The 57,671-nt window shown below is 73.4% G+C and carries 44 protein-coding genes and 3 pseudogenes (2 of these 47 running past the window's edge); 28 read left to right on the forward strand and 19 right to left on the reverse strand.

Annotation, left to right across the window (positions count from 1 at the left end):
* A protein-coding gene (locus ACLGIH_RS05175; protein ID WP_416524023.1) for a DUF3048 domain-containing protein crosses the window boundary here: on the forward strand, positions 1–755 show its 3' portion. It extends 220 nt beyond the left edge of the window; 755 of the gene's 975 nt are visible here — the last part of the coding sequence; the start codon falls outside the window, past its left edge; its stop codon occupies positions 753–755.
* A 15-nt stretch (positions 756–770) separates the two neighbouring features.
* On the opposite strand, the gene ACLGIH_RS05180 is transcribed toward ACLGIH_RS05175, so the two are convergent.
* Positions 771–1,235, reverse strand: coding sequence for a MarR family winged helix-turn-helix transcriptional regulator (locus ACLGIH_RS05180; RefSeq protein ID WP_416524024.1), 465 nt, complete (start codon positions 1,233–1,235; stop codon positions 771–773).
* Between the two features lie 192 nt (positions 1,236–1,427).
* Here ACLGIH_RS05180 and ACLGIH_RS05185 point away from each other — a divergent pair, with 192 nt between their 5' ends.
* The 7 genes and pseudogenes from ACLGIH_RS05185 (at position 1,428) to pcaDC (ending at position 6,972) form a co-directional block, all read left to right on the forward strand.
* Complete coding sequence (locus tag ACLGIH_RS05185) at positions 1,428–2,210, forward strand: CoA transferase subunit A (protein ID WP_416524025.1); 783 nt, start codon at positions 1,428–1,430, stop codon at positions 2,208–2,210.
* Positions 2,210–2,854 (forward strand): CoA transferase subunit B, encoded by a 645-nt coding sequence (locus tag ACLGIH_RS05190; RefSeq protein ID WP_416524026.1) that lies wholly within the window; start codon positions 2,210–2,212, stop codon positions 2,852–2,854. Before ACLGIH_RS05185 ends, ACLGIH_RS05190 begins: the two co-directional genes overlap by 1 nt.
* Positions 2,851–3,027: pseudogene (locus tag ACLGIH_RS05195) on the forward strand (thiolase family protein); the annotation flags it as partial. The gene ACLGIH_RS05190 and the pseudogene ACLGIH_RS05195, both read left to right, overlap by 4 nt.
* Before the next feature lie 104 nt (positions 3,028–3,131).
* The gene (gene pcaH / locus ACLGIH_RS05200; RefSeq protein ID WP_416524027.1) at positions 3,132–3,905 is read left to right on the forward strand and encodes a protocatechuate 3,4-dioxygenase subunit beta; all 774 of its coding nucleotides are present in this window, start codon (positions 3,132–3,134) and stop codon (positions 3,903–3,905) included.
* 6 nt (positions 3,906–3,911) lie between these two features.
* Complete coding sequence (gene pcaG, locus ACLGIH_RS05205) at positions 3,912–4,517, forward strand: protocatechuate 3,4-dioxygenase subunit alpha (RefSeq protein ID WP_416524028.1); 606 nt, start codon at positions 3,912–3,914, stop codon at positions 4,515–4,517.
* The gene (gene pcaB / locus ACLGIH_RS05210) at positions 4,514–5,848 is read left to right on the forward strand and encodes a 3-carboxy-cis,cis-muconate cycloisomerase (RefSeq protein WP_416524029.1); all 1,335 of its coding nucleotides are present in this window, start codon (positions 4,514–4,516) and stop codon (positions 5,846–5,848) included. The genes pcaG and pcaB overlap by 4 nt, the downstream gene beginning before the upstream one ends.
* Complete coding sequence (pcaDC, locus tag ACLGIH_RS05215) at positions 5,845–6,972, forward strand: bifunctional 3-oxoadipate enol-lactonase/4-carboxymuconolactone decarboxylase PcaDC (RefSeq protein ID WP_416524030.1); 1,128 nt, start codon at positions 5,845–5,847, stop codon at positions 6,970–6,972. Before pcaB ends, pcaDC begins: the two co-directional genes overlap by 4 nt.
* Before the next feature lie 10 nt (positions 6,973–6,982).
* Here pcaDC and ACLGIH_RS05220 read toward each other — a convergent pair whose 3' ends face one another.
* Positions 6,983–9,670: an ATP-binding protein gene (locus ACLGIH_RS05220; RefSeq protein WP_416524031.1), complete on the reverse strand. Its 2,688-nt coding sequence runs from the start codon at positions 9,668–9,670 to the stop codon at positions 6,983–6,985.
* Positions 9,671–10,023: 353 nt separating this feature from the next.
* Between ACLGIH_RS05220 and ACLGIH_RS05225 the strand changes: the two are divergent.
* Together ACLGIH_RS05225 and ACLGIH_RS05230 are read left to right on the forward strand one after the other, a co-directional pair.
* Positions 10,024–10,135, forward strand: a pseudogene (locus tag ACLGIH_RS05225) (DUF2510 domain-containing protein); the annotation flags it as partial.
* A gap of 689 nt (positions 10,136–10,824) precedes the next feature.
* Entirely contained in the window at positions 10,825–11,805 is a 981-nt protein-coding gene (locus tag ACLGIH_RS05230; RefSeq protein WP_416529288.1) for a hypothetical protein, read from the forward strand.
* 165 nt (positions 11,806–11,970) lie between these two features.
* On the opposite strand, the gene ACLGIH_RS05235 is transcribed toward ACLGIH_RS05230, so the two are convergent.
* Entirely contained in the window at positions 11,971–12,597 is a 627-nt protein-coding gene (locus ACLGIH_RS05235) for a TetR/AcrR family transcriptional regulator (protein ID WP_416524032.1), read from the reverse strand.
* 213 nt (positions 12,598–12,810) lie between these two features.
* Here ACLGIH_RS05235 and ACLGIH_RS05240 point away from each other — a divergent pair, with 213 nt between their 5' ends.
* Positions 12,811–13,614, forward strand: coding sequence for a phosphatase PAP2 family protein (locus tag ACLGIH_RS05240; protein ID WP_416524033.1), 804 nt, complete (start codon positions 12,811–12,813; stop codon positions 13,612–13,614).
* Positions 13,611–14,714 carry a DMT family protein gene (locus ACLGIH_RS05245; protein WP_416524034.1) on the forward strand — a complete coding sequence of 368 codons (1,104 nt, stop codon included), beginning with the start codon at positions 13,611–13,613 and terminating at the stop codon, positions 14,712–14,714. Before ACLGIH_RS05240 ends, ACLGIH_RS05245 begins: the two co-directional genes overlap by 4 nt.
* A 116-nt stretch (positions 14,715–14,830) precedes the next feature.
* Here ACLGIH_RS05245 and ACLGIH_RS05250 read toward each other — a convergent pair whose 3' ends face one another.
* From ACLGIH_RS05250 to ACLGIH_RS05290, 9 genes are all read right to left on the reverse strand, one after another.
* Positions 14,831–16,882: a phosphocholine-specific phospholipase C gene (locus ACLGIH_RS05250; protein ID WP_416524035.1), complete on the reverse strand. Its 2,052-nt coding sequence runs from the start codon at positions 16,880–16,882 to the stop codon at positions 14,831–14,833.
* A gap of 239 nt (positions 16,883–17,121) precedes the next feature.
* The gene (locus ACLGIH_RS05255) at positions 17,122–18,117 is read right to left on the reverse strand and encodes a LacI family DNA-binding transcriptional regulator (protein ID WP_416524036.1); all 996 of its coding nucleotides are present in this window, start codon (positions 18,115–18,117) and stop codon (positions 17,122–17,124) included.
* A 68-nt stretch (positions 18,118–18,185) separates the two neighbouring features.
* Positions 18,186–18,854 carry a GntR family transcriptional regulator gene (locus tag ACLGIH_RS05260; RefSeq protein WP_416524037.1) on the reverse strand — a complete coding sequence of 223 codons (669 nt, stop codon included), beginning with the start codon at positions 18,852–18,854 and terminating at the stop codon, positions 18,186–18,188.
* A complete protein-coding gene (locus ACLGIH_RS05265; RefSeq protein ID WP_416524038.1) occupies positions 18,851–19,852 on the reverse strand; it encodes a proline racemase family protein in 1,002 nt (333 codons plus the stop codon). Before ACLGIH_RS05265 ends, ACLGIH_RS05260 begins: the two co-directional genes overlap by 4 nt.
* A gap of 14 nt (positions 19,853–19,866) precedes the next feature.
* A complete protein-coding gene (locus ACLGIH_RS05270) occupies positions 19,867–20,757 on the reverse strand; it encodes a dihydrodipicolinate synthase family protein (protein WP_416524039.1) in 891 nt (296 codons plus the stop codon).
* Entirely contained in the window at positions 20,757–22,154 is a 1,398-nt protein-coding gene (locus ACLGIH_RS05275; protein ID WP_416524040.1) for an FAD/NAD(P)-dependent oxidoreductase, read from the reverse strand. Before ACLGIH_RS05275 ends, ACLGIH_RS05270 begins: the two co-directional genes overlap by 1 nt.
* The gene (locus ACLGIH_RS05280; protein ID WP_416524041.1) at positions 22,144–22,443 is read right to left on the reverse strand and encodes a (2Fe-2S)-binding protein; all 300 of its coding nucleotides are present in this window, start codon (positions 22,441–22,443) and stop codon (positions 22,144–22,146) included. The genes ACLGIH_RS05275 and ACLGIH_RS05280 overlap by 11 nt, the downstream gene beginning before the upstream one ends.
* Entirely contained in the window at positions 22,440–23,591 is a 1,152-nt protein-coding gene (locus ACLGIH_RS05285) for an NAD(P)/FAD-dependent oxidoreductase (protein WP_416524042.1), read from the reverse strand. The genes ACLGIH_RS05280 and ACLGIH_RS05285 overlap by 4 nt, the downstream gene beginning before the upstream one ends.
* Before the next feature lie 83 nt (positions 23,592–23,674).
* Entirely contained in the window at positions 23,675–24,334 is a 660-nt protein-coding gene (locus ACLGIH_RS05290) for an MmyB family transcriptional regulator (RefSeq protein WP_416524043.1), read from the reverse strand.
* A gap of 232 nt (positions 24,335–24,566) precedes the next feature.
* On the opposite strand from ACLGIH_RS05290, the gene ACLGIH_RS05295 reads away from it, so the two are divergent.
* The 3 genes from ACLGIH_RS05295 (at position 24,567) to ACLGIH_RS05305 (ending at position 26,207) form a co-directional block, all read left to right on the forward strand.
* Positions 24,567–25,223 carry a helix-turn-helix domain-containing protein gene (locus ACLGIH_RS05295; protein ID WP_416524044.1) on the forward strand — a complete coding sequence of 219 codons (657 nt, stop codon included), beginning with the start codon at positions 24,567–24,569 and terminating at the stop codon, positions 25,221–25,223.
* A 32-nt stretch (positions 25,224–25,255) separates the two neighbouring features.
* Complete coding sequence (locus tag ACLGIH_RS05300) at positions 25,256–25,786, forward strand: toxin-antitoxin system, toxin component (protein ID WP_416529289.1); 531 nt, start codon at positions 25,256–25,258, stop codon at positions 25,784–25,786.
* A 184-nt stretch (positions 25,787–25,970) separates the two neighbouring features.
* Positions 25,971–26,207, forward strand: coding sequence for a hypothetical protein (locus ACLGIH_RS05305; protein ID WP_416524045.1), 237 nt, complete (start codon positions 25,971–25,973; stop codon positions 26,205–26,207).
* Positions 26,208–26,235: 28 nt separating this feature from the next.
* Here ACLGIH_RS05305 and ACLGIH_RS05310 read toward each other — a convergent pair whose 3' ends face one another.
* The gene (locus ACLGIH_RS05310; RefSeq protein WP_416524046.1) at positions 26,236–26,919 is read right to left on the reverse strand and encodes a 4'-phosphopantetheinyl transferase family protein; all 684 of its coding nucleotides are present in this window, start codon (positions 26,917–26,919) and stop codon (positions 26,236–26,238) included.
* Complete coding sequence (locus ACLGIH_RS05315; protein WP_416524047.1) at positions 26,916–27,776, reverse strand: metallophosphoesterase family protein; 861 nt, start codon at positions 27,774–27,776, stop codon at positions 26,916–26,918. The genes ACLGIH_RS05310 and ACLGIH_RS05315 overlap by 4 nt, the downstream gene beginning before the upstream one ends.
* Before the next feature lie 320 nt (positions 27,777–28,096).
* On the opposite strand from ACLGIH_RS05315, the gene ACLGIH_RS05320 reads away from it, so the two are divergent.
* Positions 28,097–29,287, forward strand: a complete 1,191-nt coding sequence (locus ACLGIH_RS05320) for an ATP-grasp domain-containing protein (RefSeq protein WP_416524048.1) — start codon at positions 28,097–28,099, stop codon at positions 29,285–29,287.
* A gap of 310 nt (positions 29,288–29,597) precedes the next feature.
* Here the strand turns inward: ACLGIH_RS05320 and ACLGIH_RS05325 are convergent, their stop codons facing one another.
* Positions 29,598–30,935, reverse strand: a complete 1,338-nt coding sequence (locus ACLGIH_RS05325) for a 6-phospho-beta-glucosidase (RefSeq protein ID WP_416524049.1) — start codon at positions 30,933–30,935, stop codon at positions 29,598–29,600.
* Between the two features lie 552 nt (positions 30,936–31,487).
* Between ACLGIH_RS05325 and ACLGIH_RS05330 the strand changes: the two genes are divergently transcribed.
* On the forward strand, positions 31,488–32,222 hold the full coding sequence (locus tag ACLGIH_RS05330; protein ID WP_416524050.1) for a L,D-transpeptidase: 735 nt from the start codon (positions 31,488–31,490) through the stop codon (positions 32,220–32,222).
* A 274-nt stretch (positions 32,223–32,496) separates the two neighbouring features.
* Positions 32,497–33,897 (forward strand): glycoside hydrolase family 16 protein, encoded by a 1,401-nt coding sequence (locus ACLGIH_RS05335; protein ID WP_416524051.1) that lies wholly within the window; start codon positions 32,497–32,499, stop codon positions 33,895–33,897.
* A gap of 82 nt (positions 33,898–33,979) precedes the next feature.
* Here the strand turns inward: ACLGIH_RS05335 and ACLGIH_RS05340 are convergent, their stop codons facing one another.
* A complete protein-coding gene (locus ACLGIH_RS05340) occupies positions 33,980–35,017 on the reverse strand; it encodes a helix-turn-helix domain-containing protein (protein WP_416524052.1) in 1,038 nt (345 codons plus the stop codon).
* Positions 35,018–35,194: 177 nt separating this feature from the next.
* On the opposite strand from ACLGIH_RS05340, the gene tkt reads away from it, so the two are divergent.
* From tkt to ACLGIH_RS05385, 9 genes and pseudogenes are all read left to right on the forward strand, one after another.
* Positions 35,195–37,279: a transketolase gene (tkt, locus tag ACLGIH_RS05345; protein ID WP_416524053.1), complete on the forward strand. Its 2,085-nt coding sequence runs from the start codon at positions 35,195–35,197 to the stop codon at positions 37,277–37,279.
* Between the two features lie 30 nt (positions 37,280–37,309).
* Entirely contained in the window at positions 37,310–38,455 is a 1,146-nt protein-coding gene (gene tal / locus ACLGIH_RS05350; protein ID WP_416524054.1) for a transaldolase, read from the forward strand.
* Positions 38,452–40,281, forward strand: coding sequence for a glucose-6-phosphate dehydrogenase (gene zwf, locus ACLGIH_RS05355; RefSeq protein ID WP_416524055.1), 1,830 nt, complete (start codon positions 38,452–38,454; stop codon positions 40,279–40,281). Before tal ends, zwf begins: the two co-directional genes overlap by 4 nt.
* Positions 40,278–41,213, forward strand: a complete 936-nt coding sequence (gene opcA / locus ACLGIH_RS05360; protein ID WP_416524056.1) for a glucose-6-phosphate dehydrogenase assembly protein OpcA — start codon at positions 40,278–40,280, stop codon at positions 41,211–41,213. The genes zwf and opcA overlap by 4 nt, the downstream gene beginning before the upstream one ends.
* A complete protein-coding gene (gene pgi / locus ACLGIH_RS05365) occupies positions 41,206–42,858 on the forward strand; it encodes a glucose-6-phosphate isomerase (RefSeq protein WP_416524057.1) in 1,653 nt (550 codons plus the stop codon). Before opcA ends, pgi begins: the two co-directional genes overlap by 8 nt.
* A gap of 1 nt (position 42,859) precedes the next feature.
* Positions 42,860–43,741 carry a phosphogluconate dehydrogenase (NAD(+)-dependent, decarboxylating) gene (gnd, locus tag ACLGIH_RS05370; protein ID WP_416524058.1) on the forward strand — a complete coding sequence of 294 codons (882 nt, stop codon included), beginning with the start codon at positions 42,860–42,862 and terminating at the stop codon, positions 43,739–43,741.
* A gap of 51 nt (positions 43,742–43,792) precedes the next feature.
* The gene (locus ACLGIH_RS05375; protein ID WP_416524059.1) at positions 43,793–45,256 is read left to right on the forward strand and encodes a membrane-associated oxidoreductase; all 1,464 of its coding nucleotides are present in this window, start codon (positions 43,793–43,795) and stop codon (positions 45,254–45,256) included.
* Positions 45,257–45,363: 107 nt separating this feature from the next.
* Positions 45,364–45,546: pseudogene (locus ACLGIH_RS05380) on the forward strand (TetR/AcrR family transcriptional regulator); the annotation flags it as partial.
* A gap of 72 nt (positions 45,547–45,618) precedes the next feature.
* A complete protein-coding gene (locus ACLGIH_RS05385) occupies positions 45,619–47,388 on the forward strand; it encodes a hypothetical protein (protein WP_416524060.1) in 1,770 nt (589 codons plus the stop codon).
* On the opposite strand, the gene ACLGIH_RS05390 is transcribed toward ACLGIH_RS05385, so the two are convergent.
* Positions 47,372–49,477: a tetratricopeptide repeat protein gene (locus ACLGIH_RS05390; RefSeq protein WP_416524061.1), complete on the reverse strand. Its 2,106-nt coding sequence runs from the start codon at positions 49,475–49,477 to the stop codon at positions 47,372–47,374. The genes ACLGIH_RS05385 and ACLGIH_RS05390 overlap by 17 nt on opposite strands.
* A gap of 271 nt (positions 49,478–49,748) precedes the next feature.
* Between ACLGIH_RS05390 and ACLGIH_RS05395 the strand changes: the two genes are divergently transcribed.
* Positions 49,749–50,258 (forward strand): hypothetical protein, encoded by a 510-nt coding sequence (locus ACLGIH_RS05395; RefSeq protein ID WP_416524062.1) that lies wholly within the window; start codon positions 49,749–49,751, stop codon positions 50,256–50,258.
* 129 nt (positions 50,259–50,387) lie between these two features.
* Here ACLGIH_RS05395 and ACLGIH_RS05400 read toward each other — a convergent pair whose 3' ends face one another.
* Positions 50,388–50,930, reverse strand: coding sequence for an SMI1/KNR4 family protein (locus tag ACLGIH_RS05400; protein ID WP_416524063.1), 543 nt, complete (start codon positions 50,928–50,930; stop codon positions 50,388–50,390).
* A 63-nt stretch (positions 50,931–50,993) separates the two neighbouring features.
* Positions 50,994–57,671: the 3' portion of a golvesin C-terminal-like domain-containing protein gene (locus tag ACLGIH_RS05405; protein WP_416524064.1), read on the reverse strand. It continues 1,968 nt past the right edge of the window; only the last 6,678 of its 8,646 coding nucleotides appear in the window; the start codon falls outside the window, past its right edge; it ends in the stop codon at positions 50,994–50,996.

Here is a 57,671-nt window from a genome sequence, read left to right on the forward strand (position 1 = left end):
TGGACGCCGCGGACCTGGTCTACGTCGAGCCGGTCGAGGGCGGCCTGAGCCGGCTGATGGCCGTCTACGCGACGCGGCTGCCCGACTCCGTCGGGCCGGTACGCAGCGCCCGCGAGTCCGACCTGGAGCTGCTGCGCCAGTTCGACCGGCCGACGCTCGCCTTCTCCGGGGCGCAGAGCAAGCTGCTGCCGCTCATCGCCGAGGCGCCACTGCGGGCCGAACCGGCGGACGGGGGCTCCGACGCCTATGTCCGCGACGACGGCCGGGCCGCCCCGCACAACCTCTATCTGCGCCCCGACCGGCTGATGCCGTCGGCTCCGGGCGCCGCCGCCCTGACCACCGGCTTCCGCTACGGCGCGGCTCCCTCGGGCGGCACGGCCGAGGACTCGCACACCGTCCGCTACCCGGCGGCGCGCTTCACCTTCAGCTGGTCGGAGAGCCGGGACCGCTGGCTGGTCAGCATGGACGGCGAGCCGGCCGTCACCGCCGACGGCAAGCGGCTGGCCCCGGCGACCGTCGTCGTGCAGTACGTCGACATCCGCGACTCCCGCTTCCAGGACTTCCGTGGCAGCAACTCGCCGTACGTCGAGTCGGTGGGCACCGGGAAGGCCGAGGTGCTGCGCGACGGGCGGGTGCACACCGCCACGTGGCAGCGCCCGGCGGCGGAGGACGGCACGTCGTTCGAGGCGGCGGACGGCTCGCCGATGAGGTTCGCCGACGGCCAGGTGTGGGTGGTGTTCACCGAGGCTCCCTGAGCCGGACCCCGCCGCTCAGTGCGGTGCGCCGAGGGGCTCGGCCGGATTCCGCAGCCCCTCGGCCGCGTCGGCGACCCGGCGGATGAGGTCGAAGAACACCGTGCGCTCGTCGGCGGAGAGGGGGGCCAGGAACACCTGGTTCATCCGGGCGGTGCGCACGGTCAGCCTGCGGTGGGTGCGCAGCCCCTCGTCCGTCAGCCGGAGCAGGAAGCGGCGGCCGTCCTGCGGGTCGCGGACCTTGTCGAGCAGGCCGCGGCGGCCGAGCCTGCTGACCACCTCCGCGATGGTGGAGCGGTCGAGCCCCACCCGCTCCCCCACCGTGCGCTGGTCCAGGCCGGGCTCGGCGACGAGCGTGTTGAGGACCGCGAACTGCGGAGAGGTGATCTCCTCCGAGACCATCGTGTTCCACAGCAGGTAGTGGGCCTGCTGAAGCCGCCGGGCCAGGTGCCCGGGATGGGTGGTCAGATCCACCGCGGCCATGTGCGCTCCCGTGATCGCGTTCGTTGGTGCACTGAACGATACCCCCGCCGAAGAGAAGCCGTCTGCACGGCACGCACACCTCTCACGTGCGGTTTTCCAGGGTCTTGACGCCTCGGTCGACCGGTGGCACCGTGTGGGTCACCTCGCTGAAATACTCAGTGCCCTGACTAATTGAGAGATGGGGCTTCGCGGATGGACAAGGTGGTGGCCACGGCCGCCGAGGCGGTGGCCGACGTCCCGCACGGCGCGTCGCTGGCCGTGGGCGGTTTCGGGCTGAGCGGTGTGCCGAACGTGCTGATCCAGGCGCTGTACGAGCACGGGGTCGGCGGCCTGTCGGTCGTCTCCAACAACTGCGGCGCGATGGAGTCGGGCCTCGCGGTGCTGCTGGCCGCCGGGCGGATCGGCCGGGTGACCGGTTCCTACATCGGGGCGAACAAGGAGTTCGCACGGCAGTACCTGGCCGGGGAGCTGGAGGTGGAGCTGATCCCGCAGGGCACGCTGGCCGAGCGGCTGCGGGCTGGCGGCGCCGGGATTCCCGCGTTCTACACCCCGGCCGGGGTGGGCACGCAGGTCGCCGAAGGCGGGCTGCCGTGGCGCTACGACGGCTCCGGCGGGGTGTCGGCGGCCTCCCCGGCGAAGGAGGTGCGGGAGTTCGACGGCACCGAGTACGTGCTGGAGCGCGGCATCCGCACCGACTTCGCGCTGGTGCGGGCGGCCAGGGGGGACCGGCACGGCAACCTCGTCTTCGCCAAGTCCTCCCGGAACTTCAACCCGCTGGCCGCGATGGCCGGGAAGGTCACGGTCGCGGAGGTGGAGGAGCTGGTGGAGCCCGGCGCGATCGATCCGGACGCGGTGCACCTGCCCGGCATCTTCGTGCAGCGCGTGGTCGCGCTGACCCCCGAGGAGGCCGCCGACAAGAAGATCGAGCGCCGTACCGTCTCCGCGCCCGCGGCACGCGGGACGGTGAGCGCCTGATGGCCTGGACGCGTGAGCAGATGGCCGCCCGGGCCGCCCGGGAGCTGCGGGACGGACAGTACGTCAATCTGGGCATCGGCCTGCCGACGCTGATCCCGAACCACCTCCCGGAGGGTGTGGAGGTGGTGCTCGAGTCGGAGAACGGAATCCTCGGCACCGGCCCCTACCCGGCCGAGGAGCAGGTCGACCCGGATCTCATCAACGCCGGGAAGGAGACCGTGACGGTCCTGCCCGGCGCCGCCTTCTTCGACTCGGCACTGTCGTTCTCGATGATCCGCGGCGGGCACATCGATGTCGCCGTGCTGGGGGCGATGCAGGTCTCCGCGGGCGGCGACCTGGCGAACTGGGCGATACCCGGGAAGATGATCACCGGGATCGGCGGGGCGATGGACCTGGTCCACGGCGCCCGCACGGTGATCGTGCTGATGACGCACACCGCCAAGGACGGCTCCCCGAAGATCCTCGAGAAGTGCGCGCTGCCGCTGACCGGCAAGGCGTGCGTGGACCGGATCATCACCGACCTCGGCGTCCTCGACATCAGGGAGGACGGACTCGTCCTGACGGAGACCGCACCCGGGGTGAGCGTCGAGGAGATCACCGCGAAGACCGACGCCGGGCTGACCGTCGCGGAGGGTGTGCGGTGAAGTCCGCCTGCATCGTCGACGCGGTGCGGACCCCGTTCGGCGGATACAACGGCGGCCTGGCCGCTGCCCGCCCCGACGGACTCGCCGCCCACGCGATCCGGGAACTCCTCGCCCGCACCCCGCGGTGGGACCCGGCCCGGATCGAGGACGTCCGCCTCGGCAACGCCAGCGGCGAGTCCATGACCCGGGCACCGTACGTGCTGCCCGAGTCTTCGGGCTCGCCCCCGTCGAGGCCGTCGACCGCGCCCTCGAACGCCAGTGACCCCGGGGAATTCTCATGACTCTCACCCAGCAGGACATCGACGCGGAGATCGCGGCGGAGCACGCCGCGTACGGCGAGCGGGTCGCCGGAGGTGCGCCCGTCGAGCACCACCCGCGCCGCGACTACGCCCCGTACCGCTCGTCGGTGCTGCGTCACCCCAGACAGCCGCCGATCGCCATCGACGTCACCAAGGACCCGGAACTGGTGGAGCTGTCCTCCCCCGCCTTCGGGGAGCGGGACCTCACCGGGGTCGACAACGACCTCACCCGGCAGCACAGCGGTGAACCGATCGGCGAGCGCATCACCGTCTCCGGCCGGCTGCTGGACCGGGACGGGCGTCCGGTGCGCGGCCAGCTCGTGGAGATATGGCAGGCCAACTCGGCCGGCCGCTACGCACACCAGCGGGAGCAGCACGACGCCCCGCTGGACCCGAACTTCACCGGTGTGGGCCGCACGCTCACCGACGACGACGGCCACTACCGCTTCACCACCGTCCAGCCCGGCCCCTACCCCTGGCGCAATCACGTCAACGCCTGGCGTCCGGCGCACATCCACTTCTCGGTCTTCGGCTCGGCGTTCACCCAGCGGCTGGTGACGCAGATGTACTTCCCGAACGACCCGCTGTTCGCGTACGACCCGATCCTGCAGTCCGTGACCGACGACGCGGCCCGGCAGCGGCTGGTCGCGACCTACGACCACAGCCTGTCGGTGCCCGAGTTCTCGCTCGGCTACCACTGGGACATCGTGCTCGGCGGCCCGCACGCCACCTGGCTCGAAGAAGGGCGCTGACCTGCCATGACGAAGATCGACACCAGTCGGCCGGAGTGCGTCCTGCCCACGCCGTCGCACACCGTCGGCCCGTTCTACGGGTACGCGCTGCCGTTCCGCGGCGGTGAGGACATCGCACCGCTCGGGCATCCGGACACGGTCACCGTGCACGGGTACGTGCTCGACGGGGAGGGCAGGCCGCTGCCGGACGCCCTCGTGGAACTGTGGGGGCCGGACAGCGCGGGCAATGTGCCGACGGCCGACGGCTCGATGCGCCGGGACCCGGCCACGGGCGGCTTCCTCGGGCGCAACGGCGTGGAGTTCACCGGGTTCGGACGTATCCAGACCGACACCGACGGACACTGGTACGCGCGGACGCTGCGGCCCGGGGCGCGCGGGCGCAACGCGCCGTACGTCAGCGTGTGCCTGTTCGCGCGCGGGCTGCTCGTCCACCTGTTCACCCGGATCTATCTGCCGGACGACCGGGCGGCGCTCGCCGCCGACCCGCTGCTGGCCGGACTGCCGGACGAGCGCCGCGACACGCTGGTCGCCGCGCACGAGGGCAACGGCACGTACCGTTTCGACATCCGCCTTCAGGGCGAGGGCGAGACGGTCTTCCTGGAGTTCCGGTGACTTCTGCGCACACCGACGACGTGAGTCTGCTCGCCCCCGGGTGGGCGGGCTCGCCCGCCGCCGCCGCGACCGGCGACCTCGCGTACCTGCGGGCGCTGCTGGACGCGGAGGCGGCGCTGACCCGCGCGCAGACCGCTCTGGGGCTGGCCCCGGCCGGGGCGGCGACGGCGGTGACCGAGGCCGCCGACCCGGACCGCTTCGACGTACGGGCGCTCGCCGAGCGCGCCCGGGGCGGCGGCAACCCGGTCATCCCGCTGGTCGCCGACCTGACCGCGGCGGTCGGCGAGGAGTACGGCCCGTACGTGCACCGGGGCGCGACCAGCCAGGACATCATGGACACGGCGACGATGCTGGTCGCCGCCCGCTCCCTGGCACCGGTGCTCGCCGACCTCGCCCGCACGGAAGGCGCGCTGGCCCGGCTCGCCGCCGGCCACCGGGACACGGTCATGCCCGGCCGGACGCTGACCCAGCACGCGGTGCCGACGACCTTCGGGCTGAAGGCGGCCGGGTGGCGGTCGCTGGTGCTGGACGCCCGCGACCGGGTCACCGCCGTACGCGACGGCCTGCCCGTCCAGCTCGGCGGCGCGGCGGGCACGCTGGCGGCCTTCGGCGCGTACGGCGCACCGGACCCGGCCGCACTGCCGGCGGCGTACGCCCGTGAACTCGGCCTCCGCGCGACCGCGCTGCCCTGGCACACGCTGCGCACCCCGGTCGCCGACCTCGCCGGATGCCTGGCGTTCGCGGCCGGTGCGCTGGGCAAGCTCGCCGTGGACGTGCTCGCCCTGTCCCGGACCGAGATCGCGGAGGTGGCCGAGGGCGGTGGCGGCGGTTCCTCGGCGATGCCACACAAGGCCAATCCGGTGCGCGCCACCCTGATCGCCGCCGCGGCCCGGCGCGCGCCGCAGCTCGCGGCGACCCTGTACGGCTCGCTCGCCGCGGAGGACGAGCGGCCGGCCGGGGCGTGGCACGCCGAGTGGGAGCCGCTCAGGGAGCTGCTCCGGCTGGTCGGAGGCGCCGCGCGGGACGCCGCCGACCTGGCCGAGGGGCTGCGGGTGCGGCCCGGGGCCATGCGGGCCCACCTGGATCTCACCCACGGGCTGATCGTGTCCGAGCGGCTGTCCGCCGAACTCGCCCCCGTCCTCGGACGGTCCCGTGCCAAGGCGTTGCTCACCGAACTCGCGCGGCGCACCCACGCCGAGGACCGCCCGCTGGGCGAACTGCTGGCGGACCAGCCCGAGCTGGCGGACGTGGACCTCGCCTCCCTCACCGACCCGGCCCAGTACACCGGCTCCGCAGCGAGCCTCACCGACCGTGCTCTGGAGCGACGTTGACCGGCACACTCCTCAATCACCGCGCCGAAGGCCCCCTCTCCGCTCCCCCGCTATTGCTCGGCCCCTCGCTCGGCACCTCCCACGCCCTGTGGGACGGGGTGGCGCCCGAGCTGTCCGCCGGGCACCGGGTGATCCGCTGGGACCTGCCCGGGCACGGCGGCTCCCCGGCCGGGCTGGTCTCCGCCGGCGCCACCGTCGGCGACCTCGCCGACCTGGTGCTGGCGCTGGCCGACGCACTCGGCGTCGACCGGTTCGGGTACGCGGGGGTGTCGCTGGGCGGTGCGGTCGGACTGCACCTGGCCGTGCACCACCCGCAGCGGCTCACCTCCCTCGCGGTGATCTGCTCCTCGGCGCACTTCAACGGGGTGCGGCCGTGGGAGGAACGGGCCGCGCTGGTGCGCAGGGAGGGGCTGGCCGAGCTGGCGGAGAGCGCGAACGCCCGCTGGTTCACGCCCGGTTTCACCGTGCCCGGGCTGGTCCGGGACCACCGGGACGCCGATCCGGAGGCGTACGCCGCCTGCTGCGACGCGCTGGCCGCGTTCGACCTGCGGGACCGGCTCGGCGACATCCCGGTGCCCACGCTGCTGATCGCCGGCCGGGAGGACCCGGCCACACCCCCGGCCCACCTGCGGGAGATCGCCGACGCGGTGCCGGGCGCCACGCTGACCGAGATCCCGGGCGCGTCGCACCTGGCGCCCGCCGAGCGTCCCGAAGCGGTGCTGACCGCGCTGAGGGCGCACCTCGACGGGGACGCCCGGCGCGGGATGGCGGTACGGCGGCAGGTGCTGGGTGATGCCCACGTGGACCGCGCGCAGGCCCGGCAGACGCCGTTCACGGCCCGCTTCCAGGACTTCGTCTCCCGCTGTGCGTGGGGCGAGATCTGGACCGACGAGACGCTCTCGCGCCGCGAGCGCAGCATGATCACGCTGACCGCGCTGGTCGCACACGGCCACTACGAGGAGCTGGCCATGCATGTGCGGGCGGCGCGGCGCAACGGGCTCACGCCCGAGGAGATCGGCGCGGTGCTGCTGCAGACGGCGGTGTACTGCGGGGTGCCGGCGGCGAACTCGGCGTTCGCGACGGCGCAGCGGGTGCTGGCCGAGGAGGACGGCACCCAAGGCTGACCGGCGGCCGTCAGCTCACGCCGCTGCCCGCCTCCAGCGCCTCCCGGACCCGCGCCACGAGCCCGTCCGCCCCGCACGAACGGGCCAGCGCCAGTCCGCGCTCCAGCTCGGCGGCCGAGCGGGCGGCGAGGCCGTACTCGACACGGGCGGCGGCATGCTCGTACTGGCAGGGTGAGGCTTCCAGGTAGGCGACCGCCTGCCCGGCGAGCCGGACCGCGCGTTGGCCGGTCTCCAGTGCGGCGGCGCAGCGCAAGGCCTCCCCTATGGCGGTGTCCGTGCCGAAGCGCTCGGCCTGACGGCGGGCGTCGGTGGCCAGCCGTGCGGCGCGGCCGGGGTCCTCGGTGGCCAGGGCACGGGCCAGGTCGACCGCCCACGGCACCATCACGGGGTTGTGGTGGCCCCGGGCCGCGGACGCCTTCTCCGCCGCCTCCAGTTCGTTGACGCCGTCCTTGGTGCGGCCGACGGCGAGCAGCAGGCGGCCCCGCACGGAGCGGGGATCGGGCAGCACGATCGTCGAGGGGTAGGGCGGGGCGAAGCCGTACTGCTCGGCGATCGACCAGGCCTCGTCGACATGGCCGCGGGCGAGCAGGGTGTCGACCAGGTTGCAGGTCGCCGACCAGTACAGCGGCAGGCCCCGGCCGACGCGTTCTGCCAGCCGCAGCGACTCGCGCAGGGACGCCTCGGCCTCCCGCAGCCGGCCGCGCCTGCGGTGGCCCAGGCCGACGTAGGCGTGTGCCAGGGCGAGGTGGCCGCCGCTCCAGCCGGCCGTCTCGTACGCCCGCAGAGCCTCGGTGAACAGGGCCTCGGCGCGGTCCAGGCGGTCCGTGTAGACGTAGGAGCTGGCCAGCATCATCAGCAGTTCCAGACCCCAGTCGGGGTCCGTCCAGCCGAGTCCGGGGGCGAGCCGGCCGTTGACCAGGGCACGGTCGCACAGTTCGGCGACCTCCTCGGCGTTCTCGCCGTGCGTCATGGCGTCGAACCCGCGCAGGATCAGCAGGGCGCGTTCGGCGTTGTCCCGTCCGGTGCAGGTGGCGGCGAGTTCCTTCAGGCGCTCGGAGCGGCCGGGCGTGGCGGACTCGCCGGCGTGGACGCCCTCCCACATGTACTGGACGGCCTGGAGCCGCATCCTGGCCGGGCCCTCGGGGTGGCGGGCGGCCTCCGACTCGACGGTGCGGACCGCCTCCTCCAGCTGGTCGTTGTGGAGGAGGGCCTGGGAGAGGCGGAAGACGGCGTCGACGCGCTGTTCGCCGTCGAGGCCCGGCATGCCGAGGGCGGTGCGCAGGTGGCCGATGGTCTTGGCGGGCGCGGTGAGCAGGGTGGCGCAGCCCAGCTCGTAGAGCACACGTGCGTGGGCCTCGGGCAGCGGCGGCTCCTCCAGGGCGCGTTCGAGGCAGCGGCGGGCCGCGTCGGGGGCGCCGACGGCGAGGTGTTCGCGGGCGGCCTCGCGCAGTTGCGCGACGAGTTCCTGGTCGTCGTCCGGGTGGACCTGGAGCAGGTGGCGGGAGGCCGCCGCGGCACCGAGTCCGGAGTCGGTGACGAGCTGGGCGGCGATGCCGTGCATGGCGCGGCGCAGGGCGTCCGGGATGGAGTTGTAGACGTCGGTGGCGATCAGGGGGTGGACGAACTCCAGGTCGCCGTGGGCGGCCGCGCGGGCGGCCGCGGGGTCGGGTTCGGTGAGGATGCGGGCGGTGCGCAGCAGTTCGGCACAGCGCACGGCGTCGTCGTGGTCGAGGGTGGCGAGGCGGGCCACCATGTCGATGGTGATGCCGGTGCCGAGGATGGCGGCGGCCCAGGCGAACCGGGTGGCGTCGACGCCGAGTTGCTCCAGGCGGGCGACGAGGCCGCCGCCGCGGGCGGAGCGGTTCAGGGCGCGCAACTCGCCGGCCTGGGCCTCGACCGGCGCCAGCTCGCTGTCCTGGACCTTGGCGAGCAGTTCGACGGTCTCGTACGGGTTGCCGCCGGTCACGGCCCAGACCTCGCGGCAGAACGGCGTGTCGGCGTCGGCGCCCAGGGTGGCGCGGGTGAGCCCGGCGGTGGCCTCCGGGGTGAGGGCGCTGAGCGTGGCGGCGGAGTGGTGCGCGGCGGCGGCGACCGCGTCGAGGTGGCGGGCGCTGTCGCCCGTGACGTCACCGGGGCGGCGGGCGACGACGAGCAGCACGGGCATCTCGGCCAGGTGGTCGGCGAACGCGGCGAGCCAGCGCAGGGTCTCCTGGTCGGCCCAGTGCGCGTCGTCGATCAGCAGCACCAGCGGCCACTCCCGCCGGGCGAGCCGGCGGACGGCGGCGACCAGTCCGTCGCACACACCCTGCGGGTCCGCATGCCGCTCACCGGGGTCCACTATGCCGAGGGCCGGGCCGGCGATGTCGTACCAGTCGCCCAGGTACTCGCGGGCCTCCTCCGGGAGCATCGACACCAGCGCGGGTTGCAGCAGCTGCCGGACGACGTTGAAGGGGACGGACCGCAGGGTCTCACCGCCGCGCGCGGACCACACGGCGCAGCCGCAGGCCTCGGCGATGCGGCGGGTCTCTGCCAGCAGGGCGGTCTTGCCGAGCCCCGCCTCGCCCCGGAACATCAGCAGGCTGCCGGACGACGAGCGGTCCGCGCACAGGGCGTCGACCGCCCGCGTGATCGTGGCGACTTCCTCATCGCGCTCCCACAGGGAAGCCGAGGCGGCGGCCGTGGGCCGTACCTCCGTCATCCCGCTACCTCCCCAAGTCGCCCGAACGACGTACGGACCCCGAGCCTAGCCCTCCGACGGGCCCGGTGGCTGCGGGTCGGGTCAGGTGTTGCCGTGACGGGTGACATCGGGTAACGGACGGACGACGTGCGGGGGCCCGCGACCAGGGGGGTGTGTCCGATCGGGCGTCAACGCCCGCCGCCCGGGGGGTTCTTCGCGTACGGAGCGCCGGTGGCCGACGTGTCGGGGGCTCGGGGCGTCCACCCGTGGACCGTCGGCAGGCCGGGGGGGCGGACCGGGGCGGCGGCGGGGCCGGGCGGCATCGGGCCGGATCCTCTCATGCCGCTTTCACCCGCGCCTCTTACGGTGGGGTCATGACGCAGGTGACTCCTCCCGGGTGGTACCCGGACCCCGGGCAGAAAAGTGACGGTCCCGCCACCGAGCGCTGGTGGGACGGCAAGGCGTGGACGGACCGCATCCGCCCCGTGGCACCGGCCACCGCGGAGGCGGCGCCGACGCAGCCGGGGACGAGCGGGTCGCAGGGCGGGGGGAACGAGTCACAGCCCCGGGCGAGCGAGTCGCAGGGCGGCGTGAGGGAGTCTCAGGCCGGGGGGCAGGCCGAGCCGGGCCGCCTGGAGAAGCCCGGGCGGCAGGAGGGGCCGGGCGGGCAGGAGTCCGGCGACGCGCGGCCCGTGCCCTCGGCGGAGCCGCCCGTCGGCGACGCACCCGCGGAGCCGCCCGCCGGCGAGGCGCCCGCGGAGCCGTCCGCCGGTGACGCACCCGCGGAGCCGTCCGCCGGCGAGGCGCCCGCGGACCGATCGGCGAAGCCGTCCGGCGCGTCCGCGGACCGACCGGCGGAGCCGCCCCTCGGCAGCACGTCCGCGGACCAACCGGCGGAACCACCTTTCGATGACGCGCCCAAGGATCCACGGGCACAGCCCCCGACCGGCGATACCTCCGCGGAGCGACCGGCACCGCCCCCGACCGGCGACACCCCCGCGGAGCGACCGGCACCGCCCCCGACCGGCGACACCCCCGCGGAGCGACCGGCACCGCCCCCGACCGGCGACACCCCCGCGGAGCGACCGGCACCGCCCCCGACCGGCGACACCCCCGCGGAGCGACCGGCACCGCCCCCGGCCGGCGACACCCCCGCGGAGCGACCGGCACCGCCCCTGGCCGGTGGTGCGTCGCCCGCGTATCCGGCCCAGCCGGCCCCCGGGCACGTCCCGGCCGGGCACCCGGCGCCTCCCGGGCAGCCGCCGTATCCCGCGGGTCACGGACAGCAGCCGGTCCACGGCCCGTACCCCGGCCAACCGGCGTACCCCGGCCAACCGGCGTACCCCGGCCAACCGGCGCATCCCGGCCACCCCGGCTACCCGGCCCAACCGTCGCCCGGCGCCCGCCGGCGTCGGCTGCGGGCCGGGATAGCCGCGGCGGTGGCCGCCGCCGTCCTGACGAGCATCGGAGTCGGTGTCTACGCCCTGGCCGGCGACGGCTCGGGCGAGGACCGGGTCGGTTCCCAGCAGCGCAGCCCGGGCGTGCCCGACCGGCAAGGCGACGGTGACGGCGACGGCGGCTCGGACGACGAGTCGCCCTCCCCCGACCGGTCCGGTCCGCCGAAGATCGACAGCGGTTCGGTGACGGACACGGTCAGCGGCATCAGCCTGCCGATCCCGGACGGCTGGCACGGCCAGGAGATCACGGTCGGTGCGTCGGTCTCCTCCGACGACTCCTATCCCTGCCCCGGCGACACCGACGCGACATGCACCAAGGGCGGCGCGTACTCCGCGCCGGCGCTCGTGCTCGGCACCGAGGGCCGCACCGCCGAGCAGGTCGCCAAGGCGGACATCGAGGTGAACGCCGAGCAGTCCTACGGCGGCAAGAGCTACGGCTCGATCACCTCGCACGAGGTGCTGGCCTCCGAGGCGGTGACCGTGGCCGGGCAGAAGGGCTACCGGGTCCGCTGGAAGGCCGTCACGAGCAAGGGCGCCGACGGCTACGTCGAGTCGCTCGCCCTCCCCTCCCCCGCCAACCCGGAGCGCATCGTCGTCGTCCGTCTCGGTGTGGACGTCGGCCAGAAGCAGTCCGTCCTGGACGAGATCGCCGAGGGCATCGAGGCCGCCTCGGGCGGCGGCACCGGCCAGGACGTCTGACCGCCCGCTCCGTCCCGCCCGGCGTCCGGGAACACGAGTCGGCCGGGTGGGACGCCCCTCCGCTCAAGGGGCACCCCACCCGGCCGGGGGTGCGCGCCGCCCCCGTCCCCACGGTGCGGCGCGGGCAGGCCGCCGTCCAGTCATCCCGTGGACGGCGACCTGGTCTCAGGTGAGTCCCATTGCGGGCAGCACCGCGGCCTCCACGAAGCGGACCAGGTAGTCCGCGTCGGCGTACTCGCCCTCCAGCACGGGCCGGACCCGCAGCACGCCGAACATCTGCGCGGGCACGTACTCCAGCGCCGGATGGCCGGCGGGGACCTCGCCCCGGGCCACCCCGCGCTCCAGCATCGTGCGCAGCGCGGCGATCTCCGGCTCGACGATCGCCTCGCGCAACGCCCGCTGCAGCTCCGGGTCCTGCATGACGGCATGGCCGAGCGCCTGGAGCAGCCGGGTGTCCTCGCCCGACCACTCTCCCGCGGCCCGGGCCGCCTGCCGCAGGTCCTCGGCGAGCGATCCGGTGTCGATGCCGGCGAAGCGCACCCGGCGGCGCGAGCGCAGGGCCGCCGCGACGAACTGCGGCTTGGTCCTCCACTGCCGGTAGAGCGTGGACTTGCTGCACCGCGTGCTGGCGGCGACGCCCTCCATCGTGACGGCGTCGTAGCCGCACTCGCGGATCTGCTCGACGACCGTGTCGAAGAACTCCTGTTCCCGCTCGGGCGTGAGCTTGGAGCGGCGCGGGGCAGCGCCCTGGGACCCGGCCGTCTCCGGTGGATCCGCGGCCTGTGGCGCCATCGGTGCTGCTCCTCGCTCGGGTTCGGCGGTCAACGTCCGTACTCCCCCGTACTCGACTGCGGCTCAAGTGTGTCGTACGACCATCGATCGCCCATCGATACGCCAGTGTACCGGTACTCGGCCGTATCGGTACACTGGCGTATCGGAACGGAACCGTATCGATGAGTCCCGTCACCTCGCCACACGCGCCACCGTCAGTGAAGGGACCGTGGGATGACCGCCGCCCGCACCGAGCCCGCAGCATGGGAGCCGGACCCACCGGCCCGACCGCCGCTGCTCCGTGAGCTGCTGCTCGTCGCGGGGCTCTTCGTCGTCTACAAGCTCGGCCGGCAACTGGCGGCGGGCGACACCGGCGAGGCCTTCGCCCACGCACACCGCGTGTGGGACCTGGAACGGTCGCTGCGGCTGCCCGACGAGGGCGCGGTGCAGTCCCTGCTGCTGCACGGCGACACGCTCGTGCGGCTCGCGAACACCTACTACGCGGCCGTGCACTTCCCGGCCACCGCCGCCTTCCTCGTCTGGCTCTACCTGCGGCGGCCGGCACACTACGTCTGGGCCCGCCGGGTGCTGGCCGCGGTGACCGGCGCCGCGCTCGTGCTGCACCTGACGTTTCCGCTGGCCCCGCCGCGCATGCTCGCCGCGGCCGGTCTGGTGGACACCGCGCGGGTGTACGGGCCGTCGGTGTACGGGCCGCCGCGGGCCGACGAGCTGTCGAACCAGTTCGCGGCGATGCCGTCGCTGCACTTCGGCTGGGCGCTGATGCTGGCGATCGGCCTGGTCGTCGCCACCCGGTCCCGGCTGCGGTGGCTGTGGCTCCTGCACCCGCTGCTCACCCTGGCGGTGATCGTGGGCACGGCCAACCACTACTGGCTCGACGTGATCGTGGCCGCGGCCCTGCTGGGCCTGGCGCTCGCGGTGGTCCGCCCGCCCCTGCGCCGGACCCGGACCCTGGTCGTCCGCGGCCGGACCCGGCCGAGGCCGGCCGAGCGGCGCGAGCCGGTGGGGGCCGGCCGGTGAGCGCCGCCGCACTCGCCGTCGGCCTGTCCCTCGTCTCCGCCGTCGCCTACGCCGCGGCGGCAGTCACCCAGGAGCGGCTGGCCGCCCGCCGTCCGGGCACCGGCGCGCTGCGGATGCTGGGCAGCGGCGCCTGGTGGTGGTCGGCCGCGCTCAACGCCTTGGGCGCGCTGCTGCACGTCGTGGCCCTGAAGTACGGTCCGCTCACCGTGGTCCAGCCGCTGGGGGCGCTGACCCTGGTGGCGGCGGTGCCGCTGGGGGCGCGGCTCGCGGGCCGCCGGGTCGGCTCCGCCGAGTGGCGGGGCACCGGGCTGACCCTGCTGGGGCTGGGCGCGCTGCTGCTCACGGCGACCGGGCCCGCGCCCGACGACGTGCTGAGCGTGCCGGAGGCGCTGGCCGTGGCGGGCGCGACCGCCGCCCTGATCGGCCTGCTGTCCCGGCCGGGCACCCGGCCGGGTCTGCGGCACGCGTCCGCCTCGGGCATCGCCTCCGGCGTCGCCTCGGCGCTGACGCAGACCGTCACGGTGGCCGCCACCGACCGCTCCGGCCCGCTGCTCGGCGCCCAGGTCGTGGGGGTCGCGGTGCTGGTGGCGGCCTTCGCGGCCGGTGGCCTGCTACTGGCGCAGACCGCCTATCGCGGCGGCCTCGGGGCCCCGCTGGCGGTGGTGACCCTGGCCAACCCGGTGGCCGCCGCGGTCATCGGCGTCGCACTGCTCGGCGAACGCCTGCGGGGCGGCCCGGCCGGCCTGCTGCTGGCCCTGACCGGTGCCGCACTGGCCGCCCGAGGCGTTCTGACACTGACCCGCGCACCGACCGGAACACCGGGCGCAGGCCCTGCGGCCGGAGCACCGGACGCGCGTCCTGCGGCCGGCACACCGACCGGGCTGCGAGGCACGCACTCCACGCCCACCGCGCCACCCGACCCCGTGGACGCGGCTCCCGCGACCGGGTCGCCGGCCGGAGCACCGGGAGCCCACCGCACGCCCGCCGCCCCGGCCCCGGCCACCCCGGCCCCACCCGCCGCCCTGATGCCCCGGCAGCCGCGGCCCGAGCCCGTGGAAGCCCTCACGGCGGGCATGCCGGGCGGCGTGCAGGCGGGCTGACAGCCGGAGGCGGCCGCCGCCCACCGGGGGCGAGGACAGCGGCCACGTCGGCATGATGCCGCCGGGCACCTGGCGACCCGCGCCGAGCGGCCGGTCGTGCGGCGGAACCCCAGCGGCTACTCCGTGACGATCGCCGGGTCGCTCACCCCCGGCCGCCCGTTCTCGACGTGCCCGGCGAAGCGGCGCAGGAACGCGGGGTCGGACTCGGAGGTGACCGTGAGGTCGTACCAGCGGCGGCTCTGTCCGAGGTCGACGGTGTGCCGGACGACGGCGCCGGGGCGCACCGTGACGGTCCGGCCCCGGCCCCCGTAGGCGTTCGCCAGCTTCAGGCGGACCGTGCCGGAGCCGCTGTTGGTGAAGGTCAGTTGCACGTCGTCGCGCACGTGCCGGGCCGTGACCTCGGGGCCGGCGGTCCGTCCGGGGCCCTTGAAGACGCGCAGGAAGCCGTTCGGACCGTGCACGGCCAGGTCGTGGCCGCCGCCCGAGTACGCCGAGTTCCAGGTGTCCGAGAGGGTCTTGCCGGCCTCGGTGGTGTACGTCCAGGGTCCGTCGGTGCGGTTGCCGGACGTGACCAGGAAGGCGGCGCCGGCCTCGGGGCCGGAGGCGAAGGTGAGCGTGAGCTTCCCGGCCGCCGCGTCCGCCGATCCGTCGACGTGCGGGGCGTACCTCAGCGGGCGGGCCGGGCGCAGGCCGCGCTCCTGCTTCGGCATGTCCGGGTCGGCGGGCGGCGTCGGCCGGTAGTCGGGGTGGCGCTCGCGGTCCGGCGGCTCGTAGGCGCCGGTGTCCGGCAGCTCGGCGGGCCGGCTGTCCTTGCGGGAGAAGTCGAACGCGGAGGTCAGATCGCCGCAGACGGCGCGCCGCCAGGGGGAGATGTGGGGTTCCCGGACACCGAAGCGGCGCTCCATGAACCGCAGGATCGAGGTGTGGTCGAAGGTCTCCGAGCAGACGTACCCGCCCTTGCTCCACGGCGAGACCACCAGCATCGGCACCCGCGGCCCGAGCCCGTAGAAGCCCTCGCGGTGGGTCCTGTCGCCCGGGTGGACGTCCAGGGAGACGTCGACGGTGGAGAGGCCCTGGGCGGCGGACTTCGGCGGCAGCGGCGGCACCACGTGGTCGAAGAAGCCGTCGTTCTCGTCGTAGGTGATGAACAGCGCCGTCTTCGCCCACACCGCGGGGTTGGCGGTGAGCGCGTCCAGGACCTGGGCGATGTACCACGCGCCGTAGTTCGACGGCCAGTTGGAGTGCTCGGTGAAGGCCTCGGGGGCGACGATCCAGGAGATCTGCGGCAGGCGGTCCGCCTGCACGTCGGCGCGGAGCCGGTCGAAGTAGCCGTCGCCGTTCTTGACGTCGGTGCCGGTGCGTGCCTTGTCGTACCAGGGGTCGCCGGGGCCCGCGTCGCGGTACTTGTTGAAGTACAGCAGGGAGTTGTCGCCGTAGTTGCCGCGGTAGGCGTCGCCGATCCAGCCCCAGTGGCCGTCCGCGTCCAGGCCGTCGCCGATGTCCTGGTAGATCCTCCAGGAGACGCCGGCCCGCTCCAGGCGCTCGGGGTAGGTCGTCCAGTCGTAGCCGAGTTCGTCGTTGCCGAGGACCGGACCGCCGCCCTTGCCGTCGTTTCCGGTGTGGCCGGTCCACATGTAGTACCGGTTGGGGTCGGTGGAGCCGATGAACGAGCAGTGGTAGGCGTCGCAGACGGTGAACGCGTCGGCGAGGGCGTAGTGGAAGGGGATGTCCTCCCGGGTCAGGTAGGCCATGGTGGTGGTGCCCTTGGCGGGCAGCCACCGGTCGTACCTGGCGTCGTGGTAGGCGTCCTGCCCGTCCGGCCAGCCGTGCGGCAGCCCTTCCAGGAACTGCATGCCGAGGTCGTCGGCGTCCGGGTGGAAGGGCAGCACCTCGGTGCCGTCGTGCTCCTGGTGCCACACCGACTTGCCGCTCGCGAGGGTCACCGGGCGCGGGTCGCCGAAGCCGCGGACGCCTCTCAGCTTGCCGAAGTAGTGGTCGAAGGAACGATTCTCCTGCATCAGGACGACGATGTGCTCGACGTCCTCGACCGACCCGGTGCGATGGTTCGCCGGGAGGGCGGCGGCCCGCTGGATACTGGTGGACAGGGCGCTGAACGCCGTGGTGGCGCCCGCGAGTTGAAGGAATCGGCGCCGGTTGACTTCGGGCATGGGGGTGGGAAGCCTCTCTCGCCTCGGGAGTGGGAGGTTCGGTCCGGGATGGTGCGGGTCGGGACGAGCGCTCGTGCGAGAAGCCGCGCGAAAGGAGTGTTCCAGGAGCACCAAACGTCAGGGAAGGGCCCGGTGGCGCCCATGTGAAAGTCGCCGGTACACCTGGACGTCGCGCCCGCCGACGGGTGGCGGTGGCGCCGGTGATGTCCGACCCGCAATTTCCCGAGGGAGAAGTGAATCTATTCGCGGGGTGCTTGCGCAGTGGACCCGCGCACCACCAGCTCCGGCTCGAACAGCAGCTCATCGGCGGCCACGGAACCCCCGCTGATCTGCGCGTTCAGCAGCTCCACCACGGCCCGGCCCATGGCCTCGATGGGCTGCCGGACGGTGGTGAGCGGCGGTTCGGTGCAGTTCATCAGCGCCGAGTCGTCGTAGCCGACGACGGAGATCCGCGACGGCACGTCGAGACCCTTGCGGCGGGCGGCCCGGACGACGCCGAGGGCGAGGGGATCGCTGGCGCAGATGAAGCCGGTGACGCCCCGGTCGAGGAGCCGGGTGGCCGCGGCGTGGCCGCCCTCGATGGAGAACATGGCCCGGGCCACGTGGGCGTCGGGCAGCTCCCCCATGGCCCGGGCGGCGGCCAGCTTGCGCCCCGAGGGCATGTGGTCGCCGGGGCCGAGCACCAGGCCGATCCGCTCGTGTCCGAGCGAGGCAAGGTGCCGCCAGGCCTGCTCCACCGCCACGGCGTCGTCGCAGGAGACGCCGGGGAACCCGAGGTGCTCGATGCCGGCGTTGACCAGCACGACCGGGATGTTGCGCTCGGCGAGCCGCCGGTAGTGGTCGTGGGGCGCGTCGGCCTGCGCGTACAGCCCGCCGGCGAAGACGACGCCGGAGACCTGCTGCTGGAGGAGCAGATCCACGTAGTCGGCCTCGGAGACCCCGCCCTTGGTCTGGGTGCACAGCACCGGCGTCAGCCCGAGCTGGGCCAGCGCCCCGCCGATCACCTCCGCGAACGCCGGGAAGATGGGGTTCTGCAGCTCGGGCAGGACCAGGCCGACGAGCCGGGCGCGCTCGCCGCGCAGCTGCGTGGGCCGCTCGTAGCCGAGGACGTCCAAGGCGGAGAGCACGGCCTGCCGGGTGGCCTCGGAGACTCCCGGCTTGCCGTTGAGCACCCGGCTGACGGTGGCCTCGCTGACCCCGACCTTCTTCGCCACCTCGGCAAGTCGTCGCGTCATGACCGCAAGCGTAGCGAAAGATATGCAAGTCGCTTGCGTAACGGGTCGACGGCGGGCCCGGGCAGGGGTCAGGGAGCGGCCCACAGCCCGCGGACATGTCCCAGGTGCCGGGTCATCACGGCCCGTACGGCGTCCTCGTCGCGGGCCAGCAACGCGTCGAGGATCTCCAGGTGCTCCTCGGCGGACGCCTCCAGCCGCCCCTGCTCCGCCAGCGCGGTCAGCCCGTACAACCGGGAGCGGCGGCGCAGGTCCCGCACCACCTGGACGAGATGGTCGTTGCCGGCGAGCGCGAGCAGCCCCAGGTGGAAGCGGAGGTCCGCCTCGACGTACGCGATGAGGTCGCCGGACGCGGCGGCCGCGACGATCTCCCGGGCGGCCGACCGCAGCGCCTCCAGGGCCACCGGGTCGGCCGTGCCGGCCAGGCCGGCGGTGGTCGGGATCTCGATGAGCGACCGGATGTGCGTGTACTCGTCGAGCTGCTTGTCGGAGACGGCGGTGACCCGGAACCCCTTGTTGGGCACGGTGTCGACCAGCCCCTCCTTGGCGAGGTCCAGCATCGCCTCGCGCACCGGGGTGGCGGAGACCCCGAAGCGGGCGGCGAGCCCGGGGGCGGAGTGGACCTCGCCGGGGCGCAGTTCGCCGGCGATCAGCGCGGCCCGCAGCGCGTCGGCGACCCGTTCGCGGTGGCTGGGCTTCTTGCCGCCCAGGACGGGCAGCGCGGGACCGTTGCGGCTCACAGGACGAACCCCGCCGGGAAGGGGTCGGCCGGGTCCAGCAGGTACTGGGCGGTGCCGGTGATCCAGGCGCGGCCGGTGAAGCCGGGCAGCACGGCCGGGCGGCCGGCCACCTCGGTGGTGCCGTGCAGCCGGCCGGTGAACCGGGTGCCGATGAAGGACTCGTTGACGAACTCGGTCTCCAGCGGGAGTTCGCCGCGGGCGTGCAGCTGGGCCATGCGGGCGCTGGTGCCGGTGCCGCACGGGGAGCGGTCGAACCAGCCGGGGTGGATCACCATGGCGTGCCGCGAGTGCCGGGCGGTGGAGTCGGGGGCGTAGGCGTGGACGTGGTGGCAGCCGCGGATGGAGTCGTCCTCCGGGTGCACCGGCTCGGCCTCGGCGTTGATCGCCTCCATCAGCGACAGGCCGGCGGCGAGGATGTCGTCCTTGCGCGACCGGTCGAAGGGCAGGCCGAACTCCGTCAGCGGCAGGATGGCGTAGAAGTTGCCGCCGTAGGCGAGGTCGTACGTCACCGTCCGCCCGTCGGACAGGGTCGCCCTGCGGTCCAGGGCGACGGCGAAGGACGGCACGTTCCGCAGTGTCACCGCCGTGGCGGCGCCGTCCGCCACCGCCACCTCGGCGACGACGAGCCCGGCCGGGGTGTCGAGGCGGATGGTGGTGACGGGCTCGGTGACCTCGACCATGCCGGTCTCGACGAGGACCGTGGCCACCCCGATCGTGCCGTGGCCGCACATCGGCAGATAACCGGAGACCTCGATGTAGACGACGCCCCAGTCGCAGTCGGGGCGGGTCGGCGGCTGGAGGATCGCGCCGCTCATCGCGGAGTGCCCGCGCGGTTCGTTCATCAGCAACCGCTTGACGTGGTCGCGGTGTTCGCGGAAGTACAGCCGCCGCTCGTTCATGGTGGCGCCGGGGATGGTGCCGATCCCGCCGGTGACGACGCGGGTCGGCATGCCCTCGGTGTGCGAGTCGACGGCGTGCAGGACGAGCTTGCTGCGCATGGCCCGCTCCCTCCCTACGCCGGTCCGGCCGCGAGGGCCTGCTCGGTGGCGGCGCGCACTGCCGCCTCCTGTGCGGGCGGCAGCGGCATGCGCGGCGGGCGGCAGGGTCCGCCGCGCCGCCCCGCGACGTCCATGGACACCTTGATGGCCTGTACGAACTCGACCTGGGAATCCCAGCGCAGCAGGGGGTGCAGCTGCCGGTAGAGGCGGCGCGCGGTGGGCAGGTCGCCGGCGACGGCGGCGCGGTACAGCTCGACGGAGGCGGCGGGCAGCGCGTTGGGACAGCCCGCCACCCAGCCCTTGGCGCCGGCGAGCGCCAGCTCCAGCAGGACGTCGTCGGCGCCGATCAGCAGGTCGAGTTCCGGGGCGAGTTCGGCGATGCGGTAGGCGCGGCGGACGTCGCCGGAGAACTCCTTCACCGCTCGGACGTGCCCCTCGCCGTGCAGCCGGGCGAGCAGTTCGGGCACCAGGTCGACCTTGGTGTCGATCGGGTTGTTGTACGCGACGACCGGCAGGCCGGCCTCGGCGACCTCGGCGTAGTGGGCCAGGACGGAGCGCTCGTCGGCGCGGTAGGCGTTGGGCGGCAGCAGCATGACCGCGCCGCAGCCCGCGTCCCGGGCCTGCTCGGCCCAGCGGCGTGCCTCGGCGGACCCGTAGGCGGCGACGCCGGGCATGACCCGGTGCCCGCCGATCGCCGCGACGGCGGTCTCGACGACCTTCGTCCGCTCCTCGGCGGTGAGCACCTGGTACTCGCCGAGCGATCCGTTCGGGACGACGCCGTCGCAGCCGTTCGCGACCAGCCAGGAGCAGTGCTCGGCGTAGGCGTCGTAGTCCACGGAGAGGTCGTCGTGCAGCGGGAGCGCGGTGGCGACGAGGACGCCGCGCCAGGGGCGGTCTTCGGTCATCAGGGTCCTTCCTCGGGGTGCTGGTCGGCGAGTACGCCCAGCGGGACGGGGCGTGCGAACGGCCGCCGGGCCGGGGAGGCGTCGCAGCCGGCGAGCCCGGCGACCGCCGGACCGCACACCCGGCCCTGGCACCAGCCCATGCCCGCCCGGGTCAGCAGCTTGACGGTACGGACGTCGCCCGCGCCCAGGTCGAGGGCCTCGCGGACGGCACCGGCGGTGACCTCCTCGCAGCGGCAGACGACGGTGTCGTCCGTGACCTGGTCGGTCCAGCGCGGGCGGGTGGCGTAGGCGGAGTCGAGCGCCGCCGCCGCTTCCCGCAGGCGTCTGCGGGCCGCGACGGCGGCGGGCGCCGGGTGGAACCGGGTTCCGTGCAGCCGCGCGGCGACCGAGCGGCCGGCGAGGTGGCCCTCGGCGAGGGCGAGGCCCGCGCCGCCGATGCCGGTGGCCTCCCCGGCGGCCCAGACTCCGGGCACGGTGGTGCGCTGCTCGGCGTCGACGGCCACGGCCGTGCCGTCGAGGGCGCAGCCGAGGCCGTCGGCGAGGTCGGTGTGCGGGAGCATGCCGTGGCCGACGGCCAGGGTGTCGCAGGCGAGGTGCCGCTCGGTGCCGGGCCGGACCCGTCCGGCGGCGTCGAGGGCGGCGACGGTGACGCCGGTCAGCCGGTCTCCCCCGCTCTCGGCTTCGCTCGAGCGGGAGGTACCCCCACCGTGGGCGCGGACGACGGTGTGCCGGGTGAGGAGGCGGACGCGGTGGCGCAGCAGCCGTGCGGCGTGACCGGCGCCTTCGGGGAGCTTGCGGGCCAGGGCACGGGCGTGCCGGGGGAAGCCGCGCGGGCCGGCCGACTCGACGAGCGCCGCCACCCGCACGCCCGCCGCCGCGAGCCCGGCCGCCACGGGCAGCAGCAGCGGCCCGGTGCCGGCCACCACGGCGGTCCGTCCCGGCACGACGAGCGATCCCTTGAGCATGGCCTGGGAGCCGCCGGCGGTGACGACACCGGGGAGGGTCCAGCCGGGGAAGGGCAGTACCCGCTCGTAGCCGCCGGTCGCGAGCAGCACGGCGTCGGCGTGCACGACGGCCGGTTCGTCCTGCCCGGGACCGAGCAGCGCGTGCACGGCGAAGGCGCCGGACCGCCGTTCCACCCACCACACGTGATGGCCGGTCAGGGTCTGTACGCCACTGGCGGCGAGGCCGTCGCGCAGCCGCTCCCAGGTGCGCCGCTGGTGGTGCAACGCCCGGGCGTGCCGTGCGCCCAGTGCGGCGGCCGGCTGCCGGAAGTACTGGCCGCCCGGCCCGGCGGCGGCGTCGAGGAGCGCGACCCGCACGCCTCGCGCGTCCGCCGCCAGGGCCGCCGCGAGCCCGGCCGGACCGGCGCCGATCACCGCGAGGCTAGTCCGCATGGCCGGTTCCCTCCTGGGTGCGGATCACGGCGCCGGGCCGCACGGGCACCAGGCAGGCGCGCTGGTTGGGCCGGTCGTCGACGGTGACCAGGCAGTCGAAGCAGACACCGATTCCGCAGAAAACGCCCCGCGGCCGGCCGGTGCCCCGGGTGGTGTGCCAGGAGGTGACACCGGCCGCCCACAGCGCGGCGGCGACCGTCTGGCCGGGCAGTGCCTCGATCTCCCGGCCGTCGAAGGTGACGGTGAAGGCGGGGCCGGGCCGGGCCCGGGCGAGCCGGAGCGGGTTCACGCGCTCTCCTCGGGGAAGCGGTCGGGACGGAACGGCGTCGGATCGAGGGCGTATCGTGCCCCGGCGAGCGCCTGGGCGATCAGCCGGCCGGTGCCCGTGGCCAGGCCGATGCCGGCGCCCTCGTGCCCGCAGGCGTGGAAGAGACCGGGGGCCCGGGGGTCGGGACCGATCGCCGGGAGGTGGTCGGGCAGGTAGGGCCGGAACCCGGCGTACGTCCGCATGGCCCGTACGCCGGTCAGGAAGGGGAAGAGCCGTGTGGCGCCCGCCGCCAGGGCCCGCAGCGCCGGGAGGGAGACCGTGCGGTCGAAGCCGACCCGTTCCCGGCTGGCCCCGATGAGGACCGGGCCGGCCGCGGTGCCCTCCACGACCGGGGAGGTCTGGAGCGCCGCCGAGTCGCTGGCCACGTCGGCGACGTAGTCCGCGGCGTACACCTTGTGCCGGATGCGGCGCGGCAGCGGCTCGGTGACCAGGACGAACCCCCGCCGGGGCAGCACGGGCAGGTGCACCCCGGCGCGGGCGGCCAGGTCGCCGCCCCACGTGCCGGCCGCGTTGACGACAGCGGGGGCGTGCAGGTCGCCACGGTCGGTGCGCACCCCGCGCACCGTGCCGCCGGGCCGGCGCAGCACCTCGGTCACCGTCCGGCCGGTCAGCAGCCGTGCCCCGGAGGCCCGCAGCAGCCGGGCGGCGGCCAGGGCGGGCATCACCTGGGCGTCCTGCGGATAGTGCACGGCGCCCGCGAGGCCGGGGGCCAGCCACGGTTCCAGGTCGGGCAGCCGGTCGGCCGGGACCCCGGCCGCCTCGACGCCGGCCGCGCGCTGAGCGGCGGCCAGCGCTTCGAGGCCGGCGAGGGCCCGTGGGGTGCGGGCGACGACGACGCCGCCCTTGGGTTCGTATTCGACGGACTTCCCCAGCTCCCGGCCCAGTTCGGACCACAGGCGCAGGGAGAGCAGGGCCAGTTCGAGCTCGGGTCCCGGTTCCTTGTCCGAGACGAGGAGGTTGCCCTCCCCCGCCCCGGTGGTCCCTCCGGCCACCGGGCCGCGGTCCACGACGGTGACGGTCAGGCCCGCCCGGGAGGCGTACAGGGCGCAGGCGGCGCCGACCACTCCGGCGCCGACCACGACGACATCGCAGGTCAGCGACTGGCTCACGGCAGTAATATGTCACACAGCACACTGCCCGGGAAGAGGGCGGCGACCGGTGGGCGGCCTTCTCCGCGACGGACGCGGGGCCGTCAGCGGGAGTCCGGAACCACCCTGAGGTGCCCGGCCGAACGCCGCGCACGGCGCTCCCGGTGCGGTGCGCGGCGCGCCTCGCGCAGGACCAGCGTCAGCCGGCTGCAACCCGCCTCCGCCAGGGACCCGGGCGTCTCGACGACGACCCGGCACTCGGTGGCGCCCCAGCGCGGATCGGGGTGCACCAACGGCCGTACGGCGCCGTCGTGTTCGACCGCCTCCGCGCCGACCGCGCGGATCCAGTGCGGCAGACCCTGCCGGTAGGCGGCCTCCATGATCGGGTCCTGGGCGATGTCCCGGCGGATGGCCTGGAGCACGTGGTCGTGGCCGTGCCGCTCCAGCGCGGCCGCGAAGTGCGCCAGCATCGGCAGGCACCAGCTGGACTCGTGCTCCCCGAGGATTGTGGCGGCGTCCGGGTGGAACAGGACGAACCGGAGGAAGTTGTCGCCCGGCATGGCCGTCGGGTGTGGTCCGACGGCGCCGAAGAGGGCCCGGAAGGCGCTGTTGTCCAGCACCACGTCCCAGCGGTGGTCGACGACGAGGGAGGGGAAGGCGACGGCCTCCAGGAACGCGGCGTAGTCCTGGAGGTACGCCTGGGCGTCGGGGGTCGTGGGGCCGGGCCGCGGTGCCGGCCGCTGCCCTCCTGCCTGAAATGCCATCGGGAGGTCACCCCTCTTGCCTATGCGGCCTTACGCGGCGCCCCGATCCTGGTGCCCCGACGCAAGGCATGTCAACTATCGTGGCATTTCATGCCGGTTGACGGCTGGAATTGGCCACAGTTGTGGCGAGACCTGGATGTGAGTTCGAACCACCCGCTACTCTCCGGGAAGTTCACGGCAACCCGCTTGTGAGAAGCCTGTGAGTCCTGTGAGAGACGTAGGAGATCTGTCGGTGACAGGTGGCTTCGAGGGACCGGGCAATACGCCGACGGCCGCGCTCCAGGCCGTGGTCGCCCGCGTCACCGCACTCGCCGACCGGCTCGGCGTACCGCACGCCGAGGTCTTCGACGTCGGCCGCCTGTCCGTGGCCTCCGGGGTCCCCGAGGCAGTGGTGGGGGCCCTGCTGAGCGGCCGCCCGGCGGGTGAGCCCGATGTGCAGACCCGGTTCGTGCAGCGGCTGGACCTGCTGCGCCGCACCCGGCTGAAACCCAACGGCCGCAGGTACACCCAGCAGGAGATCGCCGACGGCGCGGGCATGTCCCGGCAGCAGGCGGGCGCGCTCATCAACGGCGACCGGCGCCCCACGATGGAGCACTGCGACGCCATCCAGCGCTTCTTCCGGGTGCACGCCGGATTCCTCACGGCGGAGGACCCCGAGGCGCTCGCCAGCGTCCTTCAGCACACCGAGCAGGAACTCCTGCAGAAACTCGCCGACCGCGAGCGGGCGACGGCCTCGGTGGCCGCCGACCCGTTGGAGCGGCTGCTGCAGGACCACGGCGTCCGCGGGATCGCCTGGCGGGCCGCGCAGTTGCCCACCGACCAGCACCGCGACAAGGTCGCCGAATGGCTGGACATGCTCCTGGAGAGCGTCAAGCGGCCCGAGTCGTGAGCCTGGGGAGAGACGTGAGCATCGGCAGGGAGATGCGCCGCCTGTGCGGTGAGCTGGTCGCGGAGCTGACGCTGCCCGCGCCGGCCTCGCCCGCCGATCTGTACGCCGCGCTCTGCGAGGCGATGAGCCGGCGCCGCGGCCGGCCGGTGGTCTTCCGTACGGCCGCGTTCCCGCCCGGGACCGCCAGCGGACTGTGGCTGGACATGACCGACCAGGACCTGGTCGTGGTCGAGGAACGCACCGCCCCCGACCACCAGTTGGTCATCCTGGGACACGAGCTGTGGCACATGAAGGCCGGGCACTGCGGCCGCCACGCCGAGGGCGGTGCGGTCGCGGCCCGGCTGCTCGGCGAGCACCTCGACGAGGACGCCCTGCGGGCGACCGTCCGGGCGGTCGCCGCCCGCACCCGCTTCGACCAGGCGGAGGAGAAGGAGGCCGAGAGCTTCGGCCTGCTGCTGGCCAGCAAGTGCCGCACCTGGCTGGCGGGTTCGTCGCTGCGGGGGCCGGTGCAGCGGGATCACCTGGCCGGTCGGATCGAGGCTTCGCTCGGCTATCTGGGCTGAGCGGCCGGGCCGGCCGCGCCGGGACCCGCACGGCCGGCCTCCGGCCCGGCGGGCCGGCTCACCCCGGCGGACGCCCGGTAGGCCCTCAATCCGCCGCATTGTCAGTGGTGGACGGCAAGCTGGTGGGGTGCCGTCGCCGTGGAGCGGCGTGCTTCGTTGCCGTCGTTGTGGGGAGAGCCGACCGATGACCACCGCCGTGCTGACCGACCGCGAACGCGCCGCCGTCCAGGCCTACCTGCGGTTGCTGCACACCGTGCGCGCCGCCTTCGACACGGCCGCCGGCCCGCCGGACGCCCACCGTCCCGCGGTGGTGCCGCCCTCGGTGCTCGCCGAGGCCGAGCAGGCACTGGCGGCGGCGGGCCTGGCCGGCAACGAGGCGGAGTTCTTCCGGCTCCTGACGAGCTGGTGCCCGAGGCCCTGACCCGGCGCCCCCGGACACTGCCGTTCGTTCAGCTGTGCGGGACCGTGACCGCGGTGGCCAGCAGGCCGTTCCGGGTGGTCCAGCGGCCCTCGAAGTGGGTCAGCCGGCGGTCGCCCACCCGCGGCCCCGGCACCAGCAGGGCCGCCCGGAAGGTGCCGCGGTGCCGTTCGCCGGGGCCCGCGGTGATCTCGATGTCGGCCTCGCCGAAGTCCAGCCAGGCCCGGGTGAGCGGGAACCACGCCTTGTACACGGACTCCTTGGCACTGAACAGCAGCCGGTCCCAGGGGACCTCGGGCCGTTCCACGGCCAGCCGGCGCAGCCGGGTCACCTCGGCCGGCAGGGCCACGGCGGACAGCACGCCGTCCGGGAGCGGAGCGGCGGGCTCGGCGTCGATGCCGAGGGAGGCCAGGTCGGTGGCGCGCACCAGGGCGGCGGCGCAGTAGCCGTCGCAGTGGGTCATGCTGCCCAGCAGGCCGGACGGCCAGTCGGGGGCGCCGCGGTCGCCGGTCAGGACGGGCTGCGGCGGCACACCGAGCTTCTCCATGGCCCGGCGGGCGCAGGAGCGGACCACCGCGTACTCCCGTCGGCGCTTGGCGACCGCCCGGGCCACGTACGCCTCCTCCTCGGGGTGGAGCGGCGGCACCTGCCCGCTCTCCCCGGCCCCGACGGCCTCGACGGCGACCACCGTGTCCGGCAGCAGTTCCCCGATCACCGGGCCTCGTCCTCCGCCGGCCGGATGCGGCGCAGCCGGCCCGGCGGCCGGGGCCTCTTGGACCACTCACGGGGGTAGCCCACCGACACCTCCTCGAAGCGGACGCCCTCGTGCCACGTGGTCCGGGGGATGTGCAGATGTCCGTAGACCATGGTCTCGACGCGGAATCTGCGGTGCCAGTCGGCGGTCAGCCGGGTGCCGCACCACATGGCGAACTCCGGGTGCCACAGCACCTCGGTGGGGTGCCGGTCCAGCGGATAGTGGTTGACCAGGATCGTCGGCAGGTCGGCGGGGAGTGCGGCGAGGCGGGCCTCGGTCTCGGCGACCCGCGCCCGGCACCACGCCTCGCGGCTGGGGTAGGGGTCGGGGTGCAGCAGATGTTCGTCGGTGCAGACGATGCCGGTGGTGTGGGCGTACGCGAGTCCCTCCTCCTTGGTGGTGCAGCCCTCCGGCAGGAACGAGTAGTCGTAGAGGAGGAAGAGCGGGGCGACGCCCACCGGCCCGCCGGGGCCGTCCCAGACCGGGTAGGGGTCCTCGGGGGTGGTCACGCCGAGGTCGCGGCAGACGCCGACGAGGTGGGCGTAGCGGGCGGTGCCGCGCAGGGTGACCGGGTCGCTCGGGTGGGTCCACAGTTCGTGGTTGCCGGGGGCCCAGATCACCTTGGCGAAGCGGTCCGCGAGCGTCCCCAGGGCCCAGCGGATGTCGGCCGTGGTCTCGGCCACGTCACCGGCCACCAGCAGCCAGTCGCGGCCGGATTCGGGGCGCATCTCCTCGACCAGTGCGCGGTTCTCCGCGTAGCCGACGTGCAGATCGCTGATCGCCCACAGCTGTCCCGCGTTCCCGGCCGTCGCCGTCACCTCTCGCCCCCTCCGAGCAGGCCATCACCCGTGCGCGCCGAGCCGTCCTGGCAGGGCCTGCGGCCGAAGCCTACGAGATCACACAGGGCGCCGGCCGGACAAGGGCGTTCGGCCCCGGCGCGCCCCGCCCGCACGGCCCGCGGACGGGTGGGCACACCCGCAACGCACGCGTTGCGCCGCATCGCCCCCGAGCCCCTATGATCGGCCCGACACCACCGCCTCGAACCTTCCCCCGCGCAGGGCGGCTCGGTGTCCCTTCATCCCCCCTGGCCGGGCACGGCCTGCTTCGCCCTGCCCGCGAACCGTGAAAGGCGGCCTGCATGGTCTCTCGCGTACGCGTCTGGCTCAACCGCACGTACGCGGAGAACGTGTTCTTCATGGATCAGCTGCGGAGAAATCCCGGCGACCGGGCCGTCGAGATCCACGCCACCCACGGCGACCCCGACTCCCCCGTGCTGGCCGCCGCCGACACCGCCGAGCTGGAGCCGGAGTCGCTCTCCCCGGCCGCGTACGTGGAGTTCGCGCTGGACCAGTGCCGGCGGCGTGGCATCGACGTGTTCGTGCCCCGGCTGCACCAGGCGGCGATCGTGGCGCACCGCGCCGAGTTCGAGGCGGCCGGTACGGCGCTGCTCGCCCCGCCGGCCGAGGCGGTGGCCGTCTTCCAGGACAAGGTGGTCGGCTACGAGGCGGCCCAGGCCGTCGGCGTGCCCGTGCCGCCGTGGTGGCGGGTGCGTACCGTCGAGGAGCTGCTGGACGCCGTGGAGGAGCTGGAGGCGCAGGGCCACCGGGCGTGCTTCAAACCGGCGTCCGGGGCGGGCGGGGTGGGCTTCCGGGTGATCACCCGGGACCCGTTCTCCATGGCGCAGCTGAGCGGCTTCCCCAGCCCGTACGTGCCGTTGGACCTGGTCGTGCGGGCGGTGCGGACGGCCGAGGAACCGGTCGACTGGCTGGTGATGCCCCGGCTGGAGCAGCCGGAGGTGTCGGTGGACTGCCTCACCGGCCCCGACGACCGGGTGCGGCTGGCCGTGGGCCGTACCAAGAACGGCCGCCGCCGCGGCTTCACCCTGCACGAGCAGTGGCTGGAGCCGGCCCGCCGGATCGCGGAGGGGTTCGGGCTGCACCACCTGTCCAACATCCAGTTCCGGATGTACGGCGAGCGGCCCGTGCTGATGGACGTCAACACCCGTCCCGCGGGCGGGCTGCACCAGCTGTCGCTGTGCGGCGTCAACGCCCCGTGGGCGGCGGTGCGGCTGGCGCTCGGCGAGGATCCGGGCGAGATCGTGCCGCCGTTCCTGGGCCGGGACTACACGGTGGTGTCCGGGCTCCGGCCGCTGTCCGCGGTGCCGCTGCCGCAGCACCGCGCGGACGATCCCGGCCCGGCTCCGGCTCCGGCTTCCGGCCCGGACAGCACGGCCGTGCCGGTCGCACCGCGTCCGGCGGAGCCCCTCGTCGCGCCCGCCGCCGGGCCCGTGGGCGCTCCGGCCCGTACGGACCCGGCCGCCCGGGCCTGAAGTCCCCGGCGAGTCCCCGGTCCGGGGCGGCACCGGCTGCCAGCCCCGGAGCGACACCGGCTGCCGGCCCCGGGCCGGTACCGGCTGCGAGCCGCGGGCGACCCGGCGCGCGGAACGTCAACGGGGGCACGGTGTGCGCGGGCGACCCGGCCCGCCGAACCCCGACAGGGGCACGGCGTCCGCGGGCGGGCGGTGGTCGCGGCGGCGCGGCCCGCGGGGCATCGACGGCAGCGCGGCCCGCGAACGCCCGGTGGCCGCATCCGGGCGTCACCGGCCTCCTGTCCCGGACATCACCGCCGGGGCGACGCGGCTATCCGAGATACGCCAGCCCGGGGTGGACGGCGGTGTAGCCGTCGACGAGCCGCCGGGCCGCGGTCACCGAGTCGACGAGCGGGTGCAGCGCGAAGGCCTTGACCGCCGCGGCCCGCGAGCCCGTTCCGGCCGCCGCGAGCACCTCCCGTTCGACGGCCTTGACCGCGCAGACCAGCCCGGTGGCGTGGCCGGGCAGCGGGTCCACGGCCACCGGGTGGGCGCCGGTCGCGTCGACCAGGCACGGGACCTCGACGACGGCATCGGCGTCGAGCACCGACAGGGTGCCGCGGTTGCGGACGTTGAGGATCAGGGTCGTGCGTTCGTTCCGGGCGACGGCCCGCATCAGCGCCAGCGCCACCTTCTCGTAGCCGCCGGACAGGTCCTCGGCCTCGCGCTCACCGGCGCCCGCCGCCTCCCGGTTCTCCGCCATGTAGGTGGCCTCGCGCTCGGCGCGGGTGCGGTTCCACAGCTCCAGGGCCGGCACCTCGGGGTCGCGGGCCCGCTCGTAGAAGGCGGACTGCTGGTCGCGCAGGAAGGCGCCCCTGGTCCGGCGGGCCTCCTGGTAGGCCTGTACGGTTTCCCGGTTGAAGTAGTAGTAGTGCAGGTATTCGTTGGGAATCGCGCCGAGGGACCGGAGCCATTCGGCGCCGAACAGCCTGCCCTCCTCGAAGGAGCCGAGCAGGGCCTGATCGGCGAGCAGGCGCGGGAGTTCGTCGCGGCCGTTCACCCGCAGGCCGCGCACCCAGCCCAGGTGGTTCAGGCCGACGTAGTCGATCCACGCCCGGGCCGGGTCGGCGCCGAGCACGCGGGCGATGCGGCGGCCGAGGCCGGCCGGCGAGTCGCAGATGCCGATGACCCGGTCGCCGAGGTGGCGGGACATGGCCTCGGTGACCAGGCCGGCCGGGTTGGTGAAGTTGATGACCCAGGCGTCGGGGGCCAGCCGGGCCACGCGGCGGGCGATGTCGACGGCGACGGGGACGGTCCGCAGGCCGTAGGCGATGCCGCCCGCGCCGACCGTCTCCTGTCCGAGGACGCCCTCGGCGAGCGCCACGCGCTCGTCGTCGGCGCGTCCCTGCAGCCCGCCGACCCGGATCGCGGAGAAGACGAAGTCGGCGCCGCGCAGCGCCTCGTCCAGGTCGGTCGTGGCGGTGACCTCGGGCGCGTCGGGCACACCGGCCGCCTGTTCGGCGAGCACGCGGGTCACGGCCGTCAGCCGCCCGGGGTCCAGGTCGTGCAGGACGACCTGCCGTACGCGTCCCTCGGCGCGGTCCGCCAGCAGCGCGCCGTACACGAGCGGCACCCGGAATCCGCCGCCGCCCAGAATCGTCAGTCTCACGCCCGCTCCCTACCGCCGGCCGTCGTCCCACCGGTGCCGATCATGGCACGCCCCCCGCCGGGCCGTCGCCGCCCGGCCGGTCCCCGGCCTTCACGGACACCCAGCCCTCACCGGCCCTCTCCAGAGAGCAGCCGGTGCGCCACCGTCGGTGAGGGGCGGGCGGCCGGGTCCGGGAGACTCGGCGTTTTGCCGCATTTCTCACAGTGCTCACAGGCCGCCGACCGGCATGCACAGGGCCAACCCAGATATATGGTGCAGACTGCACACATCCCGCCGACCCCGCCGACCCCGCCGCAGAAAGGCCGCATGCCGTGAGCACCCTCCAGCCCCCGATACCCGACCGGCCCGAGCCGCAGTCGGCGGGCTGGTCCCGCCGCGGGGTGCTCACCGCGCTCGGCGCCCTCCCGGTGGCCGCGGCGCTGACCGCAGGTGCGGGAACACCGGCACAGGCCGCGGACGGCTCGACCGCCGCCGGCCGGCGGCGGTCGCTCACGGCCCGCGTCACCCCCGAGGCGGATGCCGTGTACGGCGTCGGCAGCCGCGGCTGCGCCGGTGTCGATCACCTTCTCGCACGCCGTCACGGACCGGGCCGCGGTCGAGCGGGCGATCACGGTCACCGCCGACCCGGACGTCGAGGTGGCTGGCCACTGGTTCGGCGGCACCCGGCTCGACTTCCGCCCGAAGAAGTACTGGGCTCCCGGCACGACGGTCACAGTCCGGCTGGGACTGAAGGACGTGCGGGCCGCCGAGGGCCTCCACGGCGTCCGGAACGAGACCCTCGCCTTCCGTATCGGCCGTTCGCAGATCAGCACGGTCGACCTGGCGAAGAAGCGGATGACCGTCGTGCGGGACGGCAGGAAGATCGCCGCCTACCCCGTCACCGGCGGCAACGCCGACCACACCACCTGGTCCGGCATCATGGTGATCAGCGAGCGGCTGAAGCAGACCCGCATGGCGTCCTCGACGGTCGGGCTCGGCCACGAGTACGACATCCCGGACGTCCCGCACGCCCAGCGCCTGACCACCTCGGGGACCTTCCTCCACGGCAACTACTGGACCGAGGCCAAGGTGTTCGGGCACGACAACACCACGCACGGCTGCATCGGACTGCACGACGCCAAGGACCCGGACGACGACGCCACCGCGGGGCACGAGTTCTACACGGGCTCCCGGCTCGGCGACGTGGTGATCGTGAAGAACTCCGGCGAGCGGACCGTGGACCCGGCCAACGGGTTGAACGGCTGGAACCTGTCGTGGACGGAGTGGACGGCGGGCAGCGCGCTGTAGGCGCGGCCGGCCCCTTCCTCTTCTCGCCCCCTCCCGCCCCCTCCCGCCCTCTCCCCGCCCCTCCCACTCCCGCTCCGTCCCTTTGCCACCGCTCCGTCCGTTCTTCATCCGGTGAACTCACCGACTCCGCAAGGCCTTTCTCGGTTTCACCTCTTGACGGCCGCAGGACCGGAGAGCACATTGGGCGCACTCTGAGAGCGCTCTCAATCCCCGAGCGTGCCTCGGGGCGCCCGTGCTCCCCACTCCCGCACTCGCACCCGAGAGGGACCCCCACATGAGAGAACCTTCCGGCACCCCCCGCAGACGGCGGCCGCTGCGCCGGACGCTCGTCGCCGTCGTCGGCGTGCTCGGCCTCGCCGTGACCGCCACCGCCGTCACCGGCCCGACGGCGGCCGCCGCCGCTCCCCCGCCCCCGTCCGGCTGGACCCAGGTCTTCGTCGACGACTTCGACGGCCCCGCGGGCTCCGGTGTGAACACCACCCGTTGGCAGTACGCCACCGGCACCTCGTACCCGGGCGGCCCCGCCAACTGGGGCACCGGCGAGATCGAGACGATGACGTCCAGCACGGACAACGTCTCCCTGGACGGCAGCGGCAACCTGCGCATCACCCCGCGCCGTGACGCCGCCGGCAACTGGACCTCGGGCCGCATCGAGACCAACCGCACCGACTTCCAGCCCCCGGCCGGCGGCAAGCTGCGCGTGGAGGCCCGTATCCAGGTCCCGAACGTCACGGGGGCCGCGGCCAAGGGCTACTGGCCGGCGTTCTGGATGCTCGGCGCGCCCTACCGGGGCAACTACTGGAACTGGCCCGCCGTCGGCGAGCTGGACATCCTGGAGAACACCCAGGGCCTGAACACCGTGTGGGCCACGATGCACTGCGGCACCTCGCCGGGTGGCCCGTGCAACGAGAACAGCGGCATCGGCGGCAGCACGGCCTGCCCCGGCACCACCTGCCAGGCGGGCTTCCACACCTACCGGCTGGAGTGGGACCGCTCCGGCAGCGTCGAGGAGATCCGCTTCTACCTCGACGGCAACAACTTCCACACGGTGCGCGAGAACCAGGTCGACGCGACGACGTGGGCGAACGCCACCGACCACGGCTTCTACATCATCCTCAACGTGGCCATGGGCGGCGGCTTCCCGGACGCCTTCGGCGGCGGGCCGGACGCCGGCACCCAGCCCGGGCACCCCATGGTCGTCGACTACGTCCAGGTCCTGTCGGCCGATGGGAGCGGTACCACGCCCCCGCCGGGCGACGGCGGCCGCGACGCGTACGGCACCATCCAGGCGGAGTCCTACGACGGCCAGTCGGGCGTCGGCACCGAGACCACCCTCGACTCCGGCGGCGGCCAGAACATCGGCTTCCTCGCCAATGGGGACTGGGCCGTCTACAAGGGCGTCGACTTCGGTCCCGCGGCGGCGCGGCAGTTCTCCGCGCGTGTGGCCAGCGGTGCCCCGCCCGGGGTGAGCGGGCTGGTGGAGGTGCGGCTGGACAGCCGTACCAGCGCGCCGATCGGCAGCTTCGCCGTCGGCAGCACCGGCGGCTGGCAGTCGTGGCGGACGATACCGACGAACGTCTCCGCCGTGACGGGCACGCACGACGTCTACCTGACGTTCACCAGCGGCCAGCCGGCGGACTTCGTGAACGTCAACTGGTTCTCCTTCGGGCGCTGACCCCGTACGGAACCGGAAGGACAACCCCCGCAGGAGGCGAAGGGGCCGCACGCGTGCGTGCGGCCCCTTCCGCATGCGCTGCTCAGCGCAGCTCCGCCCGGAAGGCCGCCGGGGTCGTCTCCGTGTGCTGGTGGAAGAACTTGGAGAAGTTCGCCGCGTCCGGGAAGCCGACGGCCGCGCCGACGCGGCCGATGGGCAGGTCGGTGTGGGCGAGGAGGCGCTTGGCCTCCAGGACGACGCGGTGGTCGATGAACGCCTTGGGGGTCTGGCCGGTGGCGGCGCGCACCGCGCGGACGAGGGTGCGACGGGAGTAACCCAGCGCGTCGGCGTAGGCGCTGACGCTGTGGCTGGTGGCGAAGTCCCGTTCGACGGCGTCGCGGAAGCGGGTGAAGGCCGTGTCCGCCGGTCCGGACCGCGTCGCCTTGGCGGAGTCGGCGGCCAGATGGGCCAGCCGCAGCAGGAACGCGGAGAGCGAGTGGCGCAGCACGGCGGTGTGCAGACTGAGCGGCAGGGTCGTCTCGTCCTCGTACTCGCGCCGGAGTTGTTCGAGCGCGGCTTCCAGGGCGGCGCGCTGGGCCGGTCCGGGGTGGAGCAGGGGCGGCAGGTCGTACCGGTACAGGCCGGCGGCCTCGACGGTGGCGCGGGGCAGGAAGCCGGGTTGCATGGTCAGCACGGTTCCGCGGTACTCGCCGTGCGGCGCGAAGCGGTGGACCTGCCCGGGGCGGATCCACAGCAGGTCGCCGGGGGCCGCCTCGTACTCGGTGAAGTCGATCATGTGGCGGACCGGTCCGCCGGAGAACAGCATCACGATGTGGAAGTCGATGCGGTGCACCCGGTGCGGCGGAGCCTCGGTGTGCCACGTGCGGCCGGTGCCCATGGGGCCGACCTGCATGCCGACGCCGAGGACGCTGAGGTCGACCGGGAAGGGGAAGGTTCTGATCGCGTCGCCGCCGCCCGGACCGTCACCGTCGCCGTCGCCGGGCGCCTCACCGACGCCGGGTGCCTCACCGGCGCCGGGCGCCTCACCACCCGCGGGAGCGGAGCCTCCGCCCGCGTCTCCGGCTTCGCCCGCGTCGCCGTCTCCGCGCCCGGCGCCGTCTTCGCTGTGTTCGTCCGTCATGTCCTTCTCGTGCCTTCTCAGTCGCGCACGCGTCGGCTCAGGTGCGCGGCGGGCCGCCGGGGCGTGTCCCAGATTCACCACAGGCTGGCACATCCAGACCTTCACTCTCAAAAGTCTGACTTTTAAGTTTGAACGCATCAGCCCCACCCACTTCGCCTTTGTCGAGGATTCTTGAAGATGAGCACGCAGACACCGGACCGCGAGGACCGCCTCGAATGGACCGAACTCGACCGGCGTGCCGTCGACACCGCCCGCCTGTTGGCGGCCGATGCCGTACAGAAGGTCGGGAACGGCCACCCGGGCACCGCGATGAGCCTGGCCCCCGCCGCGTACACGATCTTTCAGAAGCTGATGCGGCATGACCCGGCGGATCCGGAGTGGGCCGGCCGTGACCGCTTCGTCCTGTCCCCCGGTCACACCTCGCTGACCCTCTACACGCAGCTGTACCTGGCCGGGTACGAGCTGGGTCTGGAGGACCTGAAGGCGTTCCGCAGGCTCGGCTCCAGGACGCCCGGCCACCCCGAGTACGGACACACCGCGGGCGTGGAGACCACCACCGGTCCGCTCGGCCAGGGCGCCGCCAACGCGGTCGGCATGGCAATGGCCGCCCGCTACGAGCGCGGCCTGTTCGACCCGGACGCCCCGGCCGGCGCCTCCCCCTTCGACCACACCGTCTGGGCGATCGTCTCCGACGGCGACCTCCAGGAGGGTGTCTCCGCCGAGGCGTCCTCGCTGGCCGGCCATCAGAAGCTGGGCAACCTGGTCTTCCTCTACGACGACAACCACATCTCCATCGAGGGCGACACCGCCACCGCGTTCTCCGAGGACGTGCTGCGGCGGTACGAGGCCTACGGCTGGCAGGTGCAGCGGGTCGAGCCGGCCGGGAACGGCGACATCGACGTGCACGCGCTGTACGCGGCGCTGAGGGCGGCGCGGGCCGAGACCGAGCGGCCCTCCATCATCGCCATGCGCACGATCATCGCCTGGCCCGCCCCCAACGCGCAGAACACCGAGGCCGCGCACGGCTCCGCCCTCGGCGCCGACGAGATCGCCGCCACCAAGCGCGTCCTCGGCTTCGACCCGGCCGAGGACTTCCAAGTCGCCGACGACGTCCTCGCCCACACCCGCGCGGCCCTGGACCGGGGCGCCGAGGCGCACGCCGCCTGGGACAAGCGGATCGCCCGGTGGCGGGGCGACCGGCCGGACCGCGCCGAGCTGTTCGACCGCGTGGTCGCGGGCCGGCTGCCCGAGGGCTGGGAGGAGCGGATCCCGGTCTTCGAGGCGGGCCGGGCGGTCGCGACCCGCGCCGCCTCCGGCAAGGTCCTCCAGGCGCTCGGCCCGGTGCTGCCCGAGCTGTGGGGCGGCTCCGCCGACCTGGCCGGCTCGAACAACACCACGATCGACAAGACCAGCTCCTTCCTCCCGGCGGACAGCCCGCTGCCGGAAGCCGGCCCGTACGGCCGGACCGTCCACTTCGGCATCCGCGAGTTCGCCATGGCCGCGACGATGAACGGCATCGCGCTGCACGGCAACACCCGCATCTACGGCGGCACCTTCCTGGTCTTCTCCGACTACATGCGCAACGCCGTCCGCATGTCCGCCCTGATGCAGCTGCCGGTCACCTACGTCTGGACCCACGACTCCATCGGTCTGGGCGAGGACGGCCCCACCCACCAGCCGGTCGACCACCTGGCCTCGCTGCGCGCCATCCCGGGCCTGAACGTCGTCCGCCCGGCCGACGCCAACGAGACCGCGATCGCCTGGCGCGAGATCCTGCGCCGCGGCTCGGCCGAGCCCGCCCCGCACGGACTGGCCCTGACCCGCCAGGGCGTGCCCACCTACGAGCCCGACCCGGACGCGGCCCGCGGCGGCTACGTCCTGCGCGAGGCCTCCACCGGCGCCCCGGACGTCGTACTCATCGCCACCGGCTCCGAAGTGCGGCTCGCCGTGGCCGCGCGCGAGCTGCTCCAGGCCGAGGGGATCGCCACCCGGGTGGTGTCGATGCCGTGCGTGGAGTGGTTCGAGGAGCAGCCGCGCGAGTACCGCGAGAGGGTGCTGCCACCGTCCGTGCGGGCCCGGGTGGCCGTCGAGGCCGGGGTGGGCCTGACCTGGTACCGCTTCGTGGGCGACGCGGGCCGCATCGTGTCCCTGGAGCACTTCGGCGCCTCCGCCGACGCCGCCACCCTGTTCGCCGAGTACGGCTTCACCCCCGAGAACGTCGCCGCCGCGGCCCAGGAGTCCCTGGCCGCCGCCCGCGGTTGATCCGCGCGCGAGAAACCACTGAGAAAGCAGATGAGCACCGTGACCGAAGCACCCGTGACCGCGGCGGCCCTGAAGCGCCTGTCCGGCGAGGGCGTCTCCGTCTGGCTGGACGACCTGTCCCGTACCCGGATCGAGTCCGGCAACCTCGCGGAGCTGATCGCCACCAGGCATGTGGTCGGCGTGACCACCAACCCGTCCATCTTCCAGGCCGCCATCGGCTCCGGCGCGGGCTACGAGGAGCAGCTCGCCGACCTCGCGGTGCGGGGCGTGACCGTGGAGGAGGCGGTGCGCATGATGACCACCGCCGACGTGCGGGCCGCCGCGGACGTCCTGCGGCCGGTGTACGAGGCGACGGGCGGCCGGGACGGCCGGGTCTCCATCGAGGTCGACCCCCGCCTCGCGCACGACACGCGGGCCACCGTCGCCGAGGCCCGGCAGCTGGCCTGGCTGGTCGACCGCCCGAACGTGATGATCAAAATACCGGCGACGAAGGCCGGTCTTCCGGCGATCACCGAGGTCATCGGCGCCGGCATCAGCGTCAACGTCACGCTGATCTTCTCCCTGGAGCGCTACCGCGAGGTCATGGACGCCTACCTCGCCGGCCTGGAGAACGCGCAGGCGGCCGGGCACGGCCTCGCCGGGATCCACTCGGTGGCCTCCTTCTTCGTCTCCCGCGTGGACAGCCAGGTCGACAAGCGGCTGGCGCTGCTGGGCACGGACGAGGCCGTGGCGCTGAAGGGGAAGGCGGCACTGGCCAACGCGCGCCTGGCGTACGCGGCGTACGAGGAGGTCTTCTCCAGCGGGCGGTGGACCGCCCTGGCCGCGGCCCGTGCGAACAAGCAGCGCCCCCTGTGGGCGTCCACCGGTGTGAAGGACCCGGCATATCGGGACACCCTGTATGTGGAGGAGCTGGTCGCTCCCGGCACCGTGAACACGATGCCGGAGGCCACCCTGGAGGCCGCCGCCGATCACGGTGACGTCCAGGGCGACACGATCACCGGCGGTTACGCCCAGGCCAGGGCCGACCTCGCGGCCGTGGAGCGGCTCGGCGTCCCGTACGACGAGGTGGTGCAGCAGCTGGAGCAGGAGGGCGTGGCCAAGTTCGAGGCGGCCTGGCAGGACCTGCTCGACGCCGTGACGAAGTCCCTCGACAGCAAGGGAGTTGACGGGGAATGAGCGAGGACCTTCCCGACCCGACGAGCGGCGGGACCGAGGAGACCAAGCAGAGCAAGGAGGCCAAGGAGACCAGGACCGCACGGGAGGCCTCGGGGGCGGTGGACGCCGGCCGGCCCCGGGCGGCCGACGAGCGCACGGGTGGCGACCGCGCGGGCGAGGGCCGCACGGACGACGAGCACGCGCGTGACGCCCGCGCGGACGACGAGCACGCGGGTGACGAGCGCGCGGACGACGAGCGCACGGGCGCGGACCGTGGCGCCGGGGAGCCCGCGGACGACGCGGCCTCCGCCGTCGTCCCGGCACCCGACTGGAGCAACCCCCTGCGCGACCCCCGCGACCGGCGGCTGCCGCGCATCGCGGGGCCGTCCGGCCTGGTCATCTTCGGCGTCACGGGCGACCTGTCCCGCCGGAAGCTGATGCCGGCCGTGTACGACCTGGCCAACCGCGGCCTGCTGCCGCCCGGCTTCTCGCTGGTGGGCTTCGCCCGCCGGGACTGGGAGAACCAGGACTTCGCCCAGGTCGTGCACGAGGCCGTCAAGGAGCACGCGCGGACGCCGTTCCGCGAGGAGGTCTGGCAGCAGCTCACCGAGGGCATGCGGTTCATCCCCGGCGACTTCGACGACGACACCGCCTTCAAGCAGCTTCGCGAGGCCGTCCAGGAGCTGGACGCCGCCCGCGGCACCAGCGGCAACTACGCCTTCTATCTCTCCGTACCGCCGAAGTTCTTCCCGAAGGTCGTCCAGCAGCTGAAGAAGCACGGACTGGCGGACGCCCCGGAGGGTGCCTGGCGGCGCGCCGTCATCGAAAAGCCGTTCGGCCGCGACCTGGCGAGCGCCTGCGAGCTGAACGCGATCGTGCACGAGGTGTTCGAGCCGGACCAGGTCTTCCGCATCGACCACTACCTGGGCAAGGAAACCGTCCAGAACATCCTGGCGCTGCGCTTCGCCAACCAGATGTTCGAGCCGATCTGGAACCGGTCGTACGTCGACCACGTGCAGATCACCATGGCCGAGGACATCGGCATCGGCGGCCGGGCCGGCTACTACGACGGCATCGGCGCCGCCCGGGACGTCATCCAGAACCACCTGCTCCAGCTCCTGGCGCTGACCGCCATGGAGGAGCCGGCCGCGTTCGACGCCGCGTCGCTGCTCACCGAGAAGCTCAAGGTGTTCCGGGCGGTGCGGCTGCCGGACGATCTGGGCCGGCACACCGTGCGCGGGCAGTACGCGGCGGCCTGGCAGGGCGGCACGAAGGTGCGCGGCTATCTGGAGGAGGAGGGCATCGACCCGGCCTCCACCACCGACACCTACGCGGCGCTCAAGCTGGCGATCGACAACCGCCGATGGGCGGGCGTCCCCTTCTACCTGCGCACCGGCAAGCGGCTGGGCCGCCGGGTGACGGAGATCGCGGTCGTCTTCCAGCGGGCCCCGCACTCCCCCTTCGACACCACGGCCACCGAGGAGCTGGGCGAGAACGCCATCGTGATCCGCGTCCAGCCGGACGAGGGCATGACGGTGCGGTTCGGCTCCAAGGTGCCGGGGACCTCGATGGAGATCCGGGACGTGTCGATGGACTTCGCCTACGGCGAGTCGTTCACCGAGTCCAGCCCGGAGGCGTACGAGCGCCTCATCCTCGACGTCCTGCTGGGGGACGCCAACCTGTTCCCCCGTCACCAGGAGGTGGAAGAGTCCTGGAGGATCCTCGACCCGGTCGAGGAGTACTGGGCCACGCACGGCAGGCCCGCGCAGTACGCCGCGGGCAGCTGGGGCCCTGGGGAAGCGGACGAGATGCTCGCACGAGACGGACGGAGCTGGCGCAGGCCATGAGGATCGACCTGACCGACACCACGGCAAGCAAGATCAACAAGGCGCTGGTGCAGGGCCGCCGGGCCATCGGGACCCCCGCCGTCGGCATGGTCCTGACGATCGTGGTCGTCACGGACGAGGAGAACGCCTACGACGCGACCAGGGCGGCCGAGGAGGCCTCGCACGAGCACCCGTCGCGCACCCTGGTCGTCATCAAGCGGCACCCCCGCAACCCCCGCGAACGCACCAAGTCCCACCTGGACGCCGAGATCCGGGTCGGCTCCGAGGCCGGCACCGGCGAGACGGTCGTGCTGCGCATGTACGGCGAGGTCATCGAGCACGCCGACTCCGTCGTCCTACCGCTGCTGCTGCCGGACGCGCCGGTCGTCGTGTGGTGGCCGGTGGACGCGCCCGACAATCCCGCCAAGGACCCCCTCGGCGCCCTGGCCCAGCGCCGGATCACCGACCTGTACGCCGTCGAGAACCCGCTCGCGACCCTCCAGGCCCGGGTCCGCACCTACGCGCCCGGCGACACCGACCTGGCCTGGACCCGGCTGACTCCGTGGCGCTCGATGCTGGCGGCGGCCCTGGACCAGGCCCGGGCCCGGGTGACGTCGGCGGCCGTGGAGGCGGAGGCCGAGAACCCGGCCGCCGAGCTGCTGGCGCGCTGGCTTCAGGCCCGCCTCGGCGTCCCGGTCGACCGGGTGGTCACCGACGGCCCGGTCGTCACCGGCGTCCGGCTCGGCACCGCGGACGGCGAGATCGTCATCGACCGGCCCGAGGGGCCGATGGCCACCATGACCCTGCCGAACCAGCCCTCGCGCACCCTGGCGCTCAAGGTGCGCTCCACCTCCGAACTCATCGCCGAGGAGCTGCGGCGCCTCGACGCGGACGAGATGTACGCCATCGCCCTGCGCGGCGAGGGCACGAAGGAGACCCCGGTCCATGCCTGACTCCCCCGAGCTGACCCGGCGCCCCCAGTGGACCGCACTGGAGGACCACCGGCAGGAGGCGCTGCCCCGCCCCGGCCTGCGTGAGCTGTTCGCCGCCGACCCCTCCCGCGCGGAGCGGTACGTGGTCCGCGTCGGCGATCTGCGCATCGACTACGCCAAGAACCTGGTCACCGACGACACTCTGGCCCTGCTCCAGGAACTGGCCGCCGCCACCGGCGTGTTCGAGCTGCGCGACGCCATGTTCCGCGGCGAGCGGATCAACGTCACCGAGGACCGCGCGGTGCTGCACACCGCGCTGCGCGCCCCGCGGGACGCGGTGATCGAGGTCGACGGCGAGAACGTGGTGCCCAAGGTCCATGCCGTGCTCGACCAGATGGCGGACTTCGCCGAGCGGGTCCGCTCCGGCGAGTGGACCGGCCACACCGGCAAGCGCATCCGCAACGTCGTCAACATCGGCATCGGCGGCTCCGACCTCGGCCCGGCCATGGCGTACGAGGCGCTGCGCGCCTACACGGCACGGGAGCTGACCTTCCGCTTCGTCTCCAACGTGGACGGCGCCGATCTGCACGAGGCGCTGCGGGACCTGGACCCGGCGGAGACCCTGTTCATCGTCGCGTCCAAGACCTTCACCACGATCGAGACGATCACCAACGCCACCTCGGCCCGCTCCTGGCTGCTGGCCGGGGTGGGAGGCGACGAGAAGGCGGTCGCCGAGCACTTCGTGGCCCTGTCCACGAACGCCGAGAAGGTCACGGAGTTCGGCATCGACGCCGACAACATGTTCGAGTTCTGGGACTGGGTCGGCGGCCGGTACTCCTACGACTCGGCGATCGGCCTGTCGTTGATGATCGCCATCGGTCCGGACCGCTTCCGGGAGATGCTCGACGGCTTCCGCATCGTCGACGAGCACTTCCGCAACGCCGACCCGGAGGCCAACGCCCCGCTGATCCTGGGCCTGCTGGGCATCTGGTACGGCAACTTCCTCGGTGCCCAGTCGCACGCGGTGCTGCCGTACTCGCACTACCTGTCGAAGTTCCCGGCGTACCTCCAGCAGCTGGACATGGAGTCCAACGGCAAGTCCGTGGACCGCGACGGGCGCCCGGTGCGGTGGCAGACCGGTCCGGTGGTGTGGGGCACGCCCGGCACCAACGGGCAGCACGCCTACTACCAGCTGCTCCACCAGGGCACCAAGCTGGTCCCGGCCGACTTCATCGGCTTCGCCCGGCCGGTCGCCGGGCTGAGCGAGGAACTGAAGGCCCAGCACGACCTGCTGATGGCCAACTTCTTCGCCCAGACCCAAGCGCTCGCCTTCGGCAAGACCGCCGACGAGGTCCGGGCCGAGGGCGTGCCCGAGGAGCAGGTCCCGCACCGCACGTTCCCGGGCGACCACCCCACCACGACCGTTCTGGCGACCGAGCTGACCCCGTCGGTCCTGGGCCAGCTGGTCGCGCTGTACGAGCACAAGGTGTTCGTCCAGGGCGCGATCTGGCACATCGACTCCTTCGACCAGTGGGGCGTCGAACTCGGCAAGGTTCTCGCCAAGCGCGTCGAACCCGCACTGACCGAGGGCGCCGAGGTGCCCGGTCTCGACCCGTCCACGGCCGCCCTGGTGGCCGCCTACCGCGAACTGAAGGAAGTGCACTGACATGCAGATCGGTCTTGTTGGTCTCGGCAAGATGGGCGGCAACATGCGCGAGCGCCTGCGCAACGCCGGCCACGAGGTCGTCGGGTACGACACCGACCCCGAGCTCTCCGACGTCGACAACCTGGTGGAACTCGCCGACCGGCTGGCCGCGCCGCGCGCGGTCTGGGTCATGGTCCCGGCCGGCGCCGTCACCCAGAACGTCATCGACCAGCTGGGGGGCATCCTCAAGCCCGGCGACACCGTCGTCGACGGCGGCAACTCCCGCTGGACGGACGACGAGAAGCACGCCGAGGAACTCGGCAGGCGCGGCATCGGCTTCGTGGACGCGGGCGTCTCGGGCGGGGTGTGGGGCCTGAAGAACGGCTACGCGCTGATGGTCGGCGGCGACAAGGAACACGTCGACCGCCTGCGGCCGATCTTCGACGCCCTCAAGCCGGAAGGCCCCTACGGCTACGTCCACGCGGGCAAGGTCGGCGCCGGCCACTTCGCGAAGATGGTCCACAACGGTATCGAGTACGCGCTGATGCAGGCCTACGCCGAGGGCTGGGAGCTGCTGGAGAAGGTCGACTCCGTGGACAACGTCCGGGAGGTCTTCCGCTCCTGGCAGGAGGGCACGGTCATCCGCTCCTGGCTGCTGGACCTCGCGGTGAACGCCCTCGACGAGGACCAGCACCTGGACAAGCTGCGCGGCTACGCCGAGGACTCCGGCGAGGGCCGGTGGACGGTGGAGGCGGCCATCGACAACGCGGTGCCGCTGCCGGCGATCACCGCGTCGCTGTTCGCCCGGTTCTCCTCCCGCCAGGGGGACTCGCCGCAGATGAAGATGATCGCCGCGCTGCGCAACCAGTTCGGCGGCCACGCGGTCGAGGCGGCGAAGAAGTAAGAAGAAGTAACACGTTGACGTCACCGGCCGGTTCGGGTCAGAGTCCCCGCGATGGAGATCAACGACCTGACACCGGCCGAGGCGCGCGTCTGGCGGGCGTTCGCCACCGGGGAGGCCGTGGACTTCCGGTCCACGGACGAGGAGGACGCCGCCGCCGGCCGGGCATGGGGACCGGAGCGGACGGTGCGCGCCGCCGTGCTGCGGAGGCTGCTCCTGGCGGGCCCGCAGCGCGACGGTGAGACCGCCTCGCTCAAGGTGGCGGGCGCGCGGATCACCGGCGCGCTGGAGTTGCAGTACGCGACCGTCGACCACCCTGTTCGGCTGCGGCACTGCCACTTCGACGAGGCGCCGAGGCTGTACGCCGGGCGGCTGCGCGAGGTGAACCTGAGCGAGTCCGTCCTGCCCGGGCTGATCTCGCACGCGGTCCGGGTGGACGGCGTGCTGCGGCTGACCCGCACCCGGTTCAGCGGCATGGTGCGGCTCGGCGGGGCGGAGGTCACCGGAAGCCTGTACCTGGAGAGTGCCGAGATCCACGCGCCGAACGCCGAGGGGCCGGTGCTCCAGCTGAACCAGGCCGCCATCGGCGCCGACCTGTGGGCGCCGGGGCTGCGCGCACGCGGACACGTCCGGCTTACCGGGGCCGCCGTCGCCGGAGCGCTCAACCTCAAGGATGCCGAGCTGGACGGGGGCGACGGCTCCGCCCTGGACGCGCAGAACCTCGTCGTGGGCTCGGGCGTGGCTGCAGCGTGCCTGCGCGCCCGCGGCCGGCTCGATTTCCGGGGTGCCCGCATACCCGGCACCCTGGACCTGCTGCACGCCCGGCTGTCCCACCCGGGCGGGACGGCGCTGCGGGCCAGCAGCTGTGTCATCGGGGAGCTGTGGCTGCGGCGCGGCGAACGGATCGAGGGCGCCCTCAATCTGCGCCGCTCCCAGATCGACATGCTCACCCTCGACCCGGAGAAGCTGCCGGACGAGGTGTATCTCAGCGACCTCACCTTCACGGCGCTCGCCCCGCAACTGCCGGCCGAGCGACGACTGCCGATGCTGGAACGGGACGGCGACGGTTACGTGCCCTACGCCTACGAGCAGTTGACGGCCGCTTACCGCAGGCTCGGGGACGACGGCGCGGCCCGTCGGGTCCAGCTCGCCAAGCAGCGCCGGCACCACCGCACCCTGCCCTGGTACGGCCGGGTCTGGGGCCTGCTCCAGGACGCCGTGGTCGGCTACGGGTTCCGGCCGCTGCGGGCCGGCGCCTGGCTGCTGTCGTTGCTCGCGGTCGGCTCCGTCGCGTACGGCCTGCACCACCCGCCGCCGCTCAAACCGGCCGAGTCGCCGGACTTCGACCCGGTGTTCTACACGCTCGACCTGCTGCTGCCGGTGATCTCCTTCGGCCAGGAGAACGCCTTCGCCCCCGAGGGCTGGTACCAGACGCTGTCCTACCTGCTGATCATCACGGGCTGGATCCTGGCCACGACCGTCGCCGCGGGCGTCACCCGGAGCATCAGCCGTCAGTGAATCCGTCGGCGGCGTCCAGCGTGTGCAGGGGCGGGCCGACACCGGAACCGGCCTTCTCCAATCACCGGCACCGACCCCGCCCGCAGCAGGAGGACCCGATGACCGGCGTCGACGCGGTCGACCTGCAGGCGGTGATCAGCGCCTTCTGCCTCTTCCGGGTCTCCAACCGGCACACCTTCGGCGCGCTGTTCGGCCGCGACCTGGTCGACCCCGCCCGGCGGGAGCGCTACCGGGCGATGCCCGGGAACATGGTGATCGCCTGCCTGACGGCGGAGCGCACCGCGGACTGAGGACGGCGGACCACCACCGGCGTTGACTATTGTTGCCCGATCACGCGCGACGGGACCGGGAGGCGGAGGGACGTGACGGGGGCTGCCGGGTGGATACGGGTGCCGGTCGGCGACGACGCGGCGCGGTGGGCGACGCGGGGGCGTACCCGCAGGGTGCTCCTCGTCGTCCACAACGTCACCGCCGCGACCCGGCTCCTCGACGTCCTGCCGCTGTTCCACGACGACCTCAGGGTCCAGGTGCTCGCCACGTGCCCGGGGTCGTCGGCGTTCCGGGCGGGGCTCGATGAGCTGCTGGGCGAGGTGGGCGTACCCGTGCTGCCCTGGGAACAGGCCCTGTCGACTCCGGTCTCGTTGGCGGTGTCGGCGAGCTTCGGTGGCCAACTCCGGGCAGTACAGGGCAAGTTGATCGTACTCTCGCATGGCGTCGGATACACTAAGAGGCTGGCGAGGCCGGATGCCGGATGCCGGATGCCGGATGCCGGACGCCGGACGCCGGACGCCGGAAGCCGGAAGTCCGCGCCGGTGTTCGGGATGTCGCCGGAGTGGCTGCTCGCTCCGGACGGGCGGCCGGTCGCGGACGCGCTGGTGCTGTCGCATCCCGAGCAGTACGAGCGGCTGCGCACCGTCTGCCCCGACGCCGCGCCCACGGCCGTGCTGGCCGGGGACCCCTGCTGGGACCGCATGCTGGCGGCCCGCCCGTACCGCGACCGCTACCGCCGCGCCCTCGGTGTGGGCCGGGGCCGGCGGCTGGTCGTCCTCAGTTCGACCTGGAACCCGGAGTCGCTGTTCGGCGACGGCGGCGGCGATGACGTGCTGCCGTCCCTACTGCCCCGTCTGGCCTCGGAGTTCCCGGCCGACGAGTACCGGCTCGCGACCGTCCTGCACCCCAACGTCTGGCACGGCCACGGCCCCGGCCAGATCCGCGCCTGGCTGGACCGGGCCCGCCGCTCGGGGCTGGCGCTGATCGACCCCCTGGACGGCTGGCGGCAGGCACTGGTCGCCGCCGACGCCGTGCTCGGCGACCACGGGTCGGTGACCTACTACGCCGCCGCGCTGGGCACGCCGGTGCTGCTCGGCGCCGCTCCGCTGGCCGGCCTGGACCCGGCCGCGCCGGTCCACTCCTTCGTGCGCGCGGCACCCCGGCTGGACCCCGCGCGTGCCCTGCGCCCGCAGGTGGAGGCGCTGCTCGCCGGACATCGGCCGGGGTCCGCGCCCGCCCGGTTCGTCAGCTCCGTACCCGGCGAGTCGGCGGCCCGGCTGCGGCGCCTCTTCTACGGCTTCCTGGAGTTGCCCGAACCGGACACGCCCGCCCGGCTCGAACCGCTGCCGCTGCCGCCGTACGAGCCCGGTACGACGACCGCGCCGCTGACCGTGATCACCCGGCTGCTGGGCTCGGGCGAGGTGGCGGTCACACGGTACGCGGCGGACGCGGGCCCGTGTCCGCCGCCGGACGCGGGCGCAGAGGCGCACATCGCGGTCCACGAGGACACCCGCGAGACGGACCGACTAGCCCTCGCCGACGTGGTGTTCTGGGACGGCGCCGCCGACGACCCGCGCCTCGGCCCGCCCGCGCAGTGGACGGCGGAGGTGCTCGGCCGGCACCCGCACTGCGCGCTCGCCGCCCGCGTCACCGGGCCGGGTACGTGCGTCGTCCGGCCCCGGGGCGGAGCGCTGCTGCGCCTGACGGCCGGGCCCGGCGCGGGCGCCGACCCGGCCGCCTACGCGTCGGCACTGCACGCGTGGCTCGCGGCGGGCAAGGCGCCGGACGAACTGTTCGAGCGCGGCCTGACGGTCCGGACGGGCGCGGCGGCGCACCCGGTGACGGTCACTCCGGCGGGCTGACGCAGCGTTCCCGCAGCACTTGGAGCCGGGCCACGTGGTAGACGGCGTTCTCCCGGCCGAGCGCCGCCAGCGCCTCGTCGATCAGCGGCAGGGCGGTGTCCCGCGCGCCCCCGTCGAGGTGGGTCTCGGCGAGGTCGGTGAGGGTGCGGGCGGTGTTGTACGCCTCCCCGACGGAGCGGAAGAAGCCGAGGGCGTGCTCCAGCCGGGCCACGGCCTCGGTACGGCGTCCGAGGCCGCGCAGGGCCCGGCCGCGGTGTCGTTCCAGCAGGGCGCGGGCGCGCGGCAGGTCGGCGGCGCCCTCGTCACCGGGGCCGACGGCGTCGAGGATGCGGCCGGCCTCCTCGAAGCGGGCGTACGCCTCCTCGAACCGCCACTGGCGCAGCCGCAGCAGGCCGAGGGACTCGACCGCGGAGGCGTGACCGCGCGGGTGTCCGGCGGCCTGCTCGTCGCGGGCGGCGGCGCGTGCCTCCGCCTCCGCCTCGTCCCAGCGGCGGAGTTCGGTGAGGGTGTGGGCGAGCTGGGCGTGCAGCGCGCCGGCGGTGCGGGTGCCGGGGGCGTGCGTGTCGGCGGTGCGGGCCCCGGCGCGCAGGGCGGGCAGCAGGGTCTCGTGGTGGCCGGCCTTGAGCTGGAGCGGCCACAGGGCCCGGCTGAGCAGCAGGACGGTGTCGGCGTCACCGAACTCCTCCGCCGCGTGCACCGCTTGGACCAGATTGGGGGCCTCGGCCGCGAGGGCGGCGACGGCCGCGCCGCGGTCCGGGAAGGTCACGGGCGAGGGCTCGGAGGGCACTCGCCAGCTCTCCGGGAGCGCCGCGCGCGCCGCGCCGACCGCCAGGTCACGGTAGTGGCCGACGACCCGGGTGACCGCCGCCGAGCAGGTGGCGATGCCGTCGGTGGCGGCGGCCGTGCGCTCGGCGTGGGCGCGGACGGCGGGCCGGTAGTGGTGGCGGCCGGTGTCGGTGCGCTCGACGAGCAGCGCGTCGGTGAGTTCCGCCAGGTGCTCGGCGGCCTCGGACTCGTCGGTGTCGGCGGCGCGGGCGGCGGCAGCGGCGTCCAGGGCGGGCCAGTCGCGCAGTCCGGCCAGCCGGTAGAGGCGGGCCGCGCCGGTGGTGAGCCGGTGGTAGGAGTCGTCGGCGGCGGCGCGGACCGGGTCGCTGTCGGGCACGTCGGGGGCCTCCGGGTGCGCGGGCGTCGGGTCGGTGAGGCGGGGTGCGGCGGCGCGCAGGGCGTAGGGCGAGCCGGCGCAGCGGTCGAGGACGGCGGGCAGCGTGGCGCGGGCCGCGGCGAGCGCGGGTTTGCCGGCCAGGTCGGTGAGCAGCCGCACGGCGTCCCGGCGCGCCAGCGGACCGACCGGGATGCGCAGCGCGTCCAGGCCGGTGAGCGGCTGCCGGGCGACGACGACGGTGAACACGCCCGGTGCCGCGGTCAGCAGCGGCCGCACCTGCGCGGCCGAGCGGGCGTGGTCGAGCACCAGCAGCAGCCGTCGGTCGGTCAGGCAGCGGCGCAGCAGCCCGGCGCGGTCCTCGGCGGCCGGGGGTATCTCCTCGTCGGGCACGCCGAGGCCGCGCAGCAGGGTGCCCGGGGCCGCCTCGGGGGCGAGGGTGCGCAGATCGGCGTAAAGCTGGCCGTCGGGGAAGCGGGCGGCCTGCCGCCAGCCCCAGTGGACGGCGAGCGTGCTGGTGCCGATGCCTTCGGGGCCGTACAGGAGCGCCAGCCGGGGGCGGCCCCGGTGGGCGCGGGTGGCCTCCTTGTCGAGGAGGCGCAGGGCCTGCCGGCGGTCGGTGAAGAAGCGCGGCGCGGTGGGCAGGCAGGGGCGGTCCGGGCCGGCGGCGGGGCCGGAGGTGCGCACGCCCCGCGCGAGCTCGGCCCAGGCACGGGCCAGTTGCGGATCGTCCCGCACGCGGTCGTGCACCAGGCGTGCGACGTCCTCGAGTTGGCCGGGGGTGGTGGGTGCGGGCACCTCGCGTCCGGTGATACGGCGGACCAGTCCCCCGGCGGACTCCCAGGCCCAGCGGCCCGCCTCGTTGGCCATGCCCGCCCCGACGGCTCCGAGCACCGCGCCGATGGCACCCACCGAGATCGGATCCAGCATGCCCGCACTCCCCCGTCCGTGGCTCCAGCCGTCCACACAGAGTAGATCAACCCCTCTCGATCGGGGTCTCCGACGCAAGCGGGCGGCGCGGCTCCGGCCGGCTGTGAGGGACCGCCTCGCCACGGGGGCGCCCGCTCGCTCCGCCGAGACCGGCGATCAGCCCTGGCGGGGGTCAACTCCACTGCTGTATAACGCATTTGCGAAGCGAGCCGAGAGAAGGGCGCTCATGTCCGTGAGTGGAGACTCAGAGGGTACGGCGGGGCCGGAGCGCTTGGAGGCGGATGACGCAGCGGACGGAACGGCGCAGCCCGCGGGGGCCGAGGAGGCGGCCGGCGCGCAGGCCGCGGCCCCCGCTGGTCGGGCCCGTCGGCGGGGCGTGCTCGTCCTCGCGGCCTTGCTGCTGGTCGGCGCAGGGATCGGCACCTACGTCGTCCTGGGGTCCGGCGACGGCGAGCCGGCCGGCAAGGAGGCCGGACCGACGGCCTCCGTGACGTACGAGGTGACCGGGACAGGCGTCGCCTCCCTCTCCTACCGTGGCGCGGCGGACAAGGCTGTCGTGGTCCGCGACGTGGACCTGCCGTGGCGGAAAACGGTCGACGTGCCGCTGGGCGAGAAGCCCGTCGTCCAGGTCACCCTGGGCGAGCAGGGCGGCGACGCCCACTGCACCCTCGCCGTCCGTGGCAGGCAGGTGCAGAGCGCCACCGCCTCGGGCGCGTTCGGGCGCGGCACCTGCAGCGGCGAGTTGCCGGCTGCGCCGGATGATGCGGATGCCGGGCAGTGAGGCGACCCGGCACCGGGCCCGTGACCGGCCGCTGAGCCCATAGCAGGCAGAAGGCCCGGACCGCGATCGGTCCGGGCCTTCCGTTCACCCTTTCACGGGCGGCGCGTGCGCCCTTTCACGGGCGGCGGGCTACCCCAGCTTCTTGAAGGCGGCCTCCCCCCGCTCCCAGAGGGTGACGTCCCCCAGCGGGCACTCGGGGAAATCGCCCCGCAGCAACCGGGTGAGGAACTCCGCCATCCCGCAGTCGTAGCGGCTGAACTGGATCTTGCCGCGGTTGAACACCAGGACCGGCCATGCGGCCGGATCCTCCCCGGAGGCGTCCCAGCACATCAGGTCGGCGCTGGCGGCGGCCCCCCAGGCGATCAGCCGGGGGGAGGCGCCCTCCAGTTCGGGGATCTTGTACGCGTCCGCCCAGGTGTCCTCGGCGTTCCCCGTCTCCTCGACCATCCCGTCCCAGCCCGCCTCGGACAGCGGTGCCTTGGGCTGCGGTGCGAGGACGACCAGGAAGTCCTGGACGACCCCGGCTCCGTACACCTCCATGAACCGCCGGTAGTCAGGCGGGAACGGCCGGCCCCAGGACTCGGCCATCCGGTCCCAGTCGACGGCCCTGCCGCCGTCCTCCGGCGGCGGCATCAGCCGCAGCAGGGCGTCCACGTCGGCTGCCGTGCTCATCCGTTCTCCTCTCCGTGGGCCGCCATGGTGTCGGTCGCTCTCCTGTGGCGGGTCGGTGGCCGGTCATGGTGTCGATCCTGTCGGGACGGGTGAGCCGCCCGAGGACTGCGTACCCAGGTTGTCCCCCGTCTTCAGGGTGTTCGGGATGAAGGTGTTCAGATTGATCCCGACCGTGCCGTCGGGGTACACACCGTACGCCGTCAGGGTGAAGCCGGTGGCGACGGTCCTGTTCCCCTCGTAGACGGGCGTCACCGTGTACATCACGTGCTGGCCGGACATGACCGCGTCGTACACCTGCTTCTCGTAGCTGTACATGTGGTCGTCGCCCTGACCGGAGCCCCGCTGCTTGGCGTTGGCGCCGCGCGAGCAGGTGGCCAGGTTCCGCGCGTCCGTGCCGGACCCGCTCAGCCTGTTGCCGAGCAGATGGCAGTTGTTGATGTTGGTCTGCGCGACCAGGCCCTTGCTCTCGGCGAACTCCTGTGCCCACCGGTAGCCGGGTGGCAGCACGCTGGAGCTGGTCGGGGTGCCCGAATTGCTGTTCAGGTACTCCTGGGTCAGGCAGGCCTCGACACCGGTGGCGCGGTTGCCGTTGGCCCTGTCCGTGTCCTGGTAGTGGACCCAGCCCTCGCCGCAGTTGCCCTTGCTCTCGTCGGTGGAGTCCGGCACCGGGCGCGGCCGCGGAACCGGCTTCGGATCGGGCGCTGGCTCGTCCTTGGTGTTCTCCTGCGTCGCCTCGTCGATCTTCTCGGAGACGTACTCGACCGCCTTGACCGCCACATAGGCGACCACCACGGCCACGGCCACGACCGCCACGGCGGTCAGCGCCGCGGAGGCGATGGCGGCGAGCCCGAGCGCGGGGAGCGCGAACGCAAGGTGCCCGTCGATCTCCACATTGCTGATCGGGTTGCCGCCGGTGAAGGCGTAGCGGTTCCCGGTGAACGGATCGCTGCCGAGGGCCAGGTCGGCCAGGGCGCCGTTGAACATGTCCCGGGTGGTGAAGCGGTTCAGACCCGGGTCGTAGTCACGGAAGCCCATGTCGTACGTGCCGGAGTTGGTGTCCCACCGCTTGGAGTTGTAGCGGTAGGGGTTGTACTCCTCCTTCTCCGGGTTGGCCGGGTCCGGCTTGTCGATGCCCGTGTACTCCGACGTGTCGGCGTTGCCGTAGGCCGTGTAGCCGTAGGTGGCCTTGGTGTTGCCGTCCTTGCCGGTCAGCGTCTCGACGTCGGTGTGGCTGTTGTAGCCGTAGTAGCCGTCCTCCTTCGTCCCGTCGTCGTTGTGCTTGACCTGCGACAGGCGCTCGCCCCACGGGCTGTACTGGTAGGACTTGGTGAGCTTGCCGGCGACCTCCTCGGTCAGCACCTCCTGGGACAGGCCCAGGTAGTGGTAGTCCGTGGTCTTGCCGTCGGCGGTCTTGGAGGTCGTGCGGTCCAGCGGGTCGAAGGTGTACTTCGTGGACTTCATCGCGCCGTCCGGCCCCCGCTGCTGGGACTCGATGACGTGGTCGAAGCCGTCGTAGACGCTCCGCGACTGGATCTGCCCGTCGCGGGTCACCGACTCCTGCCGGCCCAGCGGGTCGTAGGTGAAGGAGGTGACGGCCCCGGCCGTGGTCGAGGTCTGCAGCCGGTTGCGGTCGTAGCGGAAGTCCGTCGTGACGTCGGCCACCGTCTGCTCGATGACGTTGGCGTTGTCGTCGTGGACGTAGGTCTCCGTGGTCGCGCCGTTGCCGGTCTTGACCGACTTGGCGATCCGGTCCACCGGGTCGTAGCTGTACTCGGTGGTGGACTCGAGGTACGCCGAGTGGTCGTCGGCGTTCATCTTCTTCGACACGTCCTTCGCCTTGTTGCCGTTGGCGTCGTAGGCGTAGGTGTGCGAGGCGACCACGGTGCCGCCGGCCTTCTTCTCCACGGAGGTCTTGAGCGCCCCGTCGTGGAAGTAGGTGTGGTCGACGGTGTTGCCGTTGTCCTTGACCTCCCGCAGCACCTCGCCGCGGTCGGTGTAGGTGTAGCGGGAGACCTTCGGGCCGGGGTCGGTGGGCGAGGTGCCCACGGACACCGTCTTGACCTTGTCTCTCAGGTCGTAGGTGTACTTCGAGAACTGATCCGGGTGGGTGACCGTCTCCGGCAGGTCGTTCGGGTCGTAGGTGTAGGTGGTGGATGTCCTCTCCTCGCCGACGAGGGACTCGGTGATCTTCGAGACCTTGTTCACGGCGGTGTAGGAGAGGGTGTACTTGTCGACCTCCGCGCCGGGTGACAGGTCGTCGATCAGCGAGAGGTTGTCGTTGAGGTCGTAGGCGTAGCGGAAGTGGTGCTTCTCCGCGTCGACCTCGCCGGACAGGTCGCGGACGAGCTTGACCCCGTCCGCCACGACCGTGCCGTCCGTGCTCTGGAAGAGCTCCAGCTCGGCCGTGTTGCCCTCGGTGAAGTCGAACGAGCCGAGGCTCACCCAGGCGCCCGCGCCGCTGGACTGGTCGACGGTCTTCTCGACGCTCCCGGTGGCATGGGTCAGCTTGTACCTCGCGGTTTTGCTGGCCCCGCTCACCTGCGGGAACTTCACGTACGCGGTGTACTTCCCGCTCTTGGGGATGTTCAGCGTCCAGGTGAACGAGGCCGTGCCGCTGCCGGCCGCGTGGGTCCGGTGGTCGTACCCCTGCTGGCCGGTCCGGCTGCCCGTGCTCCAGGTGCCGGTGGAGCTGGTGTGCTGGAAGTCGGAGTTGTCGACGAGCGGGACCGCGGTGCCCACCGGCACGCCGTCGTCGGTCTTCTCCTTCAGCTTGCCGTTCGGGTAGTACGTCCAGCCCATGGTGCGGCTGACGTCGCCGTCGGCCGAGGTGAGCGTGCGGGACGTCTGCAGACCGACCTCGTTGTAGTCGTAGCTGGTCTTGATGTCCCACGGGTCGGTCGAGGTCTTCGCCCACCCGTTGTCGTAGTACGTCTGCACCGTGTCGTTGCGGACGGTCTGCCCCTCCGACGGCGGCAGCGAGGTCTTGACGACCCGGCCTGCCGCGTCGTACAGGGTCTCGGTGTAGACGTTCGGGTTGTTGTAGCGGCTGTCCGCCGGGTCGTACGGCAGGTACTTCTTGACCGGACGGTTCAGCGCGTCGTACTCGGTCCGCGAGGCGAAGTCCTGCTCGTCGGCCGTCGCCGTGCCGCGCGGGGTGACGGTCCGGGTGAGGTTGCCCACCTGGTCGTACTCGTAGCGCGTGGTCCGGTGGACGACGCCGGAACCGGTGCCGTCGTGCGGGACCTTGACCTCGGTCCGCTTGCCCCGCTCGTCGTAGCTGATCAAGGTGGTGTTGCCCAGCTGGTCCGTCTCGGAGACGGGCAGTGAGTCCTTGTCGTAGCTGCGCGAGGTGACCTTGCCGGCCGCGTCGGTGACCTTGGTGACACGGTGGTCCAGGTCGTACTCCATCCTCGACGCGAAGTCCGCCGGATCCGCCGTCCGGTTCTTCTTCGGGTCGACGACCTCGATGGTGTTGCCGACCGAGTCGTACCGGTAGGAGATCTTCTCGCCGAGGGCGTTGACCGTGTCGGTCAGCTGGTAGATCTCGTCGTAGTGGTTGGTCGTGGTGAAGTCGTCAGGATCGGCCGTCACCACGCCCTTCGGCTCGGTCGTCGTCTTCAGATGGCCGGTCTTGTCGTAGGTGTACGTCGTCTTGCGGTCCGGCGCGGTGGCCGAGTCCTTCGGCGCGACGGCCTCGGTGATCTGGTCCGCCGCGTCGTAGACCGCCGTCGACACCGCCCCGTTCGGCGCGGTGGCCTTGGTGACGTTGTCGTTGGGGTCGTACTCCGGGGCCGGCGTGGTGATCAGGTCACCCTTGGCCTGGTCCTTCGGCTCGGTGCGCACCATCGGGCGGCCGAAGGCGTCGTAGGTCTGGGTGGTCCTGAAGCCCAGCGGGTTGATGACCTCCCGGACCTTGCCGCGGTCGTCGTAGGTGTACTCGGTGGTGTTCTCCAGCGCGTCGGTGATCTTCTTCGGGTAGCCGGTGGGACCGAACTCGCTGTTCTTCGTGGCGTTGCCGTTGGCGTCCGTCGCCTTGGACAGCTGACCGTACGCGTCGTACTCGTAGCGGGTGGTGTAGTCACCGCTGTCCGGGGTGGAGACGCCCTTCGGGTCGACGACCGTGGTCAGGTTGCCGAAGTCGTCGTAGCCGAAGTTCCAGGTGCGGCCCTGCGGCGACGTCTTGCGGAACAGGTCGGACGAGTAGCCGTCCAGCCGCTTGACGTACTCGAACTGCTGGGAGTTGGCCGGGTACTTCCCGGGCGCGCAGTCGCTCTGCGGAGGCACGCCCGCCTCGTTGTACACGGCCGTGCGCTTCCACAGCGGGTAGCCGGTCAGCGGGTCGTAGCAGTACGCGGTCCTGGCGCCGTTCGCCTCCTCCATGTACGTGACGTTGTTGTCCGCGTCCCAGGCCAGCTGGGTGGTCTGGTTCTTGGCGTTCGTGGACCGGACCGGACGGCCGTAGTCGTCGGTCACATACGTCGTGGCGTGGCCCTCGGCGTCGGTGACCTTCGTGGAGGTGTGGCGGGTGTTGGCCGAGTCGGGTGCGTAGACGAAGTCCGTCCGGCCGCCGAGCCGGTCGGTCAGGGTCTGCGTCCACCAGTGGTACTTCGGGTCGTCGCCCTCACGCGGGTAGTAGTACGCCAGGCCGGTCGCGTGGTTCCGCGGGTCGGTGACCTTGACCAGCTTGACGTTCTTGTTGCCCTGGGTGGCGTCGTAGGCGAAGGTGAAGACCTTCGGCTGGCTGGAGCCCGCGCCGTCCGTGACCTTGGTCAGCAGGCCCTTGTCGGAGTACTCGAAGGTCAACCGCCGGCCGGAGATGTCGGTGACCGTCTTGAGGTGGTCGACGATCTTCGGGTTGGACGTGTCGCTCTTCGTGAAGTACGTGGCGGTCAGCGACTGCCTGCCCGCCGGGTCGGTGAGGTACTTCAGGAACTTGGTGGGCTTGTTGTTGGACTTGCGCTCCTCGTACGTGAACGTCTGGGTGTTGCCGTTCTTGTCCACCGACGACGTCAGATAGCCGTCGCAGCCGAAGAGGAAGCGCGTGCCGTCGGGCTTGGTGAGCGTCCACGCGTCGGGGACCGGGTCCTTGGCCGGGGTGCAGTCCAGACCGGGCTTGGCCGAGAGCCTGAAGTGCACGCCCGCAGGGGCCTTCCAGGTGCCGTCCTCCTGCTTGCGGAAGACGTGCGTGGTGCCGTCGCCGTCCGGCAGCCGGATCTGTGTCGGGCGGGGGTTCGGGTGGAAGTCCAGCGGGGTGCCGAGCCGGATCGGCCCGGCCGCCTGCACGGACCAGCCCGCTCCCGCCACCGTGTCCGAGGTGTCGAGCGAGTTGTAGGCGAGGCGAAAGAAGGTGTTCAGTCCGCGGCCCGGGTTGTTGAAGACGTTGTACTGCCAGACGGAGTTGCCGGCGGCGGTGCTGGTCATCAGCGACGAGCCCGCGCCGGTGTTGATGCCGTTGTAGGAGTAGAACTTCTCCAGACCCAGCTGGTCGGACGTCGGGTCCTCGACGGCGACGTTCTGTCGCAGGCCGGCGATGCCGTCCGTGCCGGACACCCAGGTGTCGGCCACCGTGTCGCGGACGTCCCAGATCAGCGCGTAGTCGGTGCGCTTGTTCCCCGAGTCGGAGTTGACCGGGGTCTTCACGACCGCACGCAGGGTGACGGAGTCACCGGGCAGCAGGTCCTCCGGCAGTGCCGTCCGCACCTGGTTGCCGCCGTTGGTCACGTCCGTGCCGTCGGGCAGCTCCCACCGGTAGGTCAGCACGTGCCGGCCGGCCTGCCAGGTGCCGCGGGTGGTGTTGGTCAGCGTGACCTCGACCGTGTGGTCGGAGTTCGGGGTCATCCGCGCCGGGGTCTTCGGCGCGTAGTACGTCGAGTCCGTGGTGGAGTCGATGTAGGTGACCGCGAGCCGCGGCTTCAGCCTCGGCTCCACACCCTCGGTGGAGATGAACAGGCTGCGCTCCTGCGCACCGGCCTCGTCCGCCAGCTTGACCATGACGCCGTGCCGGCTCTGCGGGTCATCGACCCAGCCCTGCACCATCGAGGTCACGTTCCACTCGCGGGCGACGGGGTCGTTGGTGAAGTTGCCGACACTGGCGACCGCGGCGCCCGCGTCGCCGCCCGCCGTGGTCCACGACGTGGTGGAGTCCGCTTTCTGCCAGGTGGCGTCGGCCTCCTGGAAGTCCCGTGTCAGCGGCCGCAGTTCGTACTGGGCTCCGGCGCCCGCGGTGATGGTCGTGAACGACCACATCTTCACCTGGGCGTCCACCACCCGGGCGGTGGAGGGGATGCCCAGCGCCGGGAACCGGGCCACGGCGCGGCTGGTGCCGTAGGTGCGGGAGCTGTTGCCGACCATCAGCCAGGGGTGGGCGACACCGGCGTCCAGGATGGTGTCGTGCGGCTGGGCCGGCTGGTTCGCGGTGAGGGTGGTGTCCTGGGACGCCTCCACCAGCTTGGTGATCCGGCCCGCCTTGGGCAGCCGTACCAGCTGGGTGGGCGCGGGAATCACCCGGCCGTCGCGGGTCTTGACCGCGACCATGTAGTAATAGGCGCGGCCCAGCGGATCCGGGTCGTCCGCCCGGGTCGGCACCGCGGAGGTGTCCGTGTAGGTCCGGGTGCCCGGGGCGACGGGGGCGACCAACGTGGACTGCGACGGGGTGAAGTTCTGGAACACCGAACGGTGCACCTGGTACTCGACGATGTCGTCGCCCAGGTTGGCGGACGGGTCCTGGTAGGCCGACCAGCT

It is taken from the genome of Streptomyces hamibioticus (genome assembly GCF_047946815.1).
Lineage (GTDB): Bacteria > Actinomycetota > Actinomycetes > Streptomycetales > Streptomycetaceae > Streptomyces.

Bases quoted from the DNA above. Each gene is read 5' to 3' on its own strand.
- ACLGIH_RS05180 (WP_416524024.1), bottom strand. From the start codon at position 1,235: ATGGCCGCGGTGGATCTGACCACCCATCCCGGGCACCTGGCCCGGCGG.
- ACLGIH_RS05185 (WP_416524025.1), top strand. From the start codon at position 1,428: ATGGACAAGGTGGTGGCCACGGCCGCCGAGGCGGTGGCCGACGTCCCG.
- ACLGIH_RS05190 (WP_416524026.1), top strand. From the start codon at position 2,210: ATGGCCTGGACGCGTGAGCAGATGGCCGCCCGGGCCGCCCGGGAGCTG.
- pcaH (WP_416524027.1), top strand. From the start codon at position 3,132: ATGACTCTCACCCAGCAGGACATCGACGCGGAGATCGCGGCGGAGCAC.
- pcaG (WP_416524028.1), top strand. From the start codon at position 3,912: ATGACGAAGATCGACACCAGTCGGCCGGAGTGCGTCCTGCCCACGCCG.
- ACLGIH_RS05220 (WP_416524031.1), bottom strand. From the start codon at position 9,670: ATGACGGAGGTACGGCCCACGGCCGCCGCCTCGGCTTCCCTGTGGGAG.
- ACLGIH_RS05235 (WP_416524032.1), bottom strand. From the start codon at position 12,597: ATGGCGCCACAGGCCGCGGATCCACCGGAGACGGCCGGGTCCCAGGGC.
- ACLGIH_RS05240 (WP_416524033.1), top strand. From the start codon at position 12,811: ATGACCGCCGCCCGCACCGAGCCCGCAGCATGGGAGCCGGACCCACCG.
- ACLGIH_RS05250 (WP_416524035.1), bottom strand. From the start codon at position 16,882: ATGCCCGAAGTCAACCGGCGCCGATTCCTTCAACTCGCGGGCGCCACC.
- ACLGIH_RS05255 (WP_416524036.1), bottom strand. From the start codon at position 18,117: ATGACGCGACGACTTGCCGAGGTGGCGAAGAAGGTCGGGGTCAGCGAG.
- ACLGIH_RS05265 (WP_416524038.1), bottom strand. From the start codon at position 19,852: ATGCGCAGCAAGCTCGTCCTGCACGCCGTCGACTCGCACACCGAGGGC.
- ACLGIH_RS05270 (WP_416524039.1), bottom strand. From the start codon at position 20,757: ATGACCGAAGACCGCCCCTGGCGCGGCGTCCTCGTCGCCACCGCGCTC.
- ACLGIH_RS05275 (WP_416524040.1), bottom strand. From the start codon at position 22,154: ATGCGGACTAGCCTCGCGGTGATCGGCGCCGGTCCGGCCGGGCTCGCG.
- ACLGIH_RS05290 (WP_416524043.1), bottom strand. From the start codon at position 24,334: ATGGCATTTCAGGCAGGAGGGCAGCGGCCGGCACCGCGGCCCGGCCCC.
- ACLGIH_RS05300 (WP_416529289.1), top strand. From the start codon at position 25,256: ATGCGCCGCCTGTGCGGTGAGCTGGTCGCGGAGCTGACGCTGCCCGCG.
- ACLGIH_RS05305 (WP_416524045.1), top strand. From the start codon at position 25,971: ATGACCACCGCCGTGCTGACCGACCGCGAACGCGCCGCCGTCCAGGCC.
- ACLGIH_RS05320 (WP_416524048.1), top strand. From the start codon at position 28,097: ATGGTCTCTCGCGTACGCGTCTGGCTCAACCGCACGTACGCGGAGAAC.
- ACLGIH_RS05335 (WP_416524051.1), top strand. From the start codon at position 32,497: ATGAGAGAACCTTCCGGCACCCCCCGCAGACGGCGGCCGCTGCGCCGG.
- ACLGIH_RS05340 (WP_416524052.1), bottom strand. From the start codon at position 35,017: ATGACGGACGAACACAGCGAAGACGGCGCCGGGCGCGGAGACGGCGAC.
- tkt (WP_416524053.1), top strand. From the start codon at position 35,195: ATGAGCACGCAGACACCGGACCGCGAGGACCGCCTCGAATGGACCGAA.
- tal (WP_416524054.1), top strand. From the start codon at position 37,310: ATGAGCACCGTGACCGAAGCACCCGTGACCGCGGCGGCCCTGAAGCGC.
- zwf (WP_416524055.1), top strand. From the start codon at position 38,452: ATGAGCGAGGACCTTCCCGACCCGACGAGCGGCGGGACCGAGGAGACC.
- opcA (WP_416524056.1), top strand. From the start codon at position 40,278: ATGAGGATCGACCTGACCGACACCACGGCAAGCAAGATCAACAAGGCG.
- pgi (WP_416524057.1), top strand. From the start codon at position 41,206: ATGCCTGACTCCCCCGAGCTGACCCGGCGCCCCCAGTGGACCGCACTG.
- gnd (WP_416524058.1), top strand. From the start codon at position 42,860: ATGCAGATCGGTCTTGTTGGTCTCGGCAAGATGGGCGGCAACATGCGC.
- ACLGIH_RS05375 (WP_416524059.1), top strand. From the start codon at position 43,793: ATGGAGATCAACGACCTGACACCGGCCGAGGCGCGCGTCTGGCGGGCG.
- ACLGIH_RS05390 (WP_416524061.1), bottom strand. From the start codon at position 49,477: ATGCTGGATCCGATCTCGGTGGGTGCCATCGGCGCGGTGCTCGGAGCC.
- ACLGIH_RS05400 (WP_416524063.1), bottom strand. From the start codon at position 50,930: ATGAGCACGGCAGCCGACGTGGACGCCCTGCTGCGGCTGATGCCGCCG.